The following is a 44,961-nucleotide window of genomic DNA, read 5'->3' as shown; positions in this document are numbered from 1 at the left end:
CCCCGGCCGCCGGCCGGCCGAGGGCGGCGTCGAGGACGTGGGTGGAGCAGCTGCTCATGAGACGAGGTCCTCCATCCGGAGCCGGGCGATCTGGCGGAGCTGTTCGACCATGACCGCGTACTCGGTCTCGGGGTCGTGGGTGAGCCGCTCCTGGAGCAGCGCCAGGAGCTCGGGGCCGGTGCGGCCCTTGGCGCGGACCAGGTAGATCCGGTCGAACCGGGCCTCGTAGGCGGCGTTGCCGGCGCGCAGCGCGGCCGCCAGCTCGTGGTCAGCCGGGTCGACGCCCGCCTGCTCGCGGGCAGAGGCCGCCGCACTGGAGCCCTCGCCGCGCTCGCCGATCCGGGGGTGGTGGGAGAGGGCCTGGTCGACGTCGTCCTCGGTCCATCCCTCCGCGAGGGCGTCCGCCGCCTCGACCAGGGCACGGGCGTCCGGGTAGGGGCGGCCGTCGACGACCGCGCTCACCCAGGCGTCCGCGTCGGCGCAGGCGCGGACCAGCGCCGCCGCCTCGGCGGCGGGCAGGGCGTTGAAGTCCTCGATCCGCACGAGGAGCAAGGTACGCGAAACGCGCGTTTCAGGCCGGGGTATCCCGGATCAGCGCGGGATCACCGGGGGGTCAACGCTGGAGGCGGGACCGTCTCATCGCGAAGACCCACCGCAGTCCGGGGTGCTCGCTGACCGACCAGAGCAGGTCCGTCTCCGGCCAGTAGACGAGGTCCTCCGGGCCGGGCGGGGTCGCCCAGCGGCGGGTCGCGAACGCGCCCGGCGTCCCTACGTGCATCTGCCCGTACGACGTCCGACCGTGGGAGGAGGTCACGAAGTAGGTGCCGTCGGCGACGGCGACGCCCTGCATCCGCTTGAGCCCGTCCTCGCCCTCGAGGACCGGCCGGGAGACACCGCTCCCGTCGGTCGCCAAGAGGCCGGTCGTGGCGTCGGTCGGGAAGCGGGCGAGCCGTCGGGTCTGCTTGCTGTTGCCGTACTCGCCGACGACCAGGGCGGGCGGCTCGACGCTGCGGTCGAGCGTCATGAAGGAGAAGCGGAGGCGGGTGATGCCCTCGTCGTTGGTCGCTCGGTAGGCGAAGCGGACCGGCAGGACGTAGTCGTGCCCGAACGTGTCGAGCCCGGCCGCGGCCGGAACGCGGAGGACGTCGTCGACACGGGCGGTGAGGAAGCCCTTGCCGGTCGCGGCGACGTGGAGGTACGGGCCGTGCCAGACGATCCCTCCGGCATGGGCCTTGAGCGGCCGGAGGCCGGGGACGCCGTCGACGAGCGTCGGCTCCACGAGCAGCACGTGACGGTAGCGCCGGGTCTCCAGGTCGATGAAGCTCACGCGGCAGCCGTGGCTGCGCTTGGAGTACCAGGAGGTGACGAGGGCGTCGCGGTCCACGTCGGTGCGGACCGAGCTGCTGATGCCCTGCGGGTACCAGAACAGGTCGCGCCGGTCGCGCCGCTCCCACGTGAGCGCCCGGTCGACGGCCAGTCCCAGCAGCCGTGGGTGCGGGAGGAACGTCCGCCGCATCCGCCGGTCCAGGTCGGCCAGCAGCCCGGCTGGACCGACCCGTCCGCCGCCGTGCGCGGCGAGCGCCCCGGCCAGGGCGTCGATCTCGGTGAGGTTCTCCTCGGTGCGCGTCAGGTGCACCCCGTACGGCGGCGGGTTCGTCGCGTCGGTCACCCGACGACCCTAGTGCGGAGCCCGGGTGCGGGATCATGGTCCCCGTGAGGGGAATCTTCTTCGACGAGGACGACGCGCGGGCCGCGGCGCTGGTGCTGGCGCGCGGGGGCTTCGAGGCCACCGTCACCCGCGAACGGCTCGCCGGTGAGGACGACGACGAGGACCACCCGTGGGCGGTCGTCACCGATGCGCCGATGATCCAGCTGGAGATGCTCGTCGAGACGTACGACGGCTGGCTCGACCTCGACGAGGAGGAGCCCGAGCACCGGCCACCCCTCCGGCTGCCGATGCCGTTGCCCGAGGAGCCGAAGCGCATCAAGCGTCCCGAGTGACCAGATCGGTCGGTCTGCGGGCGCTCGTGCGGACCCCCTCACTACGCTGCTCGTCATGAGCAGCAGCGCCGCGCACCGCCTCCTCCTCGTCCACGCCCACCCGGACGACGAGACGATCGGCCAGGGCGCGACGATGGCCAAGTACGTCGCCGAGGGGCGAGGGGTCACCGTCGTCACCTGCACGGCCGGCGAGATGGGCGAGATCCTCATCCCCGAGCTCGAGCACCTGGCCGCCGACAAGGAGGACGGCCTCGGGGAGCACCGCAAGGGCGAGCTCGACGCCGCGATGGCCGAGCTCGGCGTCACCGACTATCGGTTCCTCGGCGGCTTCGGGACCTACCGCGACTCCGGGATGAAGTGGCACGACGACGGACACGCCATCGCGGCTGACGACATCCACGACAACGCGTTCTGGCACGCCGACCTGACCGAGGCCGCTGACCACCTGGTCACCGTGATCCGCGAGGTCCGGCCCCAGGTCCTGGTGACCTACGACGAGTTCGGCGGCTACGGCCACCCCGACCACATCCAGGCCCACCGGGTCGCGATGTATGCCGTGCAGCTCGCCGCGGTGGCGTCGTACCGCCGCGACCTGGGCCCGGCCTGGGACATCGCGAAGGTCTACTGGGGCGCGATGTCGGAGAGCCGGATCCGGGAGGGCCTCAAGCGGCTGCGCGAGGCCGGCGACACCACGACGTTCGAGGGCATGGACCCCGACGGTCCGCTGCCGCCGTTCTTCCGTCCCGACGAGGACATCAGCGCCGAGGTCGACGCGTCCGACTTCACCGAGAAGAAGCTCGCGGCGCTGAAGAAGCACGCCACCCAGGTGACGACCGACGGACCCTTCTTCGCCCTGTCCAACAACGAGGGCAGCCTGGTCTGGGGCCGGGAGCTCTATCGCCTCGTCAAGGGCACGCCCGGCGAGGTCGGCGAGAACGGCTGGGAGTCCGACCTGTTCGCCGGCATCCCGGCGCAGTGACCGGGACCGAGTGACACGGGCGTGACCGGCTCCCTGGCGGTGCGCTACGGCGTCGCGGTCCTCGCCCTGGCCGGCGGGGCGGCGTTCGGCTGTGCCGCCGTGGGGCTGCACCGTTACCCGTGGGGGCTGGTCCTCGCCCTCGCGGCCGTCGCAGCAGCGCTCGTCGCGCTCCCGGGCGGCTGGTGGCGCCGGCTGCCGTTCGCCGTGGGCTGGGTGCTCACGGTGCTCTGGCTGGCCCGGGAACGACCCGAGGGCGACCTGCTCGTCACCTCGAACACGAGCGGCTACCTGCTGCTCGTCGCGGGCCTCGTCGTACTGGTCTGCGGCCTGGTCGGCGTGCGCGAGCGCCCCGTTGTTCACCGCGCGGATGCTGGCGAGAACGCGACGACTTCCTAGGATGCCTGGCGTGACGTCGTTGGAGCAGGGTGTGGGACAAGGTCCGGTCAAGCCCGCCAAGCGTGAGGGCCTGGGCGCGAAGATCGTCGTGGTCGTCCTCGTGGTGCTCCTCGCGCTCGTCGCCGGGGGTTACGCCGCGGCGCACGGGATCGCCGGTGACAAGGTGCCGCTCGGGACCGAGGTCTCCGGCGTCGACATCGGCGGACTCAGCCGGACCGAGGCGATCGCCGAGCTCGAGGAGGCCTTCGGGCAGCGCGCGGGCGAGCCGATCGAGGTCTCCGTCGAGGGCGGCCGGTCCGCCGACGTCAGCCCCGCGGAGATCGGGCTGGCGATCGACTACGCAGCCACGGTCGACGCGGCCGGCGCCGGCGACAGCTGGAGCCCCCGTCGACAGTGGGACTACTTCACCGGTGGCGACGACGTCGAGGCGATCGTCGACGTCGACGAGACCCTGCTCTCCGAGCGCCTCGCCGAGCTGTCGGAGGGCCTCGGCGTACCCCCGCAGGACGGTCAGGTGACCTTCGCGGACGGACGGGTCGAGGTCGTCGACCCGGTGCCCGGCGAGGCGGTCGACACGGACGCGGCCGCCGACGCCATCACCGCCGCGTTCCTCGGCCAGGAGGACTCCGCCGAGCTGACCGTGACCCAGGCCGAGCCCGACATCGACGACAGCGACGTCGAGGCGGCGCTCGAGGGTTTCGCCAACCCGGCGATGGCCTCGGCGGTCACTCTCGTGTTCGGCGACTCCGAGGTCCGCCTCCAGCCGAAGCAGTACGACGGCGCGCTCTCGATGGTGCCCGAGGACGGCGAGCTGGTGCCGCGGATCGACGTGCGGAAGGTCACCCGCCTCGTGAAGAGCGCGACCACCGAGGGCGAGCCCGTCGACGCCGGTTTCGAGCTGGTCGACGGCAAGCCGAAGGTCGTCCCGGCCAAGCCCGGGGTGGAGTTCGAGCCGGAGGACGTCATCGCGGTGTTCACCGAGCTGCTGTCCGCGCCCGAGGGCGAGCGGACCGGCGAGGTCGAGGCGACGGTGCGGGAGGCGGACTTCACGACCGAGGAGGCCAAGGCCCTCGGCATCAAGAAGAAGGTCTCGGAGTTCGTGACCTACTACCCCTACGCCGAGTACCGCAACGTCAACATCGGTCGCGCCGCCGAGCTGATCGACGGCACGGTGCTGAAGCCGGGGGAGACCTTCTCGCTCAACGACACCGTCGGGGAGCGGACCGCCGAGAACGGCTTCACCATCGGCTACATCATCTCCAACGGCGTGCTGGTCAAGGACTACGGCGGCGGCGTCTCGCAGATGGCGACGACGACGTTCAACGCGATGTTCTTCGCCGGCCTGGAGGACATCGAGCACAAGCCGCACTCGTTCTACATCGACCGCTACCCGGAGGGGCGCGAGGCGACCGTGGCGTGGCCGACCGTCGACCTGCGGTTCCGCAACGACACCGACTACGGCGTGCTCATCCACGCGACGGTGCAGCCCAGCACCTACTCCTCGCAGGGCGTCGTCACCGTGCAGATGTTCTCCACCAAGGTGTGGGACATCGAGTCGGAGACCAGTGGCCGCTACAACTACCGCGCACCGGCGACCCGCTACCTCCAGACGCCGGACTGCGAGCCGTTCACGGGCTACTCGGGCTTCGACGTCGACGTGACGCGGATCTTCCGGGTCCACGGCGAGGACGAGATCGACCACACCGAGGAATTCCACACGGTCTACACCGCGGCCGACTCCGTGGTCTGCGGTCCGCCACCGGGCCAGGACCAGCCGGACGACGAGGACTGACCGGCCGCTTTCGCTCAACCCGCGCTTACTTCCGCCGATGCTGGGGGGCAACAGGAGTGTCCCTGGGGCACCCCTGCTGTGTCTGGCTGAGCCATGGAGGGCTGCCATGTTGATCCGTGCCGCGCTCGTGCCTCCCGAGGAGGCGCTCGAGGAGCTGGAGGTTGCGACGCGCGTGCTGCGCAGCATCCCGGGCGTCGTCTCCGTCTCGCCCGAGCAGCTGGAGATCCCGATCACCGCCTTCGGCAACCTGCAACCGCCCGACTGCGAACGCCTGGCCGGCCTGCTGCGCAACGCCTTCGAGGGCGCCGATGCGCCGGTCGTCTGGTTCCACGGGCTCCGACTCGAGGAGGGGGCCACGATCGCGCTGGGCATGGCCGGCGACGTCGAGCCGATCGCCGACCTGGCGCGCTACGTGCCGGAGGCTGCGGAGAAGCTGCGGCTGTACGTCGACCGTCGCCGGTTCCGACCGCACATCCGGTTCGCGACCGCGGAGCCGGACACGTCGGTGGCGCTGCTGCAGTCCGCGCTCGGGGCGGTCGCCGACTGGAGCGGCACGCCGTGGGCGGTGCCGGGGCTCTCGCTGCTCCGCACCCGGTGGCTGCAGGGCAACAAGACGGCCGAGGAGTACGACCTCATCGCGATGGCGTGACCTGGCCCGCTCCGACCGGTCGGTCAGGCGGATGCGAGGGCATAGATCGCGACGCCGAAGAAGGCTCCGGCCGATCCCAGGACGGCATAGATCGCCCACCACCACAGGCTGCCGTCCAGCGACCCGGCGCTCCACACGTTGGCGGCCGCGCGCTCCTTGGCCGCCTTCTCGTTGCGCTCGGGGTCGCTCTTGCCGCGGATCCTGTTCGTGAACGCCACGAACATCGCCCACCAGGCCGGTGCGGCCATGCCCCAGAACATGACGCCGCAGACGAGGAACCCGATCTCGACCCCGTCCTTGACGCCGAACTCGAGAAAGTTCCAGCCGAGGGAGCCGAACAGCAGCGCCCACATCGGCAGCAGCAGTGCCGGGGCGCCGACGGACATGCCGAAGCCGGACCCGGCGAACATGGCGATGAGCATCATCGGGATCGCGATGGCGATCAGCCAGGACCCGTCCGGGCAGGGGGTGGCGATCTCGTAGGCCCCACCGCTCGCGCAGCTGCCGCCGACGCCCGCGACCGCGCGCATCGAGAGAAAGGCCCAGGCCAGGCCCATCCCCACCAGCAGGACGCAGACGTAGGTGACCACGATGCTGCGCACGGGGACGCGCGCTCGGTCAGGGGTGGTGGAGGGGGCTCGGTTCTCGGTGTCCACGGGCGTCACGGTAGGACGTCGGGACCGGCCGCGTGCGGAGTTTCCGGTACAGTGAGAACACGTTCTAGTTTTTGCGAGGGGTCCCGATGACGACATCGACGCCGGCGGTCGCCGGTTGGTTCACCGAGGGGGACGACCCGCGTCTGCTCGCCTCGCGCTGCACGACCTGCGGCACCCTCGTCTTCCCGCCGCCTCCCGCGGACGCCGCGACCTTCTGCCGCAACCCCGTGTGCGACGGCGACACCCACGAGCCGGCGGAGCTGTCTCGCACCGGCCGGGTGTGGTCCTACACCGACGCGCAGTACCAGCCGCCCGCGCCGTACGTCCCGACGACCGACCCGTTCGAGCCGTTCGCGCTGGCCGCCGTCGAGCTGCCCGAAGGACTCGTCGTCCTGGGCCAGGTCGCCGACGGCTACGGCGTCGGCCACCTCAAGGTCGGCGCCGAGGTGGAGCTGGTCGTGGAGACGCTCTACAGCGACGACAGCGGTGACCGGACGATCTGGCGCTGGAAGCCGGTCGTCGAGCTGGGTGAGGAGACCGAGCAGTGAGCAAGCAGGTGGCCGTCGCAGGCGTCGGCATGCACCCGTGGGGCAAGTGGGGCCGTCCGTTCGTCGAGTACGGGGTGCACGCCGCCCGGGCCGCGCTGGCCGACTCCGGCGTCGCCTGGAGCGACGTCGACTTCGTCGTCGGCGGCGAGACCGTCCGCAACGGCTACGCCGGATACGTCGCCGGGTCGACCTTCGCCTCGGCGCTCGGCTGGAACGGCGCGCGGATCGCGACGTCATACGCCGCCTGTGCGACCGGCGCCCAGGCGCTCGACACCGCTCGGGCGCGGATCCTCGCCGGCCTGTCGGAGGTGGCGCTCGTCGTCGGTGCCGACACGACGCCGAAGGGCTTCCTGGCCCCCAATGCGGGGGAGCGGTGGACCGACCCCGACTGGCTGCGGTTCAAGCTGCTCGGCATGACGAACCCGGCCTACTTCGCGCTGTACGCCCGCCGGCGGATGGACCTGTACGGCGCCACGAGCGAGGACTTCGCTCAGGTGAAGGTCAAGAACGCCCGGCACGGCCTGGACAACCCTTACGCGCGGTTCCGCAAGGAGTCCTCGGTGGCCGACGTCCTGGCGTCCCCGATCGTGTCCGACCCGCTGCACCTGCTCGACATCTGTGCGACCTCCGACGGCGCCGCCGCGGTGGTGCTGACGTCGCTGGACTACGCGAAGCGGCACGGCCTCGGCGGGACCGAGGGGCCGGTCCGGGTCGCGGCGATCTCGACGGTCACCCCGACCTTCCCCAACACGGTGATCGACATGCCGCTCCTCTCGACCGACCATGCGGCCGGCGGTGCCCCGGAGCACACGTTCAAGGAGTCGATCGCGCTCGCGGCCTACGAGGAGGCCGGGATCGGGCCCGAGGACGTCGACGTCGCCGAGGTCTACGACCTGTCGACCGCGCTCGAGCTGGACTGGATCGAGGACCTCGGGCTCTGCAAGAAGGGCGAGGCCGAGGTGCTGCTCCGTGCGGGCGACACCACGATCGGCGGCCGGATCCCCGTCAACCCGTCCGGCGGCCTCGCCTGCTTCGGCGAGGCGGTGCCGGCGCAGGCGCTCGCCCAGGTCTGCGAGCTCACCTGGCAGCTGCGTGGCCAGGCCACCGGCCGTCAGGTCGAGGGCGCCAAGGTCGGCATCACCGCCAACCAGGGCCTCTTCGGCCACGGCTCCTCGGTGCTCCTGGCCCGCTGACGTTCGTCGTACCCGGCCTCCATGTCGTGATGGAGCAGGATCGCGACATCTAGACCGGGTACGACGGCGATCAGACGGGCGGGACGACCCGCCAGACGACGTACTCGCCGGGCAGGCCCTTGAGCTCCATCGGGTCGGTGGGGTCGACGAGCTGCACCTGGGCGTCGTCCTCGAGGTGGTCGCGGACCGCGTCGCTGCAGAGGACCTCGCCGCCGGAGGCCAGGTCGGCGACCCGCGCCGCGAGGGCGACGTTCTCGCCGAAGTAGTCGCCGTCCTTGGCGACCACCTGGCCGGTGTGGATCCCGATCCGGACCCGCACCTTGCCGTGGCGCCGCAGGATGTCGGAGGGGCGGCGCAGGTCGCTCTGGATCGCGACCGAGGCGCGGCAGGCCGCCTCCGCGTCACGGAACGCGACCATGAAGCCGTCGCCGGCCGTCTTGACGACCTGGCCGCGGTACTGGGCGATCCGGGCGCGCAGCAGCTTGTCGTGGGCCTCGAGGACCCGCACCCAGGTGCTGTCACCCATCCGCGCGTTGAGCTGGGTGGAGTTCTCGATGTCGCTGAAGACGATCGTGACCGTCCCGTCGGGCGCGGCCATGTGGACGATCTCGGCCTTCTCCTCGTTGGCCCAGGCCGACATCTCCTCGATCGTGCTCTGGATGAGGCCGCTGATCCCGTGCTCGCGCACCTTGGAGGCCGTGCGGATCATCCGGCTGATCGCGCGCTCGGTCGTGTTCTGCGCCGGCGGCGGGCGGAGTGCGGCCGCGAGGTCGGCCTCCAGCTGCTCGACGTGGCCCTGGTGGGCGGCGACCTCGTCCTGGAGGCGCCGTACGACGACCACCAGCGCCGCCACGACGCACAGCAGGACCGCGGAGAGGATCCCCAGAACGATCGTCACTGGCGTCACAATAGGGGCTGCGGGCGGTTGGCACGCTGAGTAGCGTGACGTTGTGACGTCTCTCTCCTCCCCCTCTGCGCAGCCCGCCCCCAGCCCCGCTCCGGGGATCGCCACGGTCGGCGAGCTCCGGGCCTCCGGTCACGTGCACAAGTCGCTACGGGCCGAGATCCGCGACAACCTGCTGGCCCGGCTCGCCGCGGGCGAGGACCCCTGGCCAGGGCTGCACGGCTTCGAGACGACCGTCATCCCGCAGCTGGAACGGGCGCTGCTCGCCGGCCATGACGTGGTGCTGCTCGGGGAGCGCGGGCAGGGCAAGACCCGGTTGCTGCGCACGATGATCGGGCTGCTCGACGAGTGGACGCCGGTCATCAGCGGCTCCGAGCTGGGGGAGCACCCGTTCGAGCCGATCACCCACGCCTCGCGCGCGGCTGCGGCGTCGTACGGCGACGACCTGCGGGTGTCGTGGCGACACCGCTCGGAGCGCTACGCGGAGAAGCTCGCGACGCCCGACACCTCGGTCGCCGACCTCATCGGTGACGTCGACCCGATGAAGGTCGCCGAGGGTCGGTCGCTCGGTGACCCCGAGACGATCCACTTCGGCCTGATCCCGCGCAGCCACCGCGGCATCGTCGCCATCAACGAGCTCCCCGACCTCGCCGAGCGGATCCAGGTCGCGATGCTCAACGTGATGGAGGAGCGCGACATCCAGATCCGCGGCTACGTGCTGCGGCTGCCGCTCGACGTCCTCGTCGTCGCCTCGGCCAACCCCGAGGACTACACCAACCGCGGTCGGATCATCACCCCGCTCAAGGACCGCTTCGGCGCCGAGATCCGCACCCACTACCCGACCGAGCTGGACGCCGAGCTTGCCGTCATCCGGCAGGAGGCCCACCTCGTCGCCGACGTGCCGGAGCCGCTGCTGGAGGTGCTGGCGCGCTTCACCCGCAACCTGCGCGAGTCGACGGCGGTCGACCAGCGCTCGGGCGTCTCCGCGCGGTTCGCGATCGCGGGCGCCGAGACCATCGCGGCGTCGGCCCTGCGTCGCGCGACGATCCTCGGTGAGGACTCCGCGGTCGCGCGGGTGGTCGACCTCGAGACCGCGGTCGAGGTCCTCGGCGGCAAGATCGAGTTCGAGTCCGGCGAGGAGGGGCGCGAGGCGGAGATCCTGACCCACCTGCTGCGGACGGCGACGGCAGAGACCGTCCGTGCGCACTTCCGCGGGCTGGACTTCGCGTTGCTGGTCGACGCGGTCGAGGACGGCGCGACCGTCACCACGGGCGCCGGCGTGTCGGCCCGGGACGTGCTCGCCGGCCTCCCGGTGCTCGGCGAGTCCGAGCTGTACGACGAGGTCTGCGAGCGGCTCTACGGCGCCGGAGGAGGAGATTCCGACGGGCAGCGCGCCTGCGCGATCGAGCTCGCCCTGGAAGGCCTGTTCCTCGCCCGCAAGATCGGCAAGGACTCCGACGGCTCGGAGACGATCTATGGCTAGCGTGCAGGGGGCTCAGCGATGAGTCGCTACCGCAGGTACGACGGTGGCGACCCGCTCGCTCCGCCCGTCGACATCGCCGAGGCGCTGGACGCCATCGGCGAGGACGTCATGGCGGGCTACAGCCCCGAACGTGCGCTGCGCGAGTTCCTCCGGCGTGGTGGCGAGGAAGGCGCGGGTCTCGACGACCTGGCCCGGCGGGTGGCCGAGCGGCGCCGTGACATCACCCAGCGACACAACCTCGACGGCACCCTCCAGGAGGTGCGCGAGCTGCTCGACCGCGCCGTCCTGGAGGAGCGCAAGCAGCTCGCCCGCGACGCGATGATGGACGACGGCGACCGCGCGTTCCGGGAGATGCGGCTGGACAACCTGCCGTCCTCCACGGCCGCGGCCGTCACCGAGCTCTCCGACTACGACTGGCAGTCCCCGGAGGCGCGGGCGGCGTACGAGCAGATCAAGGACCTGCTCGGCCGCGAGCTGCTCGACCAGCGCTTCGCCGGCATGAAGCAGGCGCTCGAGGGTGCGACCGACGAGGACCGGGCCGCGATCCAGGAGATGCTCTCCGACCTCAACGAGCTGCTCGAGAAGCACGCAGCGGGAGAGGACACCCCGGAGGACTTCCAGGACTTCATGGCCAAGCACGGGGACTTCTTCCCCGAGAACCCTGAGAACATCGACGAGCTCATCGATGCGCTCGCCCAGCGCTCGGCGGCCGCCCAGCGGATGCTCAACTCGATGAGCCCCGAGCAGCGTGAGGAGCTGATGCGGCTCTCCGCGCAGGCGTTCGGGTCGCCCCAGCTGATGCAGCAGCTCGCCCGGCTCGACGGCAACCTCCAGGCGATGCGCCCCGGAGAGGACTGGGGCGGGTCCGAGGGGTTCCAGGGCGACCAGGGGGTCGGGCTCGGCGACGGCACCGGCATGCTCCAGGACCTGGCCGACCTCGACGCGCTCGCCGACCAGCTCTCCCAGTCCTACGGCGGTGCGCGACTCGACGACGTCGACCTCGACAAGCTCGCACGCCAGCTCGGCGACCAGGCGGCGGTCGACGCGCGCCGGCTCCAGGAGCTCGAGCGGGCGCTGCGGAAGTCAGGTGCGATGGAGCGCGGCTTCGACGGCGAGCTGCGGCTCACGCCGAAGGCCATGCGCCAGCTCGGCAAGGCGCTGCTGCGTGACGTCGCCCAGCGGCTCTCCGGCCGGCAGGGGCAGCGCGAGCTGCGCCAGGCCGGGGCGGCCGGCGACCTGTCGGGTGCCACCCGCGAGTGGCAGTTCGGTGACACCGAGCCGTGGGACATCCCGCGCACGATCCTCAACGGCGTGCTGCGGCGCTCGGGCGACCCGAGCGGGCCGCGGCTCTCGATCGAGGACGTCGAGGTCGCCGAGACCGAGGCGCGGACGCAGGCCGCGGTCGCGCTCTGCGTCGACACGTCGTTCTCGATGGCGATGGACGGTCGCTGGGTGCCGATGAAACGCACCGCGCTCGCCCTGCACACGCTCATCGGCACCCGCTTCCGCGGCGACTCCCTGGAGCTGATCGGCTTCGGGCGGCACGCCGAGACGATGGACATCGAGCAGCTCACCGCGCTCGACGCCCGGTGGGCCAAGGGCACCAACCTCCACCACGCCCTGCTGCTCGCCAACCGGCACTTCCGCAAGCACCCGAACGCGCAGCCGGTGCTCCTCATCGTCACCGACGGCGAGCCGACCTCCCACCTCGAGCCCGACGGGCACGTCTACTTCAACTACCCGCCGCACCCGATGACGATCGCGCTCGCCGTACGCGAGTTGGACAACGCCCGCCGGCTCGGCGCGCAGACCACGTTCTTCCGCCTCGGCGACGACCCCGGCCTCGCCCGGTTCATCGAGTCCATGGCCCGCCGGGCCGACGGCGCCGTCATCGCCCCCGAGACCGACGACCTCGGCGCCGCCGTCGTCAGCTCCTACCTCGGCTCCCGCGGTCCCGCCGGCCGGTCGGGTCCCGGCTCCTACGGCGACTTCTTCGGGGGCCGCGGATTCTGGGTCGGCTGACGTCTGACCTACGATGCCAAGGCTCACTTGGCATCGTCTACCGGGGGAATCGTTGCGCAACCGATCGGGTGTACTCGCCACCGTCGTCCTGTCCCTCCTCGCGCTGGCCTGCTCTGGTCTCGTCGGCGTGCCCCCGGCGAGTGCCGGGCCGGCGGTCGCCTACGGGCCGACCGTCGCGCTGGCCGGCTACCGCGATCTGTGGGTCTCGGAGGCGACGGGCCAGGTCGCGGTGCTGCAGGCGAGCAAGGAGGTCGTGGTGACCGACTCCGCCGGCGCGGTGAGCGATCGCATCGCGCTGCCCTCGGGGGGCGCGAGCATCACCGGCGCCGACGACGGATCGGCGGCCTATGTCGCTCTGTCGTCCGGGTCGGGAGTGGTGCGGATCGACCTGACGACGGGCGCGACGAGCAAACTGGCGCTGACCGATGTGCCGGCCTGCATCAGCGACCTCGCCTTCACCGACGGCTCCCTCTGGTTGGCCTACGGGTGTGCCGAGGGCAAGGGGATCGTGGCGATCGACCCGGCCTCCGGCACACAGGTCGAGGTCAGCACCGCTGGCGTCCGTAGCTTCTCGGCGGTCCCGAGCGTCCCGGGCATGCTGGTCGGCATCTCCCGCGCCTACAACCCAGAGATCCTGCGGTTCGCCGCGATCGGTGGCGACTCGCCCAGCCTGGTTCGAAAGGCGCGGGAGAACACCAGCGGGCCGGCTCCGGTCGACATCCACCCGGACGGAACCCGCCTGGTGAGCCCCGAGGGCATCTGGTCCCTGCCGGGGCTCCAGCGTGACTACGACGCCGACGGGGAGGCGTTCAACGAGGCGCCGCGCCGGGCAGCGTTCAGCGGCACCGGCCTCATCGCCCTGGGCCACGAAGGCTATGACGACGTGGGTGCCTACGTGCGCGTGTACGAGGCGGGAAGCTACTACCGGCCCTACGCCCAGTACCGGTGGCAGACCCGCAACATCCTCGGGCTCGATTTCGGTCCGGCGGGTCAGCTCTACGTGGTGACCGACGACGGCGGCGGCGAGCTCACCACCATCACGCCGCGGCCGGGGTCGACCATCACCGGGGACGCGGACGTCATCTACCCCGCCTACGGAGAGACGATCACGATCACGGGCGAGGTGACGTCCCCGTCGACCAACGAGCGGGTCGAGGTCCATGTCGAGGAGCCGGGCCGTCCGCGGCGGCGCGTTGCGACGACCACTGCCGACGCCTCCGGGGACTACACGGTCAGCTACACGGCGGTGCGCAACCACGTCGTCTACGTGGTCTACCCCGGTGACGAGGTCGCGTCGGGCTCCTACGACCGGGTGTCCCGATTCGGGGTTGACGCGGGGGTCACTGCTGCGCTCCGCGGTTACGACCGGATCCAGGGCGGGATCGCCCGTTACGGACCGGGGGACGTCGTCGGTCTGCGGGGCAAGGTCGCTCCGTCCTACCCGGGATCACGAGTGAGCGCTGAGGTGGGCTACTGGCTCAAAGGCTTTGGCTGGGCAAATCTCGACTACGTGCAGATGAGGCTCGACAACCGGAGCCGGTTCGCCGCTCGCCTCAAGGTGGACCGGTCGCTGACCGGAAAGACGATCAGGATCCGAGGCGTCTTCGGCAAGGCCCGCGTCCAGGACTACGGCTACAGCGACTGGCTCAAGTTCAAGGTCGGTCGGTAGGCGGCCTTCATCGTGGGTCTGGCAGGCAGCCACGGCTGATCCTGAGGACCGCTGCCGTCAGGGGTGGAGGACGGCGGCCAGCTCCTCGACGCCGTCGATGAGGCGGGTGCCGGGGCGGGCCCACGAGGCGTTGGCGTCGACCGCGTGGACGGGGATGCCGACGGGCAGCAGGCCGCGACGTACGACGTCGTCGGCGAGGGCCTGGGCGGCCCGGCGGTCGTAGCCGCAGGGAGCGACGACGACCAGGTCCGGGCGAGCGGCGGCGACGTCGTCCCAGGTGGTCCGGAAGGACTTCTCGCCGGCGGTGCCGATCACGCAGTCGCCACCGGCGAGCTCGATCATCTCGGGGATCCAGTGCCCCGGGGCGAAGGGCGGGTCCGTCCACTCCAGGAGCACCACGCGCGGACGGTCGCGGCCGGCGACGCGGGCGACGACCACGTCGAGCCGTGCCCGGTGGTCGGCGACGAGCGCGACCGCCTCTGCCTCGCGACCGGTGGCCCGCCCGAGCTCGACGATGGAGTCGAGCACCTCCTCGAGCGTGTGCGGGTCGCAGGTGAGCACCTCGGCGCTGCACCCGAGGTGGGCCAGCGCGTCGTCGACGACGGAGACGTCGACGGCGCACACCGCGCACAGGTCCTGGGTGACGACCAGGTCCGCGTCGAGGCCGGCGAGCGCGCCCGCGTCGAGGTGGTAGAGGTCCTCGCCCCGGTGCATCGCCTCGACGACGAAAGCGTCGATCTCCGCGGGTGCCAGGCCCTCCGGCATCGCTGAGGTCGAGACGATCCGCCGCTCCCGCGCCTCGGCCGGGTGGTCGCACTCGAACGTCACCCCGACGACGTCGTCACCCGCCCCGATCGCGAACAGGATCTCGGTCGTGGAGGGCAGCAGGGACACGATCCGCACGTCCCCGACCCTAGTGGGGACAATGGAGACGATGGACGACCCGACCCTGACCGTGCTCGCGCTGCTCGGCCTCGCAGCGCTCGCGGCCGGGTTCGTGGACGCGGTCGTCGGCGGCGGCGGGCTCATCCAGCTCCCGGCGCTCCTCATCGGCCTCCCGGGCGCGACCCCGGTGCAGGTGCTGGCCACCAACAAGCTCTCCTCGATCTGCGGCACCTCCGCCGCCGCGGCGACGTACTACCGCCGGATCCGCCCCGACCCGCGGACCTTCGGCCCGCTCATGCTGTGCGCGCTCGGCGGGTCGTTCCTCGGGGCCCTCGTCGCGTCCCAGATCCCGCGCTCGGCGTTCGAGCCGATCGTGCTGGTGGTGCTCGTCGTCCTCGGTGCCTACGTCGTCCTCCAACCCGAGGTCGGCGAGGAGACCCTGCTGCGCTTCGCCGGCAGGCAGCACCTCGCCGCGGCGATGGCGGTCGGCGGCGTCATCGGCTTCTACGACGGAGCCCTCGGACCGGGCACGGGCAGCTTCCTCGTCTTCGCCCTGGTCGGGCTGCTCGGCTACGACTTCCTCGAGGCCTCGGCCAAGGCGCGGCTCGCCAACTGGGCGACCAATCTCGGCGCGCTCCTGCTCTTCATCCCGACCGGCGCCGTGCTCTGGAAGGTCGGCCTGGTGATGGGGGCCTGCAACCTCGCGGGCGGCTACCTCGGCGCCCGCACCGCCGTCGACAAGGGCAGCCGGTTCGTCCGGGGGTTCTTCCTGCTGGTCGTCACAGCCTTCATCGTCCGGATCGGCGGCGACGTCCTCGGCGTCTGGTGAGCCGGGACACGGCGGCCCGCCTAGGCTGGCGTGGTGACGCCGTACTGGATCACCGCGTTCCTCGACTTCGCCGCCGGCGGGTTCGACGAGGGTGTCCGCTTCTGGTCGGCCGTCACGTCGTTCGACGTCAGCCCGCGGCGTGGCCAGGCCGGTGAGTTCGCGACGCTCCTTCCCGATGACGGCGACCCGTTCCTGCGGGTCCAGCGTCTCGCCGAGGGCCCTGACCGGATCCACCTCGACCTCCATGTCGGCGACCCGCGGCGCGCCGCCGACCGGGCGATCGGCCTCGGCGCGCAGGAGGTGGCCGACCACGGCTACGTCGTGCTGCGCTCGCCCGGCGGGCTCACCTTCTGCTTCGTCTCGCACGAGGCGGCGACCCGACCCGGCCCGACGTCGTGGCCCGCTGGCGCCTCCCTGGTCGACCAGGTGTGCCTGGACGTCCCGGCGACGGCCTACCAGGGTGAGAGCGTGTTCTGGCGGGACCTGACGGGCTGGGAGGAGCGCCGGTCGGCGGTCTCGACGGACTTCCACTCGCTCGCCCGGCCGGACGGGCACCCGCTGCGGCTGCTCCTGCAGCGGCTCGGGGAGCAGACCGGGGAGGTGCGTGCCCACCTCGACTGGTCGACCACCGACCGGTCGGCGGAGACCGAGCGGCACGTCGCTCTCGGCGCCCGGGTCGAGGTCGTGCACTCCGTGTGGACGGTCCTGACCGACCCGAACGGACGCCGGTACTGCCTCACCGACCGCGACCCCGAAACGGGGATGCTCAGGTGAGCGGGCGGCGCTAACGTCGCGACATGGATCCCGACTCCCGCCCGAACCCGCCGATCGCCGGTGACGAGGTCGCCACCCTGCGCGGCTTCCTCGACTACCACCGCGACACCCTGCGCTGGAAGGTCGACGGGCTGACCCAGGCGCAGCAGGCGCAGCGCCTCGCGCCGAGCACGATGACCCTCGGCGGGATGATGAAGCACCTCGCGCTCGTGGAGTCGAGCTGGTTCGAGGTCGTGCTCGGTGGGGGCGACTACATGCCGCCGTTCGACGGCGTCGACTGGGCGGTGGACCAGGACTGGGACTGGGACAGCGCCGTCGAGGACACTCCCGAGCAGCTCCGCGCGCTCTTCGACGAGGCGGTGGCCCGCGCTGACCGGATCATCGACGAGGCCCTGGCCGGGCCGGCAGGCCTCGACACGCCCTCCGTCCGCCCGAGCCGTCACAGCGGCAACCCCTACAGCCTGCGCTGGATCCTGCTGCACATGGTGGAGGAGTACGCCCGGCACAACGGCCACGCCGACCTGATCCGCGAGTCCATCGACGGGCAGACGGGCGACTGAAGCGTCAGGGAGCCGCGAAGCCGGGGACGAACTCCTCCATGATCGCGCGGAACGGCGCTTCGGCCTCGAGCTGGCTCATCACCCCGACGCCACCGACCCAGGTCCGGTGGATGAGGACGTACGACGGCGGCAGGTTGAGCTTGATGGACACCGTGTAGGCCGGGTCCTTCGGGTTGTTGAGCCGCTGGAACTGCTCGCGCATCCACGCCCGGGTGAACCGGAAGCGCTCGGTCTGCGTCGGTTCGACGAACGGCGAGAGGTAGTCCATCAGCAGCTGTGGGTCCAGGCTGATCCGGTCCTTGAGGAAGCCCTCCTCCCGCAACGCGGCGATGAGCCCGTCGCCGTCGCCCGCGGCGCAGAGCTTGACCAGGCGCCCGAGGGGCTCGGGCAGGCCGCGCTGCGGCAGCCGGGCGACGGCGCCGTAGTCGAGGACGCCCAGCCGACCCGGCGACCCGTCGGCGTTCGGGATGATCCGGTAGTTGCCGGGGTGCGGGTCGGCGTGCAGCAGCCCGGTCCGGGCGGGTCCGGAGAACAGGAACCGGACGTAGAGCTCGCCGTAGTGGTCCCGCTCCTCCTCGGTGCCGTCGGCGATCACGGACGCGAGCGAGGACGGTGACTCCAGCCACTCGGTGATGAGGACCCGCGGGCCGACGGCGACGACGTCGGGGACCACGATGGCGGGGTCGTCGGCGAAGGCCGCAGCGAACTCGCGCTGCGCGGCCGCCTCGAGCTCGTAGTCGAGCTCCTCCTTCGCACGGGCCTGGACCTCCGCGATCAACGGCTTGATGTCGACGCCAGGGATCAGGGGGCCGATGGTGCGGGCCGCGCGGGCCAGGGTGCGCAGGTCCGACTCGAGCGCTGCGCCCGCGTCCGGGTACTGCACCTTCACGGCGACCTCGCGGCCGTCGTGCCAGCGCCCCTTGTGGACCTGTCCGATCGATGCGGCCGCGGTCGGCCCGCCGTCGAGCCACACCAGCTGGGTCTTCCAGGTGGGGCCGAGGTCGGCGGACAGGATGTCGCGCACCGTCTGGGTCGGCATCGGGGGCGCGGAGTCCTGGAGCTTGGTGAGGTGCTCGCGGTACGGCGCCGCCATCTCCTCGGGCAGAGCCGCCTCGAGGATCGAGAGCGCCTGCCCGAACTTCATCGCACCGCCCTTGAGCTCGCCGAGCGTGCGGAACAGCTGCTCGGCGGTGCGCTGCTGGATCTCGCTCATCACGGCCTCGGCCGGCGCACCGCCCAGCCGCTTGCCGAACCCGAGTGCCGTCCGGCCGGCGTAGCCGAGCGGGAGCGCAGCGAGTCGTGCCGTGCGCGCTGCCGCGGAGCGGGGGAGGTCAGCCATGCCACTCATTGTCGCGGGTGGCGACAAGCCTGGACCCGGCGGCCGGCCCGGCGCCGTTCACGACCGGCACAGGCAGAACGGGTGGCCGGCGGGATCGAGGAAGACGCGGAACGACGTGCCCGGCTGCTCCGCGGACCTGGTCGCCCCCAGCGCGAGGACCGCTGCCTCGCCCGCATCCAGGTCGTCGACCACGACGTCGAGGTGCATCTGCTGGGGGACGTCCTGCCCCGGCCACACCGGGGCGCGGAAATCGGCGACCTGCTGGAACGAGATGCAGCCCGATCCGTCGGCGGGCCGGATCTCGGCCCAGCTGCCGTCGTCGTCGACCTTCGGCGTCCAGTCGAGGACCTCACCGTAGAACGCAGCGAGCGCCGAGGGGTCGGGGCAGTCGATCACGAACGAGGGGAATCGTGCGATGGCCATGTCCGCGACGATAGGTGGCACCGCCGACAGCCAGCCCGGACGGCACCGGTCAGCGGTACGGCGCGACGTGGACCTCGGCCGCGCGGGCCTCCTGCTGGTCGCGCACGCACTTGGCGAGCGAGAACGAGGAGTTGACGAGGAAGAGCGCGCCGAGGCACAGGAAGGCTCGTACCCAGCCGTCGGCCGGCAGGAAGTAGATCCCGCCGACCATGAAGAGGAAGGCGGCGCCGAAGGAGATGGCGGACTGGAGGTAGAACGCGTAGGTGTTCTTGGTCATGGGCACCAGCCTGGTGCCGGGAGGTACCGCGTCGCGTGAGTCGTCGTACTCAACCGGTGGCGGCGGGTGGGCTCAGTCGCTGGCGGAGGCGGAGGCCTCCGCTGCGACGCTCTCCAGCACCTCGGGGGAGTAGCAGGCGTTGGAGAGGGCGACGACCGGCTTGTTGGTGTCGACGTCGACGGCGGCGTAGTAGTCGCCCGCTGCGGCGTTGTGGTCCTTGTAGCGAGGGCTGTCGAAGTCGGCGAGGACGTCCTCGATGGCCGCAGCCCGGGCCCGCATCTTCTCGCTGAACGTGGTCAGTGCGCTGCCGCACTTCTCGCCGAACTCCGGCCGCACCAGGCCCTCAGCTGCGTCGGCGGCCGCGTTGAAGTCGCCCACCACGGGGTCGAGCAGGTCGTGGAAACAGGCGCGCCAGGGCTTGAGCCCGTCGGAGTACAGACGCTCGCACGCCCGGATGTTCGAGATCTTGGTCGCCCGGTCCTGGCTCTCGCCGAGCGAGGCGAGCGGCTCGTTCAGGACCTCCGACTCCGCGTCGCCGAAGAAGACAGGCTCAGCGGGGACGGTGCTGGCCGAGGGGCTGGTCGGCGCGGAGGTCGGAGCGGAGGTGTCCTCCGCGCTCGGCGGGTCGACGTCCTCGTCCGAGGAGCCGCCGCACCCCACCAGCAGCACCGCGAGGAGGGTGCCGGCGAGGGTGCCCCCGATCTTCGTTGTCGTCCTGCGCATCGATCCCCCAGTGGTCCTGCCGCGCCCGTCTCGCGCAGCGACGCGCCCGAAGGTAGCGCAGCGCTCAGGCGTCCGCAGTGACTTTGCGCTGACGTGCGGGGCGGGGTCGGCGCGTCGGCTCGGCAGGCGACGGCTCGGGCATCTCAGGACCGACGGCGGCGGCCGGGTCGACGAATGCGTCGTCGTCCAGGTCGGTCGGGTCCTCGGCAGCGGGGTCGGTGGCCGGCTCCTCGGCCTGCTCGGCGGCGGTCTCGCCGACCGGATCCTCGGCCGGCTCAGCGACCGGCTCGGGCTCCCGCCACTCGGGCAGCACGCTGCCGCGTGGCGCCGGGTCGTGCGGGTGGGTCGTGCCGACGCGCGCCCGCTCCGGCGCGCGTTCGCACAGCCAGGTGCGGAGCGGTTCGAGGGCACGCACGGACCACCACGGCATCACGTCGGGCCAGAGGTGCACGTGCTCCTGCTCGGGCCACCAGCGCCCGCCGCCCAGCGGGTCGCCGACGTCGTAGCGCGGGTCGGAGCCGTAGAGGTCGAACTCGTGCCGGATGCCCTTGCCCTCCCAGGACAGCGCCCGCCCCGCGAACGAGCCGATCCCGGCGAGGAGGTGGCGCGGGTCCAGCACCACGAGCAGCAGGACTGCGTCCGCGACGAGGAACCAGACGAGGAACGTCCGGTCGCTGTCGAACACCGCGAGCTGATGGATCACGCCGGTCTGATCGTCCGGCCGGAGCCCAATTGGAGGACTTTCGTCCCGGTTTCTACGCCTGCGGGATGAGAGCGCCGTCCAGGCGAGCCTGCCGCGGAGCAGGAGCGGTCGGTGTCGCCGACACCTCCTCCGAGGGCTCGGAGGTGTTGCCGGCCTGGTCCACGCTGGTGACCGCGAACCAGTACGTCACGTCGTTCTGGAGGGAGGTGATCTCCGCGTTGTCCGACGTCGTGACGGTGACCAGCGCCCAGTCAATGGCGTCCGTGCGCATCCAGACCTCGTGGTGGTCGAGGTCCGCGGGGACCATCCGGGACCAGCTGAGCTGGACCGCCCCGTCCCCGGCAACCGCGACGAGGTCGTACGGCGTCGGCGGCGCCGTCACGTCGTTGGCCGTGACCGTCTCCGTGTCCGACTGCTCGGGCGATGCCCCTCGGTGGCGCAGCGCCACCGCGCGGTAGGCATTCTTCCCGAGCGCCGCCGTGACGGCGAAGCTGGCAGAGCCGCGACGGTTGAAGCTGCCGGTCCGGATGGTCGTCCAGGTGCCCTCGACCCTCTTCTGCAGCGCCACTGGCCGCCCCGGGCGCACCGGCGTCGCGTGGACGCGGGCGCGGACCTGCTCGCCGTCGGCGACGTCGGCGTCGTCGAACGTGAGGACGACTCGCTGACGCTGGATCTCGAGGGTGCGCGACTTGCTGGTCGCAGCGGAGTACTTCTTGCCGGCCTTCGTGACCGACTGCACCACCGCGCGGTAGATCGTCCTCGCCCGGGGTGCCTCGTGGGTCGCCGACATCGAGCCGTTCTCACCGGTCGTGAGGGAGTCGAACGACTTCCAGCGCCCGTCGACCTTGCGCTGCACCAGGACCTTCCGGCTAATGGCCGGCTTCACAGTCACCTTGATCCGGAAGGACTCGCCCGCGATCCGCTGGTCCGGTTCCAGTGCGAGGTCGACGCTGGAGCTGACGGGGGTGGGTTGGGGCTGGGGGTCCTGCCCGCCGTCGCCCGGGAGCGAGGTCCCGTAGTAGTACGGCGCAGGATTCGACTCGCACGCGATCCCGTCGCCCTCGCTGTCCAGGCCGTGCGGGTCGGACCGCGGGCCGCCGTGGTTGAGGAAGAAGATCTGGGCCGCGCGCTGGCTGGGGAAGTCCCCGCAGTCGCGGTCGACGGCGACGGCCGCTGGCGCCGACGCCAGGCAGGTGATCGCCGCGAGGACGAGGGCGAGCAGGGCGAGCAGGGAACGACGAGGCACGGGAGTCTCCGAGACGGGTTGCAGGGGCGCAGGGAGCGTATGTCGGCCATGTCGACGTTGTCCGACGATTCGCTCGATCCCCCATGACTCTTGGTACTCGTCGCCGGTACTTCCTACCTGGTCGAGCCGCCGCCAGGCTGGTCGCCAGAGATCGCGTCGGCGACGTCAGCGGGGGTGACGTCCACCGCGCTCGAGTCCGCAGCGGCGTCGATGCTCGTGACGGCCTTCTGCCGTGCCGCCTTCTTCGCCGGCTTGGGCTTGTCGACCGGTGCTGGGTCGAGACCGAGCACCTCGGTGACGTTCACCGGCTGGGAACCTGACTTCGCGGTCGCCTCCTTGGCCTTCGGCTTCTTGGGAGCGGGAGCAGGCTCCCGTACCTCCGGGGCCTTCTCGACGTCGGCCGCGCCGGAGCCGTCGCCCTTGCCGCCTCCGACGATCGAGGTCACGGCGTCCGCTGCGCTCCTGGTCACCTGACCACCCGTTGCCGCGGCGCCCTTGACCAGTCCCACCGCGGACCCTGCCACCGCCGCGGGCGCCTTCAACGATGCAACAGCGGCTTCCTTGATCTTCCCGAGCGGATTCATGGCCACGCGTGCCCCTTCGCTGGTCTGCTCGGGGCTCGGTGCCCCGCAGTCTGCTTCCGGGGTACCCGTTAACGCGAGCCCCACCCACCACGGTGAGTCAAGGACGACGTGACCTGCGCGACGGTGGGTCAGCTTGACGACGGGAACGGGATGCCGGTGTTGGCGTGGCAGCGGTAGCCGTACGGGTTCTTATGGAGGTACTGCTGGTGGTGCGGCTCGGCGTAGTGGTAGCTGCCGGCGGGCGCGATCTCGGTGGTGATCTCGCCGTAGCCGCGGGCGGCGATGACGTCGCCGTATACCTTGGTCAGCTCGCGGGCGGTCTGCTCCTGCTCGGGGGAGTGGAAGTAGATCGCGGAGCGGTACTGGGTGCCGACGTCGTTGCCCTGGCGCATGCCCTGGGTCGGGTCGTGCACCTCGAAGAACTGCTTGACCAGGTCGGCGTAGGACACCCGGTCGGGGTCGAACACGACACGGATGGCCTCGGTGTGACCGGTGCGGCCGCTGCAGACCTCCTCGTACGTCGGGTTCGGCGTGGTGCCGCCCGCGTAGCCCACCGACGTCGACCAGACGCCGGGGATCTGCCAGTAGATCTCCTCCGCACCCCAGAAGCAGCCGAGACCGAACTCGGCGACCTCCAGCCCGTCGGGGACGTCGTCGGTGACCAGGGGGGCGTTGAGCACGGCGTGCTTCTCAGGCAGGTGGAAGGCGGGCTCGGCACGGCCGGGCAGCGCCTCGGCAGGGTCGACCATCTCGGTCTTGCGGCGGGAGAGGAACATGCCTCCAGTCTCCCCACCTGCGCAAGATCTACGCCTGGCTCCCGCGCTCAGGTCGGACGCCAGCCGGGTCGAGCCGTCAGCCGCGACCGTGGGCGGCGCACCAGGCGTCGCGGCGCTCGCTGCTCGGGATCTGGAAGAGCTGGCGGATCATCAGGCCCTGGAGCGCGGCGTAGGTCTCGATCTGCTTCTGCGCGAAGGTCCGCTGGGCGGGGCTCTTGGCCAGCGCCAGCATCTCGGCGTGCCGCCAGACCATCTCCCGCCAGCCGCGCATGATGACGCCGGCGGCGGTCTCCTCGACGGTCCCGAAGTTCACGTCGTCGAAGGTCTCGTCGAATCGCGCCGCTTCCTCGGCGAACACCGGGGCGTACAGGCTGTCGAGACGCTGGTTGTAGCGGTCGTGGTCAGCCTTGTGGCTGGTGCCGTCGGGGGCGGTGAGGCCCACCTGGGCGAGCACGTAGGGGAAGTCGCGGTTGATGTGGGCGTTCATCGACAGCATGAAGTTGCCCAGCCCGCTCACGGCGCGGTCCTCCTCGGCCTGGAGTGCGATCTTCCAGGCCGCCGGCAGGTTAGCCCGCCGGCCGCGCTCCCACTTGCTCGTCGTGTCGAAGTAGAGCTCGGCGAAGACGGTGTCGACGCGGTTGAGCCACTTGGCGTCGGCGAAGTACCCGGACCGGACGGCGTCGCGCACGTTCTCGGTCACCCGCAGGTAGGCCAGCGAGAAGATCGCGCTGTGCGAGCACGTCTCGACCAGCCGGTCGAGCCGGACCTCCATCCGGGCGATGACCCGGTCGATGCAGGCGTGGGCGCCAGACCGGCACAGGTTGCCGGCGTACGTCGTACCGGGAACCGGCAGCGGCGGCAGCAGCCCGATGAAGGTGTCCATCGGCGGCAGCACCAGCCCGCGGACCGGGTCCGGGTCGGGCGCCGGCTCGTCCGCGCCGGCAGCCATCGAGGGTGCGAACGCGAGGACGAACGCGACGAGGGTCCCGAGGAGGGCGCGGGTCAAGGCGGTCACAACAAGGTCCAACGAGACGGGCGGCCGACGGCTACGACGGGCGCGCGGCCGTCGCCCGCGGCCTGTTGTGGAAACCGGCTTGCCCGCGCGCCAGTCGTGATCGATTTCTTTGGTATCACACTGATACCAAAGGGGAGTATGATGAGCGTCATGGCCTTCACCCTGCGCACCGACGCCGAGTTGGACGCTGCGCTGGCGGAGCTGGCTCAGAGCCAGGGCCTCTCCAAGCAGGAAGTCGTTCGTCGCGCGGTGCTCGACATGCACGCGCGGTCGGAACACAAGTCGCGGGTAGCGGCTGCGTCGGCATCGTCGCGCGATCGATGGGGTGACGTCCTCGACCGTCTCGGCTCTGTCTGATGGTCGAGTACCTCGACCTGGAGGACCTGCTGGCGCTGACCGAGGACCTCCAGGCGGGACCGGTGCGTGACCACGGTCTGCTCGAGGCCGCGGTCGCGCGACCGCGGACGACCGTGTTCGGCGAGGACGCCTATCCGACCGTCGTCGACAAGGCAGCAGCGCTGCTCCACTCGCTCTGCCAGAACCACGGACTGGTCGACGGCAACAAGCGGATCGCGTGGCTCGCGGTCGACGTCTTCCTCCGGATCAGCGGCGTGGTGGTCGCTGCTGCTGACGACGACGTCTTCGGCCTGGTGATGGGGGTGGCCGACGGATCTGCGGACCTCGCGGAGATCGCCGAGGCGCTTCGGGGCTGGATCCCGGCCTGAGTAGGCTCGCTGGGGTGAGCCAAGAGCACCGTCAGAAGAGTGGCTTCGAGACCCGCGCCATCCATGCGGGCTACGAGCCGGACCCGACCACCGGAGCGGTGATCCCGCCCATCTATGCGACCTCGACCTACAAGCAGGACGGCGTCGGCGGGCTGCGCGGCGGCTACGAGTACAGCCGCAGTGCCAACCCGACCCGCACCGCGCTCGAGGGGGCGTTGGCGGCCCTGGAGGAGGGGGAGCGGGCGTTCGCGTTCGCCTCCGGCCTCGCGGCCGAGGACACCCTGCTGCGTGCGTTGTGCCGGCCCGGCGACCACGCCGTCATCCCTGACGACGCGTACGGCGGGACGTTCCGCCTCTTCGACAAGGTGGCGGTCCCGTGGGGGCTGCGGCACAGCCCGGCCCCGGTCGACGACATCGACGCGGTCCGGGCCGCGATCCGTCCCGGCGAGACGACGATCGTCTGGGTCGAGACACCCACCAACCCGCTGCTCTCCATCGGTGACATCGAGGCGCTCGCGGCGGTCGCCCACGACGCCGGCGCACTGCTGGTCGTCGACAACACGTTCGCGTCGCCGTACCTCCAGCAGCCGCTGCGGCTCGGCGCCGACGTCGTCGTCCACAGCACCACCAAGTACGTCGGCGGTCACTCCGACGTCGTCGGTGGTGCCCTCGTGGTGCGTGACCTCGAGGTCGCCGAGAAGGTCGCCTTCCACCAGAACGCGATGGGCGCCGTGCCTGGTCCGTTCGACGCGTTCCTGACCCACCGCGGCCTCAAGACGCTCGCGGTCCGGATGGACCGCCACTGCGACAACGCCGAGCGGGTCGCGGACTTCCTCACCAGCCACCCCCGGGTCGGCACGGTGATCTATCCCGGCCTGGAGACCCACCCGGGCCACGAGACCGCCCAGCGCCAGATGAAGCGCTTCGGCGGGATGGTCTCGTTCCGCTGCACGGGCGGGGAGGAGGCCGCGCTGCAGGTCTGCGAGCGCACGGAGGTGTTCACCCTCGGGGAGTCGCTCGGCGGCGTCGAGTCGCTCATCGAGCACCCCGGACGGATGACCCACGCGAGCGTGGCGGGCACCGACCTGGAGGTCCCGGCCGACCTGGTCCGCCTCAGTGTCGGGATCGAGAGCGTCGACGACCTCATCGCCGACCTGGAGCAGGCGCTCAGTTGACCGAGCCGATGGCCGGCGACGTGGTCCTCTGCGTCGACGTGGGCTCCACCTTCACCAAGGCCCTCCTGGTCGACCTCGCCACCGCGGCGGTGGTCGGCCGGGCCCAGGCCCCGACCTACGGGACGGGCGACGTCCTCGACGCCGTCGCGGCCTGCCGCGACCGGCTGGCCGAGGTCGACCCCCGGGCGCGGGTCGCCGAGGTCCTGGCCTGCTCGAGCGCGGGCGGTGGGCTCCGGGTCGCAGTGGTCGGCAACGAGGCGCTGGTGACGGCCGAGGCCGGTCGCCGCGTGGCGTTGTCGAGCGGCGGCAAGGTGGTCGGCGTGGCCGCCATCGCGGGTCGGGTGCCCGAGGACGCGGTGGCCGAGGTCGTCGGCGACGCCGCCGACGGGGTCGACCTGGTCCTGCTCACCGGCGGCACCGACGGCGGCAACCGGGCGGCGCTCGTCGACGGCGCCCGCGCGGTCGCCGCCGCGTTCGACGGTCCGGTCGTCGTCGCCGGCAACGTCGAGGCGTACGACGAGGTGGCCGCGGTCCTGGCCGGGCAGCCGCACGTGCTGGCCGCCAACGCGGTGCCCCGGATCGGCGTGCTCGCGCCCGAGGGCGCGCGCGACGCCGTGCGCGACCAGTTCCTGCAGCACGTCATCGCCGGCAAGGGCCTCTCGGACCGGGCGGACGAGCTGGCCGCGATGGTCCAGGGCCCGACGCCCGACGTCGTCCTGGCCGGGGTCGAGCTGCTCGCCCACGGGCTCGACGAGCAGCGGCCCGGGATCGGCGACGTCGTCGTGGTCGACATCGGCGGCGCGACCACCGACGTCTACTCGGTCGTCACCCTCGACGCCGAGCGCTCCGAGGAGCAGCTCGCCCACGAGGTCGTCGCGCCGATGGCGGCGACCCGGACCGTCGAGGCCGACCTCGGCATGCGCGAGTCGGCCGGCCTGCCGGCGTCGTACCTCCCGACGACGGTGGCGGAGCACGACACTGACGAGCAGATCGCGCGCGACGCGGCCGCGACCGCCGTACGACGCCACGCCGGCCGGTCGCGCGTCGTGCTCGCCGCGGACGGTCGGGTCGTCGAGCGCAGCGGCGTCGACCTGCGCGAGGTCGCACTGCTCGTCGGCAGCGGCGGCGTGCTGCGCCACGGGCGGCCAGGGGTCGCGGAGCGGGTGCTCGGGGGACTGGTCACGACCGACGACCCCGAGGGCTGGCAGCTGCCCGAGCGGGCCCGGATCGTGGTCGACGAGCACTACCTCCTGATGGCCGTCGGTCTGCTCGCCCGGAGTCATCCCGATGTCGCCTATCGGCTCGCCGGGTCCCTCGCTACGGTGGCCACGTGACTGAGCAGGGGCCCCCGGACGAGAGCGCGGAGGACGGCGCGGAGGACGGCGCGGAGGACGGGCTCGACGAGCACCGCCAGCGCCACCGGTTCCCCCGCCTGCGCCGCTCGGGCGAGGGCGGTGAGGCCGGGGACATGAGCGAGGAGACCGTCGAGAGCGTCCTCCAGCGGTTCGCCCACCAGTGGGCCATCGTCCGCGAGGAGCGGCGCGGTGGCCCGGCGCCGATCACGACCGGACCGTCACGGTTCGACCGGGCCCAGGTGCCGTGGGGCCTCGACCTGGCGTCGGCGTGGGCCTGGCGGCTGCTCGTCATCGCGGCGGCGACGTACCTGCTCATGTGGCTGGTCAGCTTCTTCGCGGTCGTCACGATCCCGCTCGCGGTCGCCCTGCTGGCCAGTGCCCTGGCCTGGCCCCTCGTCCACCTGCTCACCCGGCTCAAGGTCCCCCAGGGGCTCGCTGCCCTCGTCGTCGTGATCGGTGGCATGGCCGCCGTCGGCGCCCTGCTCACCTTCGCCGGGCAGCAGGTGGCGACCGGCGCCAACGACCTGGCCGACTCCACGGTGAAGGGCCTCGACGAGATCCGCCGCTGGCTGCGGGACGGGCCGGTCAACGCCAGCGACTCCCAGATCAACGACTGGATCAAGAGCGCCCAGGACATGATCACCGAGCGCTCCCAGGACGGAGAGATCCTCGGCCGGGTCACCGAGGTCGGCGCCGCGCTCGGACACGTCGTGGCCGGCTTCTTCATCACCCTGTTCGCGACCTACTTCTTCCTCGCCGACGGCGACCGGATCTGGTCCTGGCTCGTCCGGCTGGCGCCGCGCGTGGCGCGGGAGCGGGTCGACAGCTCGGGCCGCGTCGCCTGGATCTCGCTCGTCCAGTTCGTGCGGGCCACGGTCATCGTCGCCGCGGTCGACGCCACCGGGGTGATGATCGGCGCCGCGGTGCTCGACGTCCCGTTCGTGCTCGCCATCGGCGTGCTCGTCTTCCTCGGCGCCTTCATCCCGTTGATCGGAGCGACGATCGCCGGCATCGTCGCCGTGCTCGTCGCGCTCGTCGACCAGGGCCCAGTCACCGCGCTCATCATGCTGGCGGTGATCATCGGCGTGCAGCAGCTCGAGGGACACGTGCTGCAGCCGTTCCTGCTCGGTCGGTGGGTGTCGTTGCACCCGCTCGGGGTGATCCTCGCGATCGCCGGCGGCGTCCTCGTCGCGGGCGTCGTCGGCGCCCTCGTCGCGGTGCCGCTCGCAGCCGCCGCCAACGCGGTCGTGCTCCACCTGGCAGAGCTCGCCCAGATGCCGGTCGCGGAGGCGGCCGAGGAGCTCGAGGACGACGTCATCCATCCTGGTCCCCACGGAGCGAGCGATGCCTGACCCCCAGCGCGGTCCTGACGCAGGGGTGACCCTCGCCGACATCGAGGCGGCCCGGCCGCTCGTCGACAGCGTCGCCGTACCGACGCCGATGCTGGAGTCGCGCTGGCTGTCGGCGCTCGCCGGCCGTGCGGTGCACCTCAAGTGCGAGAACCTGCAGCGCACCGGTTCGTTCAAGGTGCGCGGTGCCGCCGTCCGCATCGCCCGGTTGTCCGACGAGGAACGCGCCCGCGGCGTGGTCGCGGCGTCCGCCGGCAACCACGCTCAGGGCGTCGCGCTCGCGGCCCAGCAGTACGGCATCTCGGCGACCGTCTTCATGCCCGACGGCGCACCGATCCCCAAGGTGAAGGCGACGGAGGGGTACGGCGCCGAGGTGCGCTTCGCCCACGGCGTGCTCGAGGACGCGCTGGCGGAGGCGCGGGCCTTCGAGGCCGAGACCGGCGCGGTGCTCATCCACCCGTTCGACAACACCGACATCGTCGCGGGCCAGGGCACGTTGGGCCTGGAGATCGTCGAGCAGCTTCCCGACGCGGCGACCGTGGTGGTCCCGACCGGCGGCGGCGGGCTGCTCGCCGGCGTCGCGGTCGCGGTCAAGGCGCTGCGCCCGGACGTGCGGGTCGTCGGGGTGCAGGCGGCCGGGGCCGCGGCCTTCCCGCCGTCACTGGCCCAGGGCCACCCGATCCGGCTGCCGCAGATGGCGACGATGGCCGATGGCATCGCGGTCGGTCAGCCGGGTGAGCTGACGTTCCGGCTCGTCGAGCAGCACGTCGACGAGATGCTCACCGTCTCCGAGGAGGCGCTCTCCCGTGCCCTGCTGGCGCTGGCCGAGCGCGAGAAGCTCGTCGTCGAACCGGCCGGCGCGGCCGCAGCCGCGGCGCTGTGCGTGGAGCCGCACCGGTTCGCGGGACCGGTCGTCGTGGTCCTCTCGGGCGGCAACATCGACCCGCTGCTGCTCGGCAAGGTGATCCGGCACGGCATGGCGGCTGCGCGGCGCTACCTCAATCTCCAGGTGACGCTCGCCGACGTACCAGGCGGTCTCGCGCGTCTGCTCGCGCAGATCGGCGAGGCAGGCGCCAACGTCATCGAGGTGGCGCACGAGCGGATCTCGCCGAGCCTCCTGCTCGACGAGGTCGACGTGCACCTCCAGCTGGAGACGCGCGGCGAGCCGCACGCAGCGGCGCTCATCGAGCGCCTCCACGAGCACGGCTACACGGTCATCGACCGCGGCTGAGCGCCTCCAGGGAGGTCAGCACACGCTCGCGCAATCAAACGCCGTACGGCTTGGCGTCGAGGATGACGACCTCGAGCTGCTTGCCGTTGGGCGCCTCGTAGGAGACCGTCTCGCCGACCTTGTGACCGGAGATGGCCGCGCCGAGGGGTGACTGCGGCGAGTAGACGGTGAGGCCCTCGGGCTCGATCTCGCGGGCACCGAGCAGGAAGGTCTCCGCCTCGTCGTCGCTGTCGCCCTCGAACTTGTAGGTGACGACCATGCCGGGCTCGACGACGCCGTCGTCGGCGGGGGTCTCGCCGACCTCGGCCTTGCGGAGCATGTCCTCGAGCTGGCGGATGCGCGCCTCGATCCGGCCCTGCTCGTCCTTGGCCGCGTGGTAGCCGCCGTTCTCCTTCAGGTCGCCCTCGTCCCGCGCCGCACTGATCTTCGCGACGATCTCCGCGCGCTGGGGGCCCTTGAGGTCCTCGAGCTCGGCGTGGAGCTTGTCGTAGGCATCCTGGGTCAGCCAGATCGTCTGGTCGGTCTGCGTCATCGGGTACTCCTGGACGTTCGGATATGCGGAACTTCGGGTCATGGTCGTGCGGGTGGTCCGGATCGTCTCGCCCGCACGGGCGCCCCCGTCAGGCCGGTCGGGCGCCGGCTCGAGGCCGGACAGAAGAACGAGTTTACCAACTCGGTCCCGTTCGGGGGCATTTCAGCGGGGCCGGGGCTGTCCCTCGGCGGTGCAGCCGACGTTCTCCACGGCGGTCGCCCGACGTTCGGTCGCGATCTCGACGGTGTAGTCGGGACCCTCGTCAGGGTCCGGGACGAACGCCGCCAGGCCGACGATGGTCTTGTCGTGGGCGATCGCCCGCACCGTGCACCGGGCATCGACCGGGCCGTCGCCGAAGGTGATCCGGATGACCGCGGACGCCGAGTGGTCGTCGGTGATCTCGGAGGTGACCAGCTCGGAGCTCACGGGCGGGTCGGACTGCTCGATCGTGATCCAGGTCCAGAGCGCGGCGAACGCGCCGACCACGATGACCACCAGCGTGAGGAGAAGCGGCCGCCGCCAGCGCGGCGGCGCGCCGTATCGCTCGGCGAGGGAAGAGGTCGGGGCGCTCACCGGTTCATGCTCGCATGGCCCGAACTCCTACGATGACGCGCATGGCAGAGGAGACCCAGGCGGGGGGCGGGCGCGCCGGCCTTCGGCTGATGCACGTGCACGCGCACCCCGACGACGAGTCGAGCAAGGGGGCGGCGTCGACGGCCCGCTACGTCGCGGAGGGCGTCGACGTGCACGTCGTCACCTGCACGGGCGGTGAGCGCGGCTCGATCCTCAACCCCAAGATGGACCGCCCCGGCATCCTCGAGAATATCCACGAGATCCGCCGCCAGGAGATGGAGCGGGCTCGCGACATCCTCGGCGTCACCCAGGACTGGCTCGGCTTCGTCGACTCCGGCTGGCCCGACGGCGACCCCAAGCCCCCGCTGCCCGACGGCTGCTTCGGACTGGTCCCCCTCGACGAGGCCGCAGCGCCGCTGATCCGGCTGGTCCGCAGCTTCCGGCCGCAGGTGATGACGACGTACGACGAGAACGGCGGCTACCCCCACCCCGACCACATCAAGTGCCACGAGATCTCGGTCTACGCGTTCGAGAAGGCGGGCGACCCGTCGTACGCCCCGGAGCTCGGTGAGGCGTGGCAGGTCAGCAAGCTGTACTACCACCACACCTTCAGCTACGCCCGGATCAAGGCGCTCCACGACGCCATGCTCGAGCACGACCTCGAGTCACCGTGGACCGAGCGGCTCGAGAACTGGAGCCGCGACCCGGAGTGGGAGAAGCGGGTGACCACGCGGGTCCCGTGCGCGGAGTACTTCGGGGTGCGTGACCAGGCGCTGCTCGCGCACGCGACGCAGATCGACCCCGACGGCTTCTGGTTCGCCATCCCGCGCGAGCTCCAGCAGAAGGTGTGGCCGACCGAGGACTACGAGCTGGTGACCAGCCACGTCGCAAGCGAGCTGCCGGAGGACGACCTCTTCGCGGGCGTCGTGACGTGAGTGGGAAGATGGGCCCATGCTCGCCGACCTGACCCTGGCCGTCCTCGCCGCACCGGAGGACGAGGACGTCGTCGCCGGCCCGATCGGCTTCATCATCTTCATCGCCCTCATCCTCGCTGTGGCGATCCTCGGGTGGAGCCTCACCAAGCACCTGAAGAAGACCGGCGCCAACGCCGAGGCCGGTGTCTTCGGCGACCCGGAGCCGGCTGACACGACCGCCGAGAGCGCTGCCGACGGCGGCGCCGGGGGAGCGAGCTCCGACTGATGGTCGGGATGGACCAGCTGCTCGGCTTCGGCGTCGCGGCGCTGGTCCTCATCGTCATCCCCGGCCCGAGCGTCGTCTTCGTCGTCGGTCGCGCCGTGTCCTACGGCCAGAGGGTCGCCCTCGCCAGCGTGCTCGGCAACACCCTCGGCCTCTTCGTGGTGATGACGCTGGTGGCGGTCGGGCTCGGCGCGCTCGTCGCCGAGTCGATCGTCGTCTTCACGGTCATCAAGCTGCTGGGCGCGGCCTACCTGGTGTGGCTCGGCGTCCAGGCGCTGCGGCACCGCGACGCCCTGCGGGTCGACACATCGACCCCGCGGACGCCGTTGACGCGCGCCGCCGCGATCCGTCAGGGCCTCGTCGTCGGCGTGAGCAACCCCAAGGGCTTCCTCATCTTCGCCGCGCTGCTGCCGCCCTTCGTCGACCCCGACCGGAGCTCGGTCCCGGTCCAGATGTTCGTGCTCGGAACCCTGGCCGTCGTCCTCGGCCTCGTGTGCGACACGGTGTGGGCGCTCGCCGCCGGGCGCGCTCGGGACTGGTTCGCCAGCTCACCGCGGCGCGGCCGCGCGCTCGGCACCGTCGGCGGTACGTCGATGATCGGGCTCGGCGTCGGGATGGCCCTCACCGGTCACGAGACCAGGTAGCCGCTCACCAGAGCGACGGTCTCGTCGAGCAGCTGGTCGCGGCTGACCGCGGCCGGCTGGTCGAGGACCCAGCGGACGGCCAGGTTCTCGATCGCCAGCACCATCACCCAGGCCGCGGCTGCCGGTGGTCGGCGGTGCAGGTCGGGGCGGGCAGCCAGATATGCGGTGCTGACCTCGCGGACCTGGCGCTCGAGCGCGGTGAGCCGCGCCCTCGACCGCGCCAGGGGGAGCTCCTCGGCCACGACCCGCAGGAGCGCACGGTCGGCCTCGAGGACGGCGACGAGGGCGTCGGCGACGTCCCGGACCAGGTCCGGGCCGAGCGCCGTGATCCGGTCGGACATCGCCGAGGTCACCTGCTCGGCCGACTCGGCGACGTACCTGTCGACGACCTCGTCCAGGATCGCGGCCTTGTTCGGGAAGTACTGGTAGAGCGAGCCGGGGCTGATCCCGGCCGCGGTCGCGACGTGGTTGGTGGAGAACCCGTCGTAGCCCCGCTCGACGAGGACCTCGCGGCCTGCGGCCACGATCCGCTCGACCATCTGACGGGAGCGTTCCTGCCGGGGCTGCTTGCGCATGATGCGAATTGTATGCGAGCAAATACTCGCGTCACAATGAGGCATGACAGCACAACGGGTCGAGGACCCTCCGCGGGGTGCCTTCCCGCAGCGCTACCGCGAGGCGGAGGCGCGCGGCGTGCGGCTGGGCGCGCCGCTGCGGTTGATGGGGCGCGTCAAGCGGGTCGACGAGGACCTGATGGCGCGGATCGGGCAGGCGTTCGGCGAGCGCGACGAGCCCGGTGCGGCCCTCGCCCACGCGATCCGGATGCGAGCAGGGCAGCCGGGACGGGTCTCGATGCAGCAGCTCAGGTCCGCGCTCGAGGGCGGGCTGGACGCCGTACCGGACCCGCCGGAGGCGCTGAGCTCGTTCTTCGCCGAGGTCTCGGCGACCCCGGACTGGGTCGACTGGGACCTGGTGGCCGAGGGGGCCCTGGCGACACGGCGTCTGGGGATGAACGCCGCCGACGTCCTCACCCAGCTCTCGCTCATCGGCGGCTACCGCTTCGGCGGGCCGCCCGACCTGCTCCTCGCCACGGGCGGCCTGGTCGGTGACAGCACCCGGCGTCGCCTCGGCGAGACCCAGACGTGGGTCGTGGCCCTCACCCGGCCCGACGCGCTGCGGCCGCCCGTCGACGGCGGTCCGGGCGGCGAGGCGTGGCGGCTGACCGTCCACGTGCGGGCCATGCACGCGCTCGTCAACGCGGCGTTCGAGGACACCTGGGACTCCGAGCGATGGGGCCTCCCGATCAACCAGGCCGACCAGGCGTCGACCCTGATGCTCTTCGACGGCGTGCTCCTCCTCGGCTCGCGCGGCCTCGGCGTGCGGGTGACGCGGCGGGAGTCGCGGGCCGTCCTGCACCTGTGGAAGTACGTCGGGTGGCTGATGGGCGTGGACGAGGAGTTCCTCGTCGACACCGAGGGGGAGCGGCACCGGCAGGCCTACCACGTGCTGCTGGCCCAGGCGGACATCTCCGAAGCCGGTCCCCAGCTCGCGCAGGCGATCGTCGCCGCGCAGCGGGAGCGCCACTATCCCGGCTGGCCGCGGGCCCTGCAGGGGCTGCGGGCGTCGTACGAGAGGGAGCGCCTGCTCAGCATGCTGACGACGTTCCTCGGGCCGTTGAGCATGCGCGACCTCGGGCTGCCGCTCCGCCCGCCCTGGGCGCACGTCTACCTGGTCGTGCTCAACACCGTCCGCTACCGCGTCCTCGGTCGTACGGCGTGGGGCCGGCGCCGTCTCCTCGCCTGGGGCGACCGGGTGTCCCAGCGCCTCCTCGACTCCTACTTCCTCGACGAGCCGCAGGCCGTCGGCGACCTCAAGCCCTGACGAACCCGCACACTTCGGTCGCCGAACTTGCACGCTTTGGCCCTCGAACCCGCACACTTCGGTCGCCGGACTTGCACGCTTTGGCCCTCGAACCCGCCGGGTTCCTCGACCGAACGCTGCGGGTTCGCCGACCGAACGCTGCGGGTTCGTCGACCGAACCCTGCGGGTTCGTCGGGGGTGTCGGTGAGGTGTGGCAGATTTCGGGACGTGGCTGATCGTCCCGAGGTGCCCCTGGCGTGGGTCGACCGACTTCGCTCGGTGATGGAGGTCTTCCCGGAGTGCAACGAGGAGACCGCGTGGGTCGGCGTCCGCTGGCGGGTGGGCCAGGCGACGGTGTGCCACCTGTTCGGCGGGGAGGACCAGCTCTACCGGATCACCTTCCGGGCCGAGCCCGACGAGGTGATGGCGTTCCAGCACCTCGGAGCGCCGTACTTCAAGAGCGAGTGGGGCGGCAACGTCGTCGGGATGCTGGTGGACGACGACACCGACTGGGGTGAGCTGGCCGAGCTGCTCACCGACTCGTTCTGCCTCCAGGCGCCGCAGCGCCTCGCCGAGACGGTCGAGCGTCCCTCGGCCTAGGAGTAGGTGTAGAAGCCGCGGCCGGTCTTGCGGCCGAGCAGGCCGGCGGAGACCATCCGCTGCAGCAGTGGCGGGGGAGCGTAGAGCGGCTCCTTGAACTCCTCGTAGAGGGACTCGGCGACCGCCTTGGTCGTGTCGAGCCCGATCAGGTCGGCCAGCGCGAGCGGGCCCTGCGGGTGGGCCGCCCCGAGGACCAGTCCGTGGTCGATGTCCTCGGCGGTCGCGAAGCCCGACTCCATCATCCGGATCGCCGACAGGATGAACGGGATCAGCAGCGCGTTGACCACGAAGCCGGCCCGGTCCTGGCAGAGGATCGCCTGCTTGCCCAGGCCCTCCTCGACGAAGGCCCGCGAACGGGCGGTCGTCTCGTCCGACGTCAGCAGGCTCGGCACCAGCTCGACCAGCTTGAGCACCGGGACCGGGTTGAAGAAGTGGATGCCGAGCACCTGCTGCGGCCGCTGGGTCGCGACCGCCAGCTTCATGATCGGGATCGAGGAGGTGTTGGAGGCCAGGATCGCGCCGGGCTGGACGATCTTGTCGAGCCGGGCGAAGAGGTCGACCTTCGCGTCCTCCGCCTCGACGATCGCCTCGATGACGAGGTCGCGGTCGGCGACCTCCTCGAGGTCGGCGACGAACCGGATCCGAGCCAGCACGGCCTCGGGGTCGTCGAGCTTGCCGCGCTCGGCCGCTCGTCGCAGCGACTTCTCGATCCGGGCCCGCGCGGCCTCCGCGGCCGGTTCGTTGGCCTCCGCGACCACGACGTCGCGGCCCGCGCGGGCGCAGACCTCGGCGATGCCCGCCCCCATCAGGCCGCCGCCCACCACTCCGATGCGCTCCATGTCAGCTCCCTCTCGTGCTCGGGCCGCGTCCCGTTGATTGTGCGGGGTAGTGGCCTGTGTCACAGTATTACCTAACGAACGGTCAGTAAATCGAAGGAGATCCTCTCGTGACGGCGGTCGAGGCGGACCTCGCGGCAGGCTTCGCGGCGACCATCGCCGCGGGCGACCGGATCGAGCCGCGCGACTGGATGCCCGAGGGCTACCGGCGCACCGTGGTGCGGCAGGTCGCCCAGCACGCGCACTCCGAGATCATCGGGATGCAGCCCGAGGGCGCCTGGATCACCCGGGCCCCGTCGCTGCGTCGCAAGGCGATCCTGCTGGCGAAGGTGCAGGACGAGGCCGGGCACGGGCTCTACCTCTACTCGGCGTGCGAGACGCTCGGGGTGTCGCGGCAGGACCTCACCGAGCAGCTCATCAGCGGCGCCCAGAAGTACTCCTCGATCTTCAACTACCCGACGCTGTCGTACGCCGACGTCGGCACCATCGGCTGGCTCGTCGACGGAGCCGCGATCTGCAACCAGGTGCCGCTCTGCCGGACCTCCTACGGCCCCTACGGCCGGGCGATGATCCGGATCTGCAAGGAGGAGTCCTTCCACCAGCGTCAGGGCTTCGAGCTGCTCGCGACGATGATGCGCGGCACCGACGAGCAGCGGGCGATGGTGCAGGAGTCGGTCGACCGGTTCTGGAGGCCGGCACTGATGATGTTCGGCCCCCCGGACGCCGACTCGCCCAACACCCAGCAGTCGATGGAGTGGGGCATCAAGCGCCACACCAACGACGAGCTCCGCGCCCGCTTCATCGAGATGACCGCACCCCAGGCGGCGGCGCTCGGGGTGACGCTGCCCGGCAACGACCTCGACTGGGACGAGTTCTGGCGGGTGGTCAAGGGCGGCGGTCCGTGTGCGACCGAGCGGATCGCCCACCGCAAGCAGGCCCACGACGACGGGGCGTGGGTCCGCGAGGCGGCGACCGCCTTCGCTGCCCGTGAGCCTCGGGAACCCCAGGAACCACGAGGAGCAGCCCGATGACCCGCAGTGAGTGGCCCCTCTACGAGGTCTTCGTCCGCAGCAAGCGGGGACTCAACCACGTCCACGTCGGCTCGCTGCACGCGCCCGACGACGCCCTGGCCCTGCGGCACGCCCGCGACGTCTACACCCGTCGCAGCGAGGGCGTGAGCATCTGGGTGGTCCGCTCCGACGCGATCACCGCGTCCAGCCCCGACGAGAAGGACCCGCTCTTCGCGCCGAGCGGCGACAAGGTCTATCGGCACCCGACCTTCTACGACATCCCCGACGACGTTCCCCACATGTGACGGAGGGGTGAGGGCGACTGATGGACGACAACGCGTACGCCGGCCTGCTCGTCGACGACGCCCACTGGGCGTTCGGCGAGGCGGCCCACGACGACCCGCTCGCGGGGATGGACCTCACCGTCCCGGACGGGATCGATCCCGTCGAGCTGGCGTCGTACTGCCTGGTGCTGGGGGACGACGCGCTCGTCCTGGGGCACCGGCTCTCGGAGTGGTGCAGCCGGGCGCCCGACCTGGAGGAGGACGTGGCGCTGGCCAACATCGCGCTCGACCTCGTCGGCCAGGCGCGGCTCCTCCTCGCCCGGGCCGCGGCCGCCGACCCGGCACTGGTGCCCGACCTCCCGGAGGGGTCGCCGGTGCCGGCCGAGGATGCGCTGGCGTTCTTCCGTGACGCCGGCGACTTCCGCAACGCGACGCTGGTCGAGCTGCCCAACGGGGACTTCGCCGAGACCGTCTGCCGGGTGCTCGTCTTCGCCACCCACCGGCTCGCCCTGTTCGAGCGGCTGTCGGACCACCCGGATCGTGCGCTGCGCGGGATCGCTGCGCGCGGGGTCAAGGAGCTGACCTACCACCGGGACTTCGCCGGGCGCTGGTTCGTCGTCCTGGCCGGGGGCACCGAGGAGTCCCGCCGGCGGCTGGAGGCCGGGCTCGCCACCGTGTGGGCGCACCGCCGCGAGCTGGGGGAGGACCCGCAGGCCGAGGAGGTGCTCGGGCGCGTGCTCGATGCCGCTGGCGTGACCGCCCCCGACGTCCGGCCGCCCGCCATCCTCGGCGGCCACACGCCGCACCTCACGGACCTGCTCGCCGAGATGCAGAGCGTCGCTCGTGCCCATCCCCGGGGGCGGTGGTGAGGGCGGCCGCGGAGGTCGCGGCGACGGTCGTCGACCCCGAGATGCCGATGCTCACCCTCGCCGACCTCGGCGTGCTCCGGTCGGTCGACGTCGGCGACAGCGGCGAGGTGGTCGTCACCATCACGCCGACCTACTCCGGTTGCCCCGCGACCGCGGAGATGCGTGCCGACCTGGTGCGGCGGCTCCGCGCCGAGGGGTACGACGACGTCAGCGTGCGGATCGCGCTCGAACCGGCGTGGACGACGGACTGGATCACCGAGCAGGGCCGCGCCGCGCTCGTCGAGGCCGGGGTGTCGCCGCCCGGACCCGCGCCGCGGAGGAGCGGTCCGATGCCGCTGCGCCTCGGCCCGCCGCGTCGCAGCCTGACCTGCCCCCGCTGCGGCGGCCCCGAGGTCGACCTGACCTCCGAGTTCGGCCCCACCGCCTGCACCGCGCTCTATCGCTGCGCGGCCTGCGGCGAGCCGTTCGAGCACGTCAAGGAGATCTGAGTGACGGCCGTTCCTGTGGCGCCGCCCCGCACGACGTTCCACCCGCTGACCGTGGCGCGGGTCGACCGGCTGACCGACGACGCCGCCGCGGTGACGTTCGTCGTACCGCCCGACCTGGAGGGCGCGTTCGCGTTCGTGCCCGGTCAGGCGGTGCTGGTGCGACGGGTCGTCGACGGCGTCGAGCACCGTCGCCACTACTCGATCTGCGCGGCTGCCGGAGCACCGCTCCGCATCGGGGTGCGCGAGGTCCCCGACGGCCTCTTCTCCCGGTGGCTGGTCCGCGACCTGCGTCCCGGCGACCTGGTCGAGGTCGCCCCACCGACGGGCAGCTTCCGCGCCGATCCCGAGGCGGGTGAGCGCCATCTCTGCATCGCCGCCGGCTCGGGGATCACCCCGATGCTGTCGATCGCCACCTCCGTGCTGCGGCACCCGGCGAGCCGGGTCAGCCTGGTCTACGGCAACCGGACGACGACGTCGGTGATGTTCGCCGAGGACCTCGCCGACCTCAAGGACGTGCACCCGGCCCGGTTGGAGCTCGTCCACGTGCTCTCCCGCGAGCCGCGCGACGTCGACCTGTTCACCGGCCGCCTCGACGCGGAGCGGCTGCGGGCGCTGCTCACCAGCATCGTCCCGGTCGACGTCGACCACGTGTGGCTGTGCGGGCCGTTCGGGATGCTGGCCGACGCGCGGGCGGTCCTCGCCGACCTCGGCGTGCCGGGGGACCGGGTCCACGTCGAGCACTTCTACGTCGACGAGCCCCCGCCTCCGCTGCGGCATGCCGACCGGGTCGTCGAGGGGGTGACCAGTGCGGTGGACGTCCTCCTCGACGGACGGCGTACGACGACGCACGTGCCGCGCGACCGCCGGATCCTCGACGCCGTTCAGGAGACCCGCAGCGACCTGCCGTTCGCGTGCAAGGGCGGGGTGTGCGGCACCTGCCGGGCGAGGGTCGTCGACGGGGAGGTCGAGATGGTGCGCAACTACGCCCTCGAACCGGGCGAGGTCGCCCAGGGGTTCGTCCTGACCTGCCAGACGGTGCCCGTCAGTGATCGGGTGACGGTCGACTTCGATGTCTGAGGCCGGGTCCGCCCGCTCCCGCCTGCTGCGCGGGCGCATTCGGGCGCGATGGCGGCGTTGCGGCCGCTCGATGGACGAGCAAGTACGACGTCGCGACCGCGCCTTGCCCTCACACCCGCTTGTGCCCGCTCGCGACGGCGGGAGCCGGCGGACCCGGCCTCATGAGAAGCCCGTCGAACGCCAGCGCTGTCACCGCGTCGGCGAGGTGCTCGGCGCTCTCGTCGTGGCCGGGCCGGACCCACTCGACGAGCGAGTTGACCATCCCGAACAGCAGCCGGCTGAGCACGTCGGGCTCGATGTCGGCGCGCAGGTCGCCGTCGGCGACCGCGGCCCGGACCATCGCCGCCAGCCGGTCGTCGAGCCCGCGGCGGCGAGCAAGGGCCTCCTGCTCGGCGGCACTGTTGCCGTGGACCCGCAGCAGCAGGGTGACGGCCGGCAGGTGCTCGACCAGGATCACGACACTGCTCCGGACCGTGGTCCGCAGCCGCTCGACCGCGCTCAGGTCGGCCGCCTCGATCCGGTCGATCGCGGCCGTCAGAGCGCCGAGGGCCTCGTCGAGGGCCTGCTGGAGCAGGTGCTCCTTGCTCGGGACGTGGTGATAGATCGCCGACTTGGACAGCCCCAGGTCGTTCGCCAGGTCACCCACGCTGGTGCCGTCGTACCCACGCTGGTTGAAGAGCTCGATCGCCCGGCGCAGCACCGTCGCCTGGTCGTAGCCCGGCCGCCCGCGTCGCGCCGGCGCCGTCCGCTCCTCGTCCACCCGCCCAGATTCCCACCCTCCTGGAGGCAGCCATGACCGACGCACCGGTGACCGTCGAACGATCGGACGCGGTGGCGACCGTGACCCTGAACCGGCCCGACCGCCACAACGCGCTGACCGTGGAGGTCAAGGAGGCGCTGGTCGCCGCCCTCGGCGAGGTGGGGGCGGATCCCGACGTGCGGGCCGTCGTCCTCACCGGGGCGGGCCGGTCGTTCTGCGTCGGCCAGGACCTCGGGGAGCACGCGGCCGCGCTGGAGGCCGACGCCGAGACCGCCTTCGAGACGGTCGCGCTGCACTACGCGCCGATCGTGCTCGGCCTCGCGACGATGCCCAAGCCGGTCGTGGCGGCGGTCAACGGCACCTGCGTGGGGGCAGGGCTCGGCTTTGCGCTGGCCTGCGACCTCAGGGTCTTCGCGGCCGGCGCCACGCTCGGCACGGCGTTCTCCGCGATCGGGCTCACCTGCGACTCGGGACTGGCGGCGACGCTGCCGCGCGCGGTCGGCGACGCGCGGGCGCGCGAGTTGGTCCTGCTCGGCCGCAGCTTCACGCCCGAGGAGGCGGTCGGCTGGGGCATCGCCGGTGAGGTCGTGCCGAGCGAGGACGTGCGGGCGAGCGCCCTCGCCCTTGCGCAGCGTCTCGCCGCCGGGCCGACGCTGGCCTACGCGGAGTCCAAGCGGCTCCTCGCCGTCGGCCTGGACCGCACCCTGGAGGAGACCCTGCTCGAGGAGGCCGTCGGCCAGGCCCGGGTCGGCCGTAGCCAGGACCACGGCGGCGCCGTGGCGGCGTTCCTCGCCCGCGAGAAGCCGGAGTTCCGCGGCCGCTGACCTGCGGTCTGCCATGCTGCGGGCGATCGGTTTCGCGGCGTGAGGGGGGCACTGTGCTCGAGGTGAGCGACCAGCTGGAGAGCTGGCCGTCGGTGACCGACGGCTCGATCGAGGTGGGTGGTCGGCGGGTGCGGGTGCTGCGCGCCGCGAGCCGTCGTACGACGGGGGAGGTGCCGCAGCTGCTCGTCCACGGGCTCGCGGGCTCCTCGGTCACCTGGGTCGAGGTCATCGCGGGCCTGGCCGCCCACGGCCCCGTGGTGGCGGTGGACCTTCCGGGCTTCGGCCGCACGCCCAACACCGACGACGACCCGCTCACCATCGACGGCTACGTCGCGTTCGTCGTCGAGGTCGCCGACACGCTCGGGTGGGACACCTTCGCCCTCCACGGGAACTCCATGGGCGGCCTTATCGGGACGCTCGTCGCGGCCGCCCACCCGGACCGCGTCGACCAGCTCGTGCTGGTGTCGCCGGCGCTGCCCCCACGCTCGCCGGTCGGCTTCCTCGCCCCGAGCCGCGCGACGATCGGCACGATGTCGCCGATCGCCCTGTCGTCGGTCACCGCGCTCTCGTTGGGGGCGGTCGGGCTGGCCGGCCCCGACCTGGCACGGCGGCGACGCCGCTCGATGCTCAAGCTCATCTACGGCGACCCCGAGGGCGTCGACCGGGCGATGCTCGACCTGCTGGCGGCCGACTTCGGCCGGGAGGTCGAGGGGGTCGACCGGCGGCGTGCCCTGCTGTCGGCGACCCGTTCCATCGCGGGGCTGTGGGTCGACCCGCGTCGGGTCTGGGCGGCGGTGCGTGCCGTCGACGCCCCGACGCTGATGCTCGGCGGCAGCCAGGACGCGCTCGTGCCTGCTCGCGTCCTTCGCTCGGTGCTCGCGGCGCGCCCGGACTGGGAGGGCCACGTCCTCGACGACCGCCGGCACGCGCTGATGATGGAGGACCCTGAGTCCTACCTCCGCCTGTACGACGCCTGGAGCTCACGCACCGGCTGAGGGCCTCGCCGGGTCGCTCAAGTTGCGCCTGCCCGCGCCGATCCTGAGGGGTACGACGCGAACCTGGGGGGAGGCGGCCATGGCGACACCACACGTCACCGACACCTCGGTCTCGGACGCCCTCGGCTGGGTCCCCGACCGGCTCGAGCAGCTGGGCGACGCCGTCCGCGACGCCGCGTCGGACCTGGTCGCCGATGTCGTCGCCGTGCTGCGGCCGCGGACCCGGGGCTGGGTCCACGCGGGCCTGACGCCGCTGGTGGTCGTCATCGGGGTCCTCCTGGTGTCGGCCGCCGAGGCTGGCGTCGAGCGGTTGGCCACGGCTGTCTTCGCGGTCTCCTCGCTGCTGCTCTTCGCGGTCTCCGCGCTCTACAACCTGCACCCGTGGGCGGGCGCGGCCGGGGTCTGGCTGCAGCGCTTCGACCACGCGAACATCTACGTCCTCATCGCCGGCTCCTACACGCCGTTCGCCGTGCTGCTCCTCTCGGGTGGCGCCGCCGTGACGATGCTGGTGCTGGCGTGGGCAGGCGCTTTCGTCGGGGCGACCTTCCGGATCGGGTTCCCGCACGCGCCGCGCTGGGCGAGCACGGGGTCCTACCTCGCGCTCGGATGGGTGGCGATCGGCTTCGCGCCCCAGCTCATCGGTGCGGGGGCGCCGCTCGCGCTGGCGCTGCTGGCTCTCGGCGGCCTCCTGTACTCGGCCGGCGCCGTCGTCTACGCCCGCAAGGCCCCCGACCCGTGGCCGACCTGGTTCGGGTTCCACGAGATCTTCCACTGCTTCACGGCGGCGGGGTTCGCCGCCCACTGCGCGGGCGTGTTCGTCCTCCACGCCGGCTGAGAGCTCGGGCCTAGAACTTGTTCTAGTATCGCCTCGTGCGAGCGGACTACGTCGTCGTCGGTGCAGGCAGTGCGGGGTGCGCGGTGGCGCGCCGGCTCGCCGAGAGCGGGGCCAGCGTCATCGTCCTCGAGGCGGGTGGGCCCGAGACCAGCCGGGCGGTCCGCAGCCTCATCGAGATCCCCGGCGCGGTCGCGGTGCTGCTCGCCTCGCCGCAGCTCAAGAAGCTCGTCGACTGGGGCTACAAGTCCGTCCCCCAGGCCAGCGCGCTCGACCGGGTGATCCCGATGACCCGCGGCAAGGTCGTCGGCGGGTCCAGCTCGATCAACGGCATGCTCTTCGTCCGCGGCAACCGCAAGAACTTCGACGACTGGGCGGCCGACGGTGCCGACGGCTGGTCCTACGACGACGTGCTCCCGTCGTTCCGACGGATGGAGGACTGGGAGGGCGGGGCGAGCGACGTCCGCGGTGCCGGCGGCCCGATCAAGGTACGACGCCAGCGCGACCTCACGGGCGCGACCGAGGCCTACCTGGAGAAGGTGCCGGACCGCCTCGGCATCCCGGTGATCGACGACTACAACGGGGCGGACCAGGAGGGCGTCGGGATCATCCAGATCAGCGCCGACCAGGGAGCCCGGTCCTCGGCGGCCCGCGCCTACCTGCGCACCGACCCGCTGGACAACCTGGTCGTCCTCACGAAGGCGCGGGCGACCCGGGTGGTCGTCGACAACGGCCGCGCGACCGCTGTCGAGGTGGTCGGCGCCGATGGTGAGGTGCAGACCATCCACGCCGACCGCGAGGTGGTGCTGTCCGCCGGCGCCTTCGACTCCCCGAAGCTGCTCATGCTCTCCGGCATCGGACCGGCCGCCCACCTGCGTGAGCACGGGATCGAGGTCCGCTCCGACCTCCCGGTGGGGGAGAACCTGCACGACCACCTGTTCGTGCCGATCTCGTTCCGCATGGACTCGGCGCTCCGGAGGGCGACGCCGTCGTACTTCCTGCGGGGGCTCGCGCAGGCCCGGTTCCGTCGTACCGGATGGGCGAGCGGGTCGCAGTTCGAGACCACCGGCTTCGTGCGCTCCTCGCGGGCGGGTGCGATCCCGGACCTCCAGATCCTCCAGCTCTACTGGATCTATCCGTTCCCCAACCAGGACGGTGCCAAGGCGGTCCGGCCGCCGACGACCAAGCCGGGTGTGAGCGTCTTCCCGACGCTCATCTATCCCGAGAGCCGCGGCACCGTGCGGCTCGCCTCGGCCGACCCGACGGCGGCCCCGCTCATCGATCCCGCGTACCTGCGGGCGGCCGCCGACACCGAGGTG

At 71.9% G+C, this 44,961-nt stretch carries 52 protein-coding genes; 33 read left to right on the top strand and 19 right to left on the bottom strand.

Annotated features, from left to right (window positions below):
• Positions 1–54 precede the first annotated feature (54 nt).
• Both uraD and H0487_RS07675 read right to left on the bottom strand, forming a co-directional pair.
• Positions 55–543, bottom strand: coding sequence for a 2-oxo-4-hydroxy-4-carboxy-5-ureidoimidazoline decarboxylase (gene uraD, locus H0487_RS07680; protein ID WP_183093643.1), 489 nt, complete (start codon positions 541–543; stop codon positions 55–57).
• A gap of 70 nt (positions 544–613) precedes the next feature.
• Positions 614–1,669 (bottom strand): hypothetical protein, encoded by a 1,056-nt coding sequence (locus tag H0487_RS07675; RefSeq protein ID WP_183093642.1) that lies wholly within the window; start codon positions 1,667–1,669, stop codon positions 614–616.
• Between the two features lie 44 nt (positions 1,670–1,713).
• Between H0487_RS07675 and H0487_RS07670 the strand changes: the two genes are divergently transcribed.
• The 5 genes from H0487_RS07670 (at position 1,714) to H0487_RS07650 (ending at position 5,817) form a co-directional block, all read left to right on the top strand.
• Positions 1,714–2,001: a hypothetical protein gene (locus H0487_RS07670; RefSeq protein WP_312855856.1), complete on the top strand. Its 288-nt coding sequence runs from the start codon at positions 1,714–1,716 to the stop codon at positions 1,999–2,001.
• Between the two features lie 55 nt (positions 2,002–2,056).
• Positions 2,057–2,980 carry an N-acetyl-1-D-myo-inositol-2-amino-2-deoxy-alpha-D-glucopyranoside deacetylase gene (mshB, locus tag H0487_RS07665; protein ID WP_183093640.1) on the top strand — a complete coding sequence of 308 codons (924 nt, stop codon included), beginning with the start codon at positions 2,057–2,059 and terminating at the stop codon, positions 2,978–2,980.
• 21 nt (positions 2,981–3,001) lie between these two features.
• Complete coding sequence (locus tag H0487_RS07660) at positions 3,002–3,376, top strand: DUF6113 family protein (protein WP_183093639.1); 375 nt, start codon at positions 3,002–3,004, stop codon at positions 3,374–3,376.
• 10 nt (positions 3,377–3,386) lie between these two features.
• Positions 3,387–5,168 carry a VanW family protein gene (locus H0487_RS07655; protein WP_183093638.1) on the top strand — a complete coding sequence of 594 codons (1,782 nt, stop codon included), beginning with the start codon at positions 3,387–3,389 and terminating at the stop codon, positions 5,166–5,168.
• A 106-nt stretch (positions 5,169–5,274) separates the two neighbouring features.
• The gene (locus H0487_RS07650) at positions 5,275–5,817 is read left to right on the top strand and encodes a 2'-5' RNA ligase family protein (RefSeq protein ID WP_183093637.1); all 543 of its coding nucleotides are present in this window, start codon (positions 5,275–5,277) and stop codon (positions 5,815–5,817) included.
• A gap of 23 nt (positions 5,818–5,840) precedes the next feature.
• Here H0487_RS07650 and H0487_RS07645 read toward each other — a convergent pair whose 3' ends face one another.
• The gene (locus H0487_RS07645; protein WP_183093636.1) at positions 5,841–6,473 is read right to left on the bottom strand and encodes a hypothetical protein; all 633 of its coding nucleotides are present in this window, start codon (positions 6,471–6,473) and stop codon (positions 5,841–5,843) included.
• A gap of 86 nt (positions 6,474–6,559) precedes the next feature.
• Here H0487_RS07645 and H0487_RS07640 point away from each other — a divergent pair, with 86 nt between their 5' ends.
• Both H0487_RS07640 and H0487_RS07635 read left to right on the top strand, forming a co-directional pair.
• A complete protein-coding gene (locus H0487_RS07640; RefSeq protein WP_183093635.1) occupies positions 6,560–7,021 on the top strand; it encodes a Zn-ribbon domain-containing OB-fold protein in 462 nt (153 codons plus the stop codon).
• Positions 7,018–8,214: a lipid-transfer protein gene (locus H0487_RS07635; RefSeq protein WP_183093634.1), complete on the top strand. Its 1,197-nt coding sequence runs from the start codon at positions 7,018–7,020 to the stop codon at positions 8,212–8,214. The genes H0487_RS07640 and H0487_RS07635 overlap by 4 nt, the downstream gene beginning before the upstream one ends.
• A gap of 70 nt (positions 8,215–8,284) precedes the next feature.
• Here H0487_RS07635 and H0487_RS24245 read toward each other — a convergent pair whose 3' ends face one another.
• The gene (locus H0487_RS24245) at positions 8,285–9,112 is read right to left on the bottom strand and encodes an adenylate/guanylate cyclase domain-containing protein (protein WP_183093633.1); all 828 of its coding nucleotides are present in this window, start codon (positions 9,110–9,112) and stop codon (positions 8,285–8,287) included.
• Positions 9,113–9,164: 52 nt separating this feature from the next.
• Between H0487_RS24245 and H0487_RS07625 the strand changes: the two genes are divergently transcribed.
• The 3 genes from H0487_RS07625 to H0487_RS07615 are packed head-to-tail and all read left to right on the top strand — an operon-like array spanning position 9,165 to position 14,292.
• Positions 9,165–10,601, top strand: coding sequence for a MoxR family ATPase (locus H0487_RS07625; RefSeq protein ID WP_183093632.1), 1,437 nt, complete (start codon positions 9,165–9,167; stop codon positions 10,599–10,601).
• Positions 10,602–10,619: 18 nt separating this feature from the next.
• Positions 10,620–12,623: a vWA domain-containing protein gene (locus tag H0487_RS07620; RefSeq protein WP_183093631.1), complete on the top strand. Its 2,004-nt coding sequence runs from the start codon at positions 10,620–10,622 to the stop codon at positions 12,621–12,623.
• A gap of 52 nt (positions 12,624–12,675) precedes the next feature.
• Positions 12,676–14,292 carry an NHL repeat-containing protein gene (locus H0487_RS07615; RefSeq protein ID WP_183093630.1) on the top strand — a complete coding sequence of 539 codons (1,617 nt, stop codon included), beginning with the start codon at positions 12,676–12,678 and terminating at the stop codon, positions 14,290–14,292.
• A gap of 57 nt (positions 14,293–14,349) precedes the next feature.
• On the opposite strand, the gene H0487_RS07610 is transcribed toward H0487_RS07615, so the two are convergent.
• A complete protein-coding gene (locus tag H0487_RS07610; protein WP_183093629.1) occupies positions 14,350–15,195 on the bottom strand; it encodes a cobalamin-binding protein in 846 nt (281 codons plus the stop codon).
• 31 nt (positions 15,196–15,226) lie between these two features.
• Here H0487_RS07610 and H0487_RS07605 point away from each other — a divergent pair, with 31 nt between their 5' ends.
• Genes H0487_RS07605 through H0487_RS07595 form a run of 3 tightly spaced genes read left to right on the top strand, consistent with a single transcriptional unit; the run spans position 15,227 to position 17,340 of the window.
• Positions 15,227–16,006, top strand: coding sequence for a sulfite exporter TauE/SafE family protein (locus H0487_RS07605; RefSeq protein WP_183093628.1), 780 nt, complete (start codon positions 15,227–15,229; stop codon positions 16,004–16,006).
• 33 nt (positions 16,007–16,039) lie between these two features.
• Complete coding sequence (locus H0487_RS24240; RefSeq protein WP_183093627.1) at positions 16,040–16,780, top strand: VOC family protein; 741 nt, start codon at positions 16,040–16,042, stop codon at positions 16,778–16,780.
• 23 nt (positions 16,781–16,803) lie between these two features.
• Positions 16,804–17,340 (top strand): DinB family protein, encoded by a 537-nt coding sequence (locus tag H0487_RS07595; RefSeq protein WP_183093626.1) that lies wholly within the window; start codon positions 16,804–16,806, stop codon positions 17,338–17,340.
• A 4-nt stretch (positions 17,341–17,344) separates the two neighbouring features.
• Here the strand turns inward: H0487_RS07595 and H0487_RS07590 are convergent, their stop codons facing one another.
• From H0487_RS07590 to H0487_RS07550, 9 genes are all read right to left on the bottom strand, one after another.
• On the bottom strand, positions 17,345–18,679 hold the full coding sequence (locus H0487_RS07590) for an ABC1 kinase family protein (protein ID WP_183093625.1): 1,335 nt from the start codon (positions 18,677–18,679) through the stop codon (positions 17,345–17,347).
• A 57-nt stretch (positions 18,680–18,736) separates the two neighbouring features.
• Positions 18,737–19,102: a VOC family protein gene (locus H0487_RS07585; protein ID WP_183093624.1), complete on the bottom strand. Its 366-nt coding sequence runs from the start codon at positions 19,100–19,102 to the stop codon at positions 18,737–18,739.
• A 49-nt stretch (positions 19,103–19,151) separates the two neighbouring features.
• Entirely contained in the window at positions 19,152–19,379 is a 228-nt protein-coding gene (locus H0487_RS07580; protein ID WP_183093623.1) for a YiaA/YiaB family inner membrane protein, read from the bottom strand.
• Between the two features lie 72 nt (positions 19,380–19,451).
• Positions 19,452–20,102: a hypothetical protein gene (locus tag H0487_RS07575; protein ID WP_183093622.1), complete on the bottom strand. Its 651-nt coding sequence runs from the start codon at positions 20,100–20,102 to the stop codon at positions 19,452–19,454.
• A gap of 64 nt (positions 20,103–20,166) precedes the next feature.
• On the bottom strand, positions 20,167–20,805 hold the full coding sequence (locus H0487_RS07570) for a hypothetical protein (protein WP_183093621.1): 639 nt from the start codon (positions 20,803–20,805) through the stop codon (positions 20,167–20,169).
• 52 nt (positions 20,806–20,857) lie between these two features.
• A complete protein-coding gene (locus H0487_RS07565) occupies positions 20,858–22,051 on the bottom strand; it encodes an excalibur calcium-binding domain-containing protein (RefSeq protein ID WP_220793177.1) in 1,194 nt (397 codons plus the stop codon).
• A 113-nt stretch (positions 22,052–22,164) separates the two neighbouring features.
• Positions 22,165–22,641 carry a hypothetical protein gene (locus H0487_RS07560; protein WP_183093620.1) on the bottom strand — a complete coding sequence of 159 codons (477 nt, stop codon included), beginning with the start codon at positions 22,639–22,641 and terminating at the stop codon, positions 22,165–22,167.
• Positions 22,642–22,763: 122 nt separating this feature from the next.
• Complete coding sequence (gene msrA / locus H0487_RS07555; protein WP_183093619.1) at positions 22,764–23,411, bottom strand: peptide-methionine (S)-S-oxide reductase MsrA; 648 nt, start codon at positions 23,409–23,411, stop codon at positions 22,764–22,766.
• 76 nt (positions 23,412–23,487) lie between these two features.
• On the bottom strand, positions 23,488–24,426 hold the full coding sequence (locus tag H0487_RS07550; RefSeq protein ID WP_220793176.1) for a DUF5995 family protein: 939 nt from the start codon (positions 24,424–24,426) through the stop codon (positions 23,488–23,490).
• 150 nt (positions 24,427–24,576) lie between these two features.
• Between H0487_RS07550 and H0487_RS07545 the strand changes: the two genes are divergently transcribed.
• Genes H0487_RS07545 through ilvA form a run of 6 tightly spaced genes read left to right on the top strand, consistent with a single transcriptional unit; the run spans position 24,577 to position 30,261 of the window.
• Positions 24,577–24,783, top strand: coding sequence for a ribbon-helix-helix domain-containing protein (locus H0487_RS07545; RefSeq protein WP_183093617.1), 207 nt, complete (start codon positions 24,577–24,579; stop codon positions 24,781–24,783).
• Positions 24,783–25,151, top strand: a complete 369-nt coding sequence (locus tag H0487_RS07540) for a type II toxin-antitoxin system death-on-curing family toxin (RefSeq protein ID WP_183093616.1) — start codon at positions 24,783–24,785, stop codon at positions 25,149–25,151. The genes H0487_RS07545 and H0487_RS07540 overlap by 1 nt, the downstream gene beginning before the upstream one ends.
• Before the next feature lie 14 nt (positions 25,152–25,165).
• On the top strand, positions 25,166–26,326 hold the full coding sequence (locus tag H0487_RS07535; RefSeq protein ID WP_183093615.1) for a cystathionine gamma-synthase: 1,161 nt from the start codon (positions 25,166–25,168) through the stop codon (positions 26,324–26,326).
• Positions 26,323–27,660: a glutamate mutase L gene (locus H0487_RS07530; RefSeq protein ID WP_246383107.1), complete on the top strand. Its 1,338-nt coding sequence runs from the start codon at positions 26,323–26,325 to the stop codon at positions 27,658–27,660. Before H0487_RS07535 ends, H0487_RS07530 begins: the two co-directional genes overlap by 4 nt.
• Positions 27,657–29,033 (top strand): AI-2E family transporter, encoded by a 1,377-nt coding sequence (locus H0487_RS07525; protein ID WP_312855855.1) that lies wholly within the window; start codon positions 27,657–27,659, stop codon positions 29,031–29,033. The genes H0487_RS07530 and H0487_RS07525 overlap by 4 nt, the downstream gene beginning before the upstream one ends.
• The gene (ilvA, locus tag H0487_RS07520) at positions 29,026–30,261 is read left to right on the top strand and encodes a threonine ammonia-lyase (protein ID WP_183093614.1); all 1,236 of its coding nucleotides are present in this window, start codon (positions 29,026–29,028) and stop codon (positions 30,259–30,261) included. Before H0487_RS07525 ends, ilvA begins: the two co-directional genes overlap by 8 nt.
• Before the next feature lie 34 nt (positions 30,262–30,295).
• Here ilvA and greA read toward each other — a convergent pair whose 3' ends face one another.
• Positions 30,296–30,793, bottom strand: coding sequence for a transcription elongation factor GreA (gene greA / locus H0487_RS07515; RefSeq protein WP_183093613.1), 498 nt, complete (start codon positions 30,791–30,793; stop codon positions 30,296–30,298).
• A 162-nt stretch (positions 30,794–30,955) separates the two neighbouring features.
• Complete coding sequence (locus H0487_RS07510; protein ID WP_183093612.1) at positions 30,956–31,366, bottom strand: DUF4307 domain-containing protein; 411 nt, start codon at positions 31,364–31,366, stop codon at positions 30,956–30,958.
• A 32-nt stretch (positions 31,367–31,398) separates the two neighbouring features.
• Here H0487_RS07510 and mca point away from each other — a divergent pair, with 32 nt between their 5' ends.
• From mca to H0487_RS07495, 3 genes are read left to right on the top strand one after another with little or no spacing between them, the layout of a single operon-like run.
• On the top strand, positions 31,399–32,301 hold the full coding sequence (gene mca / locus H0487_RS07505; RefSeq protein ID WP_376766669.1) for a mycothiol conjugate amidase Mca: 903 nt from the start codon (positions 31,399–31,401) through the stop codon (positions 32,299–32,301).
• 16 nt (positions 32,302–32,317) lie between these two features.
• Positions 32,318–32,566, top strand: a complete 249-nt coding sequence (locus tag H0487_RS07500) for a hypothetical protein (protein ID WP_183093610.1) — start codon at positions 32,318–32,320, stop codon at positions 32,564–32,566.
• Positions 32,567–32,574: 8 nt separating this feature from the next.
• Positions 32,575–33,207, top strand: coding sequence for a LysE family translocator (locus tag H0487_RS07495; protein WP_246383105.1), 633 nt, complete (start codon positions 32,575–32,577; stop codon positions 33,205–33,207).
• Here H0487_RS07495 and H0487_RS07490 read toward each other — a convergent pair.
• Complete coding sequence (locus H0487_RS07490) at positions 33,192–33,782, bottom strand: TetR/AcrR family transcriptional regulator (protein ID WP_220793175.1); 591 nt, start codon at positions 33,780–33,782, stop codon at positions 33,192–33,194. The two genes, H0487_RS07495 and H0487_RS07490, sit on opposite strands and share 16 nt — an antisense overlap.
• Positions 33,783–33,825: 43 nt before the next feature.
• On the opposite strand from H0487_RS07490, the gene H0487_RS07485 reads away from it, so the two are divergent.
• The gene (locus tag H0487_RS07485) at positions 33,826–35,088 is read left to right on the top strand and encodes an oxygenase MpaB family protein (RefSeq protein ID WP_183093608.1); all 1,263 of its coding nucleotides are present in this window, start codon (positions 33,826–33,828) and stop codon (positions 35,086–35,088) included.
• 207 nt (positions 35,089–35,295) lie between these two features.
• A complete protein-coding gene (locus H0487_RS07480; protein ID WP_183093607.1) occupies positions 35,296–35,667 on the top strand; it encodes an MmcQ/YjbR family DNA-binding protein in 372 nt (123 codons plus the stop codon).
• Here H0487_RS07480 and H0487_RS07475 read toward each other — a convergent pair.
• Complete coding sequence (locus tag H0487_RS07475) at positions 35,664–36,506, bottom strand: 3-hydroxybutyryl-CoA dehydrogenase (protein ID WP_183093606.1); 843 nt, start codon at positions 36,504–36,506, stop codon at positions 35,664–35,666. The two genes, H0487_RS07480 and H0487_RS07475, sit on opposite strands and share 4 nt — an antisense overlap.
• Before the next feature lie 107 nt (positions 36,507–36,613).
• Between H0487_RS07475 and paaA the strand changes: the two genes are divergently transcribed.
• Genes paaA through paaE form a run of 5 tightly spaced genes read left to right on the top strand, consistent with a single transcriptional unit; the run spans position 36,614 to position 40,231 of the window.
• Positions 36,614–37,534 (top strand): 1,2-phenylacetyl-CoA epoxidase subunit PaaA, encoded by a 921-nt coding sequence (gene paaA / locus H0487_RS07470; RefSeq protein ID WP_183093605.1) that lies wholly within the window; start codon positions 36,614–36,616, stop codon positions 37,532–37,534.
• Positions 37,531–37,818, top strand: coding sequence for a 1,2-phenylacetyl-CoA epoxidase subunit PaaB (gene paaB, locus H0487_RS07465; RefSeq protein ID WP_183093604.1), 288 nt, complete (start codon positions 37,531–37,533; stop codon positions 37,816–37,818). Before paaA ends, paaB begins: the two co-directional genes overlap by 4 nt.
• 20 nt (positions 37,819–37,838) lie before the next feature.
• Positions 37,839–38,666 (top strand): 1,2-phenylacetyl-CoA epoxidase subunit PaaC, encoded by an 828-nt coding sequence (gene paaC / locus H0487_RS07460; RefSeq protein WP_220793174.1) that lies wholly within the window; start codon positions 37,839–37,841, stop codon positions 38,664–38,666.
• On the top strand, positions 38,663–39,154 hold the full coding sequence (paaD, locus tag H0487_RS07455) for a 1,2-phenylacetyl-CoA epoxidase subunit PaaD (RefSeq protein WP_312855854.1): 492 nt from the start codon (positions 38,663–38,665) through the stop codon (positions 39,152–39,154). Before paaC ends, paaD begins: the two co-directional genes overlap by 4 nt.
• A complete protein-coding gene (gene paaE / locus H0487_RS07450) occupies positions 39,155–40,231 on the top strand; it encodes a 1,2-phenylacetyl-CoA epoxidase subunit PaaE (protein WP_183093603.1) in 1,077 nt (358 codons plus the stop codon).
• 109 nt (positions 40,232–40,340) lie between these two features.
• Here the strand turns inward: paaE and H0487_RS07445 are convergent, their stop codons facing one another.
• Entirely contained in the window at positions 40,341–40,991 is a 651-nt protein-coding gene (locus H0487_RS07445) for a TetR/AcrR family transcriptional regulator (RefSeq protein WP_183093602.1), read from the bottom strand.
• Positions 40,992–41,023: 32 nt separating this feature from the next.
• Here H0487_RS07445 and H0487_RS07440 point away from each other — a divergent pair, with 32 nt between their 5' ends.
• The 4 genes from H0487_RS07440 to H0487_RS07425 all read left to right on the top strand — a co-directional run.
• Positions 41,024–41,815 carry an enoyl-CoA hydratase/isomerase family protein gene (locus H0487_RS07440; protein WP_183093601.1) on the top strand — a complete coding sequence of 264 codons (792 nt, stop codon included), beginning with the start codon at positions 41,024–41,026 and terminating at the stop codon, positions 41,813–41,815.
• A 62-nt stretch (positions 41,816–41,877) separates the two neighbouring features.
• Positions 41,878–42,810, top strand: a complete 933-nt coding sequence (locus H0487_RS07435) for an alpha/beta fold hydrolase (RefSeq protein WP_183093600.1) — start codon at positions 41,878–41,880, stop codon at positions 42,808–42,810.
• 79 nt (positions 42,811–42,889) lie between these two features.
• Complete coding sequence (trhA, locus tag H0487_RS07430; RefSeq protein ID WP_183093599.1) at positions 42,890–43,645, top strand: PAQR family membrane homeostasis protein TrhA; 756 nt, start codon at positions 42,890–42,892, stop codon at positions 43,643–43,645.
• Positions 43,646–43,680: 35 nt separating this feature from the next.
• Positions 43,681–44,961, top strand: a 1,281-nt coding sequence (locus tag H0487_RS07425) for a GMC family oxidoreductase (RefSeq protein ID WP_183093598.1), incomplete at its 3' end; no start/stop codon positions are given.

The organism is Nocardioides stalactiti, from assembly GCF_014180715.1.
Taxonomy (GTDB): Bacteria; Actinomycetota; Actinomycetes; order Propionibacteriales; family Nocardioidaceae; genus Nocardioides; species Nocardioides stalactiti.
This window is presented reverse-complemented; position numbering and strand designations above follow the sequence as displayed.

Bases quoted from the DNA above. Each gene is read 5' to 3' on its own strand.
- mshB (WP_183093640.1), top strand. From the start codon at position 2,057: ATGAGCAGCAGCGCCGCGCACCGCCTCCTCCTCGTCCACGCCCACCCG.
- H0487_RS07650 (WP_183093637.1), top strand. From the start codon at position 5,275: ATGTTGATCCGTGCCGCGCTCGTGCCTCCCGAGGAGGCGCTCGAGGAG.
- H0487_RS07640 (WP_183093635.1), top strand. From the start codon at position 6,560: ATGACGACATCGACGCCGGCGGTCGCCGGTTGGTTCACCGAGGGGGAC.
- H0487_RS07620 (WP_183093631.1), top strand. From the start codon at position 10,620: ATGAGTCGCTACCGCAGGTACGACGGTGGCGACCCGCTCGCTCCGCCC.
- H0487_RS07605 (WP_183093628.1), top strand. From the start codon at position 15,227: ATGGACGACCCGACCCTGACCGTGCTCGCGCTGCTCGGCCTCGCAGCG.
- H0487_RS07595 (WP_183093626.1), top strand. From the start codon at position 16,804: ATGGATCCCGACTCCCGCCCGAACCCGCCGATCGCCGGTGACGAGGTC.
- H0487_RS07590 (WP_183093625.1), bottom strand. From the start codon at position 18,679: ATGGCTGACCTCCCCCGCTCCGCGGCAGCGCGCACGGCACGACTCGCT.
- H0487_RS07585 (WP_183093624.1), bottom strand. From the start codon at position 19,102: ATGGCCATCGCACGATTCCCCTCGTTCGTGATCGACTGCCCCGACCCC.
- H0487_RS07580 (WP_183093623.1), bottom strand. From the start codon at position 19,379: ATGACCAAGAACACCTACGCGTTCTACCTCCAGTCCGCCATCTCCTTC.
- H0487_RS07575 (WP_183093622.1), bottom strand. From the start codon at position 20,102: ATGCGCAGGACGACAACGAAGATCGGGGGCACCCTCGCCGGCACCCTC.
- msrA (WP_183093619.1), bottom strand. From the start codon at position 23,411: ATGTTCCTCTCCCGCCGCAAGACCGAGATGGTCGACCCTGCCGAGGCG.
- H0487_RS07545 (WP_183093617.1), top strand. From the start codon at position 24,577: ATGGCCTTCACCCTGCGCACCGACGCCGAGTTGGACGCTGCGCTGGCG.
- H0487_RS07540 (WP_183093616.1), top strand. From the start codon at position 24,783: ATGGTCGAGTACCTCGACCTGGAGGACCTGCTGGCGCTGACCGAGGAC.
- ilvA (WP_183093614.1), top strand. From the start codon at position 29,026: ATGCCTGACCCCCAGCGCGGTCCTGACGCAGGGGTGACCCTCGCCGAC.
- greA (WP_183093613.1), bottom strand. From the start codon at position 30,793: ATGACGCAGACCGACCAGACGATCTGGCTGACCCAGGATGCCTACGAC.
- mca (WP_376766669.1), top strand. From the start codon at position 31,399: ATGACGCGCATGGCAGAGGAGACCCAGGCGGGGGGCGGGCGCGCCGGC.
- H0487_RS07500 (WP_183093610.1), top strand. From the start codon at position 32,318: ATGCTCGCCGACCTGACCCTGGCCGTCCTCGCCGCACCGGAGGACGAG.
- H0487_RS07495 (WP_246383105.1), top strand. From the start codon at position 32,575: ATGGACCAGCTGCTCGGCTTCGGCGTCGCGGCGCTGGTCCTCATCGTC.
- H0487_RS07490 (WP_220793175.1), bottom strand. From the start codon at position 33,782: ATGCGCAAGCAGCCCCGGCAGGAACGCTCCCGTCAGATGGTCGAGCGG.
- H0487_RS07485 (WP_183093608.1), top strand. From the start codon at position 33,826: ATGACAGCACAACGGGTCGAGGACCCTCCGCGGGGTGCCTTCCCGCAG.
- H0487_RS07475 (WP_183093606.1), bottom strand. From the start codon at position 36,506: ATGGAGCGCATCGGAGTGGTGGGCGGCGGCCTGATGGGGGCGGGCATC.
- paaB (WP_183093604.1), top strand. From the start codon at position 37,531: ATGACCCGCAGTGAGTGGCCCCTCTACGAGGTCTTCGTCCGCAGCAAG.
- paaC (WP_220793174.1), top strand. From the start codon at position 37,839: ATGGACGACAACGCGTACGCCGGCCTGCTCGTCGACGACGCCCACTGG.
- H0487_RS07440 (WP_183093601.1), top strand. From the start codon at position 41,024: ATGACCGACGCACCGGTGACCGTCGAACGATCGGACGCGGTGGCGACC.
- trhA (WP_183093599.1), top strand. From the start codon at position 42,890: ATGGCGACACCACACGTCACCGACACCTCGGTCTCGGACGCCCTCGGC.